The 52,669-nt window shown below is 52.3% G+C and carries 44 protein-coding genes, 3 tRNA genes, 1 rRNA gene and 1 pseudogene (1 of these 49 only partly in view); 15 read left to right on the forward strand and 34 right to left on the reverse strand.

The genetic code is table 11. From position 1 onward, the window contains the following. Positions 1–409: the 3' portion of a VOC family protein gene (locus tag ABIE11_RS10995; RefSeq protein WP_429184494.1), read on the forward strand. 50 nt of this gene lie to the left of the window's left edge; 409 of the gene's 459 nt are visible here — the last part of the coding sequence; the start codon falls outside the window, past its left edge; its stop codon occupies positions 407–409. 212 nt (positions 410–621) lie between these two features. Beyond that, on the forward strand, positions 622–783 hold the full coding sequence (locus tag ABIE11_RS11000) for a hypothetical protein (protein ID WP_429184495.1): 162 nt from the start codon (positions 622–624) through the stop codon (positions 781–783). Between the two features lie 439 nt (positions 784–1,222). Here the strand turns inward: ABIE11_RS11000 and ABIE11_RS11005 are convergent, their stop codons facing one another. Continuing rightward, the gene (locus ABIE11_RS11005) at positions 1,223–2,113 is read right to left on the reverse strand and encodes a LysR family transcriptional regulator (RefSeq protein WP_429184496.1); all 891 of its coding nucleotides are present in this window, start codon (positions 2,111–2,113) and stop codon (positions 1,223–1,225) included. 201 nt (positions 2,114–2,314) lie between these two features. Between ABIE11_RS11005 and ABIE11_RS11010 the strand changes: the two genes are divergently transcribed. Then, a complete protein-coding gene (locus tag ABIE11_RS11010; protein ID WP_429184497.1) occupies positions 2,315–3,298 on the forward strand; it encodes an NAD(P)H-dependent flavin oxidoreductase in 984 nt (327 codons plus the stop codon). An 89-nt stretch (positions 3,299–3,387) separates the two neighbouring features. Here ABIE11_RS11010 and ABIE11_RS11015 read toward each other — a convergent pair whose 3' ends face one another. After that, complete coding sequence (locus ABIE11_RS11015; protein WP_181827377.1) at positions 3,388–4,008, reverse strand: LysE family translocator; 621 nt, start codon at positions 4,006–4,008, stop codon at positions 3,388–3,390. A 389-nt stretch (positions 4,009–4,397) separates the two neighbouring features. On the opposite strand from ABIE11_RS11015, the gene ABIE11_RS11020 reads away from it, so the two are divergent. Then, positions 4,398–4,712: a hypothetical protein gene (locus ABIE11_RS11020; RefSeq protein ID WP_429184498.1), complete on the forward strand. Its 315-nt coding sequence runs from the start codon at positions 4,398–4,400 to the stop codon at positions 4,710–4,712. A 68-nt stretch (positions 4,713–4,780) separates the two neighbouring features. Here ABIE11_RS11020 and ABIE11_RS11025 read toward each other — a convergent pair whose 3' ends face one another. The 7 genes from ABIE11_RS11025 to ABIE11_RS11055 form a co-directional block, all read right to left on the reverse strand. After that, positions 4,781–4,942, reverse strand: coding sequence for a hypothetical protein (locus tag ABIE11_RS11025; RefSeq protein WP_164971797.1), 162 nt, complete (start codon positions 4,940–4,942; stop codon positions 4,781–4,783). Positions 4,943–5,147: 205 nt separating this feature from the next. Beyond that, the gene (asd, locus tag ABIE11_RS11030) at positions 5,148–6,266 is read right to left on the reverse strand and encodes an aspartate-semialdehyde dehydrogenase (protein WP_429184499.1); all 1,119 of its coding nucleotides are present in this window, start codon (positions 6,264–6,266) and stop codon (positions 5,148–5,150) included. Between the two features lie 479 nt (positions 6,267–6,745). After that, on the reverse strand, positions 6,746–7,303 hold the full coding sequence (locus ABIE11_RS11035; protein ID WP_429184500.1) for an OmpH family outer membrane protein: 558 nt from the start codon (positions 7,301–7,303) through the stop codon (positions 6,746–6,748). A 113-nt stretch (positions 7,304–7,416) separates the two neighbouring features. After that, positions 7,417–8,034, reverse strand: a complete 618-nt coding sequence (locus tag ABIE11_RS11040) for a helix-turn-helix transcriptional regulator (protein ID WP_429184501.1) — start codon at positions 8,032–8,034, stop codon at positions 7,417–7,419. 59 nt (positions 8,035–8,093) lie between these two features. After that, entirely contained in the window at positions 8,094–8,675 is a 582-nt protein-coding gene (locus ABIE11_RS11045; protein WP_429184502.1) for a hypothetical protein, read from the reverse strand. A 67-nt stretch (positions 8,676–8,742) separates the two neighbouring features. Then, positions 8,743–16,662, reverse strand: coding sequence for an autotransporter outer membrane beta-barrel domain-containing protein (locus tag ABIE11_RS11050; protein ID WP_429184503.1), 7,920 nt, complete (start codon positions 16,660–16,662; stop codon positions 8,743–8,745). 65 nt (positions 16,663–16,727) lie between these two features. Continuing rightward, positions 16,728–17,171, reverse strand: a complete 444-nt coding sequence (locus tag ABIE11_RS11055) for a winged helix-turn-helix domain-containing protein (RefSeq protein WP_429184504.1) — start codon at positions 17,169–17,171, stop codon at positions 16,728–16,730. A gap of 577 nt (positions 17,172–17,748) precedes the next feature. Here ABIE11_RS11055 and ABIE11_RS11060 point away from each other — a divergent pair. Both ABIE11_RS11060 and ABIE11_RS11065 read left to right on the forward strand, forming a co-directional pair. Continuing rightward, positions 17,749–18,549, forward strand: a complete 801-nt coding sequence (locus tag ABIE11_RS11060; protein WP_429184505.1) for a winged helix-turn-helix domain-containing protein — start codon at positions 17,749–17,751, stop codon at positions 18,547–18,549. Positions 18,550–18,605: 56 nt separating this feature from the next. Then, positions 18,606–19,016 carry a hypothetical protein gene (locus ABIE11_RS11065; protein ID WP_429184506.1) on the forward strand — a complete coding sequence of 137 codons (411 nt, stop codon included), beginning with the start codon at positions 18,606–18,608 and terminating at the stop codon, positions 19,014–19,016. Between the two features lie 621 nt (positions 19,017–19,637). Here the strand turns inward: ABIE11_RS11065 and ABIE11_RS11070 are convergent. The 3 genes from ABIE11_RS11070 to proB all read right to left on the reverse strand — a co-directional run bounded on the left by ABIE11_RS11070 (position 19,638) and on the right by proB (position 22,192). Continuing rightward, positions 19,638–19,713 (reverse strand) — tRNA-Thr (locus tag ABIE11_RS11070). 111 nt (positions 19,714–19,824) lie between these two features. Further along, on the reverse strand, positions 19,825–21,078 hold the full coding sequence (gene proA / locus ABIE11_RS11075; RefSeq protein WP_231276396.1) for a glutamate-5-semialdehyde dehydrogenase: 1,254 nt from the start codon (positions 21,076–21,078) through the stop codon (positions 19,825–19,827). A 10-nt stretch (positions 21,079–21,088) separates the two neighbouring features. After that, on the reverse strand, positions 21,089–22,192 hold the full coding sequence (gene proB / locus ABIE11_RS11080; protein WP_100777506.1) for a glutamate 5-kinase: 1,104 nt from the start codon (positions 22,190–22,192) through the stop codon (positions 21,089–21,091). 306 nt (positions 22,193–22,498) lie between these two features. On the opposite strand from proB, the gene phoE reads away from it, so the two are divergent. Next, positions 22,499–23,551: a phosphoporin PhoE gene (gene phoE, locus ABIE11_RS11085; RefSeq protein WP_100777507.1), complete on the forward strand. Its 1,053-nt coding sequence runs from the start codon at positions 22,499–22,501 to the stop codon at positions 23,549–23,551. Between the two features lie 76 nt (positions 23,552–23,627). Here the strand turns inward: phoE and crl are convergent, their stop codons facing one another. The 3 genes from crl to gpt form a co-directional block, all read right to left on the reverse strand. Next, positions 23,628–24,029, reverse strand: coding sequence for a sigma factor-binding protein Crl (crl, locus tag ABIE11_RS11090; RefSeq protein WP_100777508.1), 402 nt, complete (start codon positions 24,027–24,029; stop codon positions 23,628–23,630). A gap of 57 nt (positions 24,030–24,086) precedes the next feature. Then, a complete protein-coding gene (frsA, locus tag ABIE11_RS11095) occupies positions 24,087–25,331 on the reverse strand; it encodes an esterase FrsA (RefSeq protein WP_100777509.1) in 1,245 nt (414 codons plus the stop codon). 108 nt (positions 25,332–25,439) lie between these two features. Then, on the reverse strand, positions 25,440–25,898 hold the full coding sequence (gene gpt, locus ABIE11_RS11100) for a xanthine phosphoribosyltransferase (protein ID WP_047174674.1): 459 nt from the start codon (positions 25,896–25,898) through the stop codon (positions 25,440–25,442). Positions 25,899–26,158: 260 nt separating this feature from the next. Between gpt and pepD the strand changes: the two genes are divergently transcribed. Next, positions 26,159–27,616 (forward strand): cytosol nonspecific dipeptidase, encoded by a 1,458-nt coding sequence (pepD, locus tag ABIE11_RS11105; protein WP_100777510.1) that lies wholly within the window; start codon positions 26,159–26,161, stop codon positions 27,614–27,616. Positions 27,617–27,728: 112 nt separating this feature from the next. Here the strand turns inward: pepD and dinB are convergent, their stop codons facing one another. Then, positions 27,729–28,787 (reverse strand): DNA polymerase IV, encoded by a 1,059-nt coding sequence (dinB, locus tag ABIE11_RS11110; RefSeq protein ID WP_102104390.1) that lies wholly within the window; start codon positions 28,785–28,787, stop codon positions 27,729–27,731. Between the two features lie 276 nt (positions 28,788–29,063). Between dinB and dpaA the strand changes: the two genes are divergently transcribed. After that, positions 29,064–29,804, forward strand: a complete 741-nt coding sequence (gene dpaA / locus ABIE11_RS11115) for a peptidoglycan meso-diaminopimelic acid protein amidase (RefSeq protein ID WP_100777512.1) — start codon at positions 29,064–29,066, stop codon at positions 29,802–29,804. Here dpaA and ABIE11_RS11120 read toward each other — a convergent pair. Both ABIE11_RS11120 and lpcA read right to left on the reverse strand, forming a co-directional pair. Continuing rightward, entirely contained in the window at positions 29,775–30,542 is a 768-nt protein-coding gene (locus tag ABIE11_RS11120) for a class II glutamine amidotransferase (protein WP_100777513.1), read from the reverse strand. The genes dpaA and ABIE11_RS11120 overlap by 30 nt on opposite strands. 46 nt (positions 30,543–30,588) lie before the next feature. Beyond that, the gene (gene lpcA / locus ABIE11_RS11125; protein WP_100777514.1) at positions 30,589–31,167 is read right to left on the reverse strand and encodes a D-sedoheptulose 7-phosphate isomerase; all 579 of its coding nucleotides are present in this window, start codon (positions 31,165–31,167) and stop codon (positions 30,589–30,591) included. A 319-nt stretch (positions 31,168–31,486) separates the two neighbouring features. Here lpcA and fadE point away from each other — a divergent pair, with 319 nt between their 5' ends. Both fadE and ABIE11_RS11135 read left to right on the forward strand, forming a co-directional pair. Continuing rightward, positions 31,487–33,931 carry an acyl-CoA dehydrogenase FadE gene (gene fadE, locus ABIE11_RS11130; protein ID WP_100777515.1) on the forward strand — a complete coding sequence of 815 codons (2,445 nt, stop codon included), beginning with the start codon at positions 31,487–31,489 and terminating at the stop codon, positions 33,929–33,931. A gap of 108 nt (positions 33,932–34,039) precedes the next feature. Further along, positions 34,040–34,810, forward strand: a complete 771-nt coding sequence (locus ABIE11_RS11135) for an amidohydrolase (RefSeq protein WP_102104420.1) — start codon at positions 34,040–34,042, stop codon at positions 34,808–34,810. 56 nt (positions 34,811–34,866) lie between these two features. Here ABIE11_RS11135 and ABIE11_RS11140 read toward each other — a convergent pair whose 3' ends face one another. The 9 genes from ABIE11_RS11140 to dnaQ form a co-directional block, all read right to left on the reverse strand. Beyond that, positions 34,867–36,468, reverse strand: a complete 1,602-nt coding sequence (locus ABIE11_RS11140) for a gamma-glutamyltransferase family protein (RefSeq protein ID WP_100777516.1) — start codon at positions 36,466–36,468, stop codon at positions 34,867–34,869. A gap of 9 nt (positions 36,469–36,477) precedes the next feature. Continuing rightward, positions 36,478–37,353 carry an ABC transporter permease gene (locus ABIE11_RS11145; protein WP_100777517.1) on the reverse strand — a complete coding sequence of 292 codons (876 nt, stop codon included), beginning with the start codon at positions 37,351–37,353 and terminating at the stop codon, positions 36,478–36,480. Between the two features lie 2 nt (positions 37,354–37,355). Continuing rightward, the gene (locus ABIE11_RS11150) at positions 37,356–38,297 is read right to left on the reverse strand and encodes an ABC transporter permease (RefSeq protein WP_100777518.1); all 942 of its coding nucleotides are present in this window, start codon (positions 38,295–38,297) and stop codon (positions 37,356–37,358) included. A gap of 21 nt (positions 38,298–38,318) precedes the next feature. Next, a complete protein-coding gene (locus ABIE11_RS11155; protein WP_181827370.1) occupies positions 38,319–39,833 on the reverse strand; it encodes an ABC transporter substrate-binding protein in 1,515 nt (504 codons plus the stop codon). 2 nt (positions 39,834–39,835) lie between these two features. Then, positions 39,836–40,918 carry an ABC transporter ATP-binding protein gene (locus tag ABIE11_RS11160; protein ID WP_319423982.1) on the reverse strand — a complete coding sequence of 361 codons (1,083 nt, stop codon included), beginning with the start codon at positions 40,916–40,918 and terminating at the stop codon, positions 39,836–39,838. Continuing rightward, positions 40,915–41,928, reverse strand: a complete 1,014-nt coding sequence (locus tag ABIE11_RS11165) for an ABC transporter ATP-binding protein (protein WP_102104395.1) — start codon at positions 41,926–41,928, stop codon at positions 40,915–40,917. The genes ABIE11_RS11160 and ABIE11_RS11165 overlap by 4 nt, the downstream gene beginning before the upstream one ends. After that, on the reverse strand, positions 41,925–42,644 hold the full coding sequence (locus ABIE11_RS11170) for a FadR/GntR family transcriptional regulator (RefSeq protein WP_100777521.1): 720 nt from the start codon (positions 42,642–42,644) through the stop codon (positions 41,925–41,927). The genes ABIE11_RS11165 and ABIE11_RS11170 overlap by 4 nt, the downstream gene beginning before the upstream one ends. Positions 42,645–43,024: 380 nt before the next feature. Next, positions 43,025–43,101: transfer RNA gene (locus tag ABIE11_RS11175), tRNA-Asp, on the reverse strand. 130 nt (positions 43,102–43,231) lie between these two features. Next, positions 43,232–43,960: a DNA polymerase III subunit epsilon gene (gene dnaQ / locus ABIE11_RS11180; protein WP_429184507.1), complete on the reverse strand. Its 729-nt coding sequence runs from the start codon at positions 43,958–43,960 to the stop codon at positions 43,232–43,234. Here dnaQ and rnhA point away from each other — a divergent pair. Continuing rightward, positions 43,914–44,492, forward strand: coding sequence for a ribonuclease HI (rnhA, locus tag ABIE11_RS11185; RefSeq protein ID WP_164971799.1), 579 nt, complete (start codon positions 43,914–43,916; stop codon positions 44,490–44,492). The genes dnaQ and rnhA overlap by 47 nt on opposite strands. Here rnhA and ABIE11_RS11190 read toward each other — a convergent pair whose 3' ends face one another. After that, entirely contained in the window at positions 44,493–45,209 is a 717-nt protein-coding gene (locus ABIE11_RS11190) for a class I SAM-dependent methyltransferase (RefSeq protein ID WP_123430015.1), read from the reverse strand. A gap of 32 nt (positions 45,210–45,241) precedes the next feature. Between ABIE11_RS11190 and gloB the strand changes: the two genes are divergently transcribed. Both gloB and mltD read left to right on the forward strand, forming a co-directional pair. Further along, positions 45,242–45,997 carry a hydroxyacylglutathione hydrolase gene (gene gloB / locus ABIE11_RS11195; RefSeq protein WP_429184508.1) on the forward strand — a complete coding sequence of 252 codons (756 nt, stop codon included), beginning with the start codon at positions 45,242–45,244 and terminating at the stop codon, positions 45,995–45,997. Positions 45,998–46,068: 71 nt separating this feature from the next. Further along, positions 46,069–47,427, forward strand: coding sequence for a murein transglycosylase D (gene mltD / locus ABIE11_RS11200; protein WP_102104398.1), 1,359 nt, complete (start codon positions 46,069–46,071; stop codon positions 47,425–47,427). A 55-nt stretch (positions 47,428–47,482) separates the two neighbouring features. On the opposite strand, the gene ABIE11_RS11205 is transcribed toward mltD, so the two are convergent. From ABIE11_RS11205 to ABIE11_RS11215, 3 genes are all read right to left on the reverse strand, one after another. Continuing rightward, positions 47,483–48,253, reverse strand: coding sequence for a class I SAM-dependent methyltransferase (locus tag ABIE11_RS11205; RefSeq protein WP_429184509.1), 771 nt, complete (start codon positions 48,251–48,253; stop codon positions 47,483–47,485). A gap of 77 nt (positions 48,254–48,330) precedes the next feature. Beyond that, complete coding sequence (locus ABIE11_RS11210; RefSeq protein ID WP_100777529.1) at positions 48,331–49,131, reverse strand: endonuclease/exonuclease/phosphatase family protein; 801 nt, start codon at positions 49,129–49,131, stop codon at positions 48,331–48,333. A 138-nt stretch (positions 49,132–49,269) separates the two neighbouring features. Then, complete coding sequence (locus ABIE11_RS11215) at positions 49,270–50,445, reverse strand: MFS transporter (RefSeq protein WP_100777530.1); 1,176 nt, start codon at positions 50,443–50,445, stop codon at positions 49,270–49,272. Between the two features lie 104 nt (positions 50,446–50,549). Between ABIE11_RS11215 and yafC the strand changes: the two are divergent. Next, positions 50,550–51,481 (forward strand): annotated as a pseudogene (gene yafC, locus ABIE11_RS11220) (DNA-binding transcriptional regulator YafC). Between the two features lie 2 nt (positions 51,482–51,483). Here the strand turns inward: yafC and dkgB are convergent. The 3 genes from dkgB to rrf form a co-directional block, all read right to left on the reverse strand. After that, complete coding sequence (gene dkgB / locus ABIE11_RS11225) at positions 51,484–52,287, reverse strand: 2,5-didehydrogluconate reductase DkgB (RefSeq protein ID WP_429184510.1); 804 nt, start codon at positions 52,285–52,287, stop codon at positions 51,484–51,486. A gap of 163 nt (positions 52,288–52,450) precedes the next feature. Continuing rightward, a tRNA-Asp gene (locus ABIE11_RS11230) sits at positions 52,451–52,527 on the reverse strand. A gap of 55 nt (positions 52,528–52,582) precedes the next feature. Then, positions 52,583–52,669 (reverse strand): 5S ribosomal RNA (rrf, locus tag ABIE11_RS11235); the annotation flags it as partial.

The following is a 52,669-nucleotide window of genomic DNA, read 5'->3' on the forward strand; positions in this document are numbered from 1 at the left end:
TTTGGATAAGAGTATTGATTTCTATCACCGTTACGCCGGAATGGAGGTTGTTCACAGACGCGAACCTGATGTGGCAGAGGCACGCCAGGTGGCATGGCTCAGCGATCGAACGCGTCCATTTGCACTGGTCCTCGTACAGGCGGATGTCGTGACTGATACCCCTTTGGGAAGTTTTGGTCATCTTGGCGTCGCTTGCTCAAGCATCGAAGCAATCGATCAAAAAGTGGCGATGGCGCGAGCAGAGGGTGTGTTGCGAAAAGAACCGGTTCAGGCTGGTGATCCGGTGGGATATTTTGTCTTTTTCGCTGACCCTGACGGCAATACGTTAGAACTTTCCTATGGGCAAAGAGTTGGGCTGGAAGCTTCTGGAACGCACACTGAACTCAAAAGTAACCTGACAGGCCAGTAATTACAGCGCTAACATCCTGGCTCCTGCATCGTTTAAACGCAAGATGACCGCTGGCTATCAATGCACCTCTCGTGCCGGTTTAACGAGCAAGGCGCCAGGATGAATGATTGCCTTTAAAATGAAGGATAAACAGGGCGCTCATCAATTTTAGCGCACACGGACAGTTTCTCTTCGCCCGCATATTGAAACCCAAATGAGTCACTGGATATTGAGTGGAAAAGCGTATCGCCATTCGCAAAAGGGATGATTTCGGTATCACCAGCGCGTTTATGACCTGCCCCCGTTTCGAAGTTTCCTTTCCACCTTTCCTGCGTGTGACCGTAGACGTGAAGAATGATCTCCACCAGACCACGTTGTGGGCAATTAAGGCGTAAAAAGGTGGAGGAGAAATTTAAGGCATTTGCAAAGCAGGAGAATGACAGAAGGCAAAACAGTAAAGCTCTTAAAAACATAATACCGATATAGGCTCGTTCAAATTTGAATAACAATTTAGCTTAAGTTGCTAATGTTGACATTGCCCTGGATCAATATCACATAATTTTCAACAAGATAGATTATTTGGCGCGGTTTGCCTTCTGGTTAGCAGCGGGTTTTGCTAATAAGCCGCTTAAGTGTGCTGCTCGGATGTTCAAAAAGGACAGCAGAAACATAAGCCCTGGACGTAATATCTCCATGAGAAAGAGCCTAACTCCAATAGGCATATAAAAGGGTTTCGCCGCTCTTGCAACAACTGCTGATACCGCTGCTATGAACATTTGATCGTGGGCTTTTTACCCGTTGTCTCATGCCGATACCTGGCGCCTGAAATCTCGACTACTTTGACAATAAGCTCTCTAACCACTCGGTAAATATTCGCACCTTGCGCGAAAGATGACGGTGTGGATAGAGAAGTGACAATTTGCGGTCTGGGGAGGGATTGCGCGGTAATACCTCGACAAGTTGGCCGCTATCAATGTAAGGCTTTAAAAATACAGTCATTCCTTGAACTAACCCCAGTCCTGCCAGGCCAGCAGAGACATATGCCTGGGAATTATCCACGATAAGCTTACCCGGTAGTGTCACTTCAGCAGTCCCTTCAGGCGTCGTAAAAGTCCAGGGCATAATTTGCCTGCTGCTACTGTTTATCCAGTTAATAACCTGATGCTCCCGCAAATCCTCGAGCGATTCTGGCATCCCATGTATCGCAATATAGCCAGGGCTGGCGCAGGTCGTCATTTTGATGTCACCCATCCTGTGAGCAACGTAATCACCGTCGTCCAGTTCCCCCACTCGCAGAACGCAGTCGAGACCATCCCGTAACATATCCTGACGACGATCTGAGCTACTCAGGATAATTTCGATTTCCGGATACTGTTTATAAAAGTCAGGCAGATTCGGGATGACCAATAGCGCCGCAAGAGCGATAGGCATATCTATACGCAGCTGACCATGCAGCACGCGGTCGCTGCTGAACGACTCCAGTAATTCATCAGCCTGAGCCAGTAAAGGTTTACTGCGATGATAAAACTCTTCCCCGTCAGGCGTCAGGTTGATGCGGCGTGTTGTTCGCTGCAGCAAACGCGTACCGCTGTGTTGTTCAAGTAGCTGTAAAGCTTTGGTCACTGCGGGACGGTGAATTTGAAGGTTTTCCGCCGCCCGGGTAAAACTCCCTGACTCAACTATTTCAATAAAAATTCTAATAGATTCAAAAAGATTTATTTGCATAACGGTTTCTTATTGCAAGAGGGCTGGCAATGCTCAGCACATTCGCCACGGCTAAATTATTACTAATTTTATAACAGTGATGAACGATTTTAGCTATTTTTCTGAACAATATTCCTGCTTACACTTCCCTTCACCCGCTTCGAAATAAAAATATCAGGCTGACTCGTAAGGTCGCCGAGCTAATGTGAAGGATATTCCAACATGAAAAAAAACCGTGTCTGTCAAATTCTGGGCATCGAAAAACCTGTCATTCAGGGGCCGCTATCCTGGCTGACCGATGCCCGTTTAGTCGCCGCCGTAAGTAACGCTGGCGGTCTGGGTGTGCTGGGACCTAATGCCGGTTTAACCGCTGAGACCGCGGTTTCTACTCCTGAAGAGACCGCAGAAAAAATGCGCGCAGAAATCCGCAAAACGAAAAAACTTACCGAAAAGCCCTTCGGTGTAAATCTGATCCCCACTCCTGAAAACGACGTCTGGACTCCACCTATATTGCAGGTGCTAAAAGAAGAAGGCGTGAGAACTGTGGTTTACACCGGTTACGGTGAAGGTGCCGTCATACCGGCGTTGTTCGACGAATTAAAAGCGGCAGGTATTGTCGTCATTTACCGGGATATCAATCCAACCCCTGAAAACACCCGTCTTGCTGAAGCAGCCGGGGCCGATATTATTGTTGCGACGGGTTTTGACGAAGGGGGAACTCTGCCAGGCACTGCGCTGGGCACCTTTTCAATCGTGCCGCTGATTGCCGATGCCGTAACAAATATTCCGGTGATGGCCGCGGGCGGCATTACCGACAGTCGCACTGCAGAAGCGGCTCATGCACTTGGCGCTGAAGGTGTGTTTGCCGGTTCAGTCTTTATCGGGACCGAAGAAAGTCGCGTACCGAAATCGGTCAAAGATAAAATTGTTGATGCCAACGGGCTGGATTTGCTGTTGTACCGTACCCTTCCGCACTACTACCGCTCACTGCCGGGCAAGCTTTCAAAAACGCTCGTCTCGATGGACAAAACAGGCGCAAGTAATGAGGAGCTGGGGAATGCGATGGGCGGGTTGCGCGGCCTGCGAATCGGCATGCTGGAAGGTAACACCGATGAAGGTTACATCTCGCTCGGAACGGGCATTGGAAACATTCGCAGCATTAAAAGCGTCGCGGATGTCGTAAATGAATTAACCGTGGGTGGATGAAATACCACGCGATGAATCAGCATCAGGCAGTCCACGACTCATGTGGGCTGCCTGACCCTTCGGCAGACTTCCTTTGGTGCCGTTCTTTCCTATCGTTTACTCATCGCCAGTTTGGCGGCGAACAGCAAAAACACCACCCCGGTGGTTCTGTCCATCCACTTCACCACGGCCGGCTTTTTCAGCACGCGAGACGCATAGCCCGTGGCGATAATAAGGGTTAATGACCAGAGCGTGCCTATCAACACATGAATGGAAACCAGCAAAAAGGTCCAGGCAAAGGGCGAATGCCCTGCGGGAATAAATTGGGGAAGGAATGAGACATAGAAAATGCCCATCTTCGGATTGAGCACATTACCGAGCATTCCGCGCATAAAGCCATTACCGCTGCCCGTATTCTCCCCGGCGGTGAGCGTAAATTGCTGACGCGGACGAAGCAGCAGCTGAATCCCCAGCCAGCAAAGATAGGCCGCGCCGCACCACTTCAGCAGCGAGTAGGCCACGTCAGAAACAGCCAGTAACGCTCCCAGACCAAACGCCACCAGCGCGCCCCAGATAAAACAGCCCGTATCAATACCCAGCGCCACGTGCACGGCTTTTTTACTGCCATCTGCCGCGGCGGTTCGCAGGATCAAGGCGGTGTCGAGACCGGGGGTTAGCGTCAAAAGCGTGGCGGCAAGGGTATAGGCCAGAAGGGCATCGGTGACTGACATTGTGCTTCTCCGAAAACGAAGATCCTACTGAAGATTTAACAATGCTGCAACACCCCAAAGTTCGGTAGGGACCGTCAGGCTCTGTGTCACCCTGATATGAGCTGTCAGTCAGTAAGGGGGAATACGCATGAGCGGCCATGAGGTTAGAGTCCATCATCATTTCGGCGCTTTAGGGTTTATAAGACCCTCTACGAGAGAAAAATTTTGTCGCTACCTTTGCTGGTCAAAACGATTAACAAAGAACTATTAAACACAGTGACTATATAGCCGGTAATTGTATTTCCTGCTGTTACGCTCTTATAATCTTTTTGAAGGGAATTTGGCGGGCAAGAGAAATCGACCTGGTCATTTTGTTTCTTCGGTAATTATATTCTCTGCAAGGATATGCAATGCGCTATACACCCATTTTAATTGTTCCTTTTTTAACTGCCTGTAATGTCGGTTTTATTAAATTTGATAATGACCCTCTGGTGCGAGCGACCTATGCGGCTGATGCGACAAAACATTCAGTTATTGCGGCAGGTGGAAAACCAGACAGTGAGATAAATGTTCCAGAAATCAATGGGACTTGCATTAATTACACGCTTAAGAAAGATGAAGAGACGATGCCTTTTTATGTGGCGTTCGATAAGAATGGAAAGCGAAAACATTATGGCTATATCTCCTGCCAACAGGCGAGAGCGAAGGGAGTATTTAGTCAGTAAATTTGCTTAGAATACCATTCCTCTTCTGTCGAAAATACAAGAAGAGGAGTGTCTTAATCATCTTGATATCAGTAGCCTGCAGCCCTGTTGGCGTCTTTGATGCGCTGATTTCTTGAATCTTTTTCGTGTTGATCGTTAGCCTGCATTATCCCACTTGCAGCATCAATCCAATCATTTGCGGTACAACCTGACAATACCATACTCAACATTAATGCAAACGCATACTTCATTTTGGCTCCATCACTCATTATTGTATAATTAGCGCCAGTTTACTACTCAATGTATTTGACGCTAATGCGGATAATTTAACAAATTATCACCTCTCGGGCAAGGTGGCCAAATTCACTGTGCCACTACATACCGAATCTGCAGACAACGCTATCTGAACATAAAAAAGCACCTATTAAGTAGATGCTTTTTTCCAAATAATATCAATTAGACTTTGCCAAGCAGAATATTCAACATACGGCGCAAAGGTTCCGCCGCGCCCCACAATAGCTGATCGCCAACCGTCAGAACCGAGTATATAGAGTCACTGTTTAGCGACATTTTCTTGTAACGGCCAATACCAACCTGCAGAGAACCACTGATATAAGCTGGGGTCAATTTACTGACACTTTCAGCCTTGTTATTGGGCACATAGTTAACCCAAGGGTGGGAATGCGTGACTAACTCTGCAAATTCGTCTTCGCTGACTTCCCGTTTAAGCTTGAGGGTGATGGCTGCACTATGGCACCGGATCACGCCGACACGAATACACAAACCATTTACCGGGATCGTACCGGGAGAAAGACCAAGGATTTTGTTCGTTTCTGCCTCACCTTTCCACTCTTCACGACTATTCCCATCCCCTAAATCGCTGTCAATCCAGGGAATGATGCTGCCCATTAAAGGTACGCCGAAATTCTGGATGGGCATGTCGGTACTGTTAATAATCTCACTGACTTTATTGACCAAAGGCAGCACTGAACCGGATGATGCCAGTTCATCCGAGGACAAATGCTTACTGATATATGCGCTTTGAGCGATTAACTCTCTGACAAATTGAGCCCCTGCACCTGATGCAGACTGATAGGTCATCACGCTCATCCATTCGATCAAGTCAGCTTTTATTAGCCCTGCCAGCCCCATAAGACTCAGCGTAATTGAACAGTTGCCGCCGACAAAAAGTTTAATTCCGTCTCTGACTGCACAGTCAATATTGGCGCGATTGACCGGGTCGAGAATAATGCAGGCTTTCTCATCCATTCGTAGTGCAGAGGCCGCATCAATCCAGTAACCTTGCCAGCCATGGTTAATCAAAGCAGGATATATTGCTTTAGTATAATCACCACCCTGACAGGTTATGATAATGTCCATTTCTGCCAGGGCATCTATGGAATTAGCATCTTTGAGTATGTAACTGACGCCACCAATGACAGGGCCTGCTCCACCCGCACTGGAAGTACTGTAAAAATGCGCAGAAATATTGTCGAAGTCGTTCTCTTCGAGCATTCGCTGTAACAATACAGAACCTACCATTCCTCGCCAACCAACGATACCAACCTGCTTCATTTGCTCAACCTTAATGACGTTATGAGAATGTTAATTAATTTTCGAAACACGTTATATCTCATCTCACACTGAAGGTCATTACGAGCTTCTTCAAATTCATTCATTATTAAAATATTTCATATGGCATCAGCGATTTTTATACTTACATTTGATACAAAATTCACATCGATTTGATATTAAGGAATAATTATGAGGCTGCCACTTCATGCAAAAGTAATAGAAGCTAAGAATACACACCAATGAGATGAGGTATGTGTCTCTCAGATGTCCATTCCAGGCACGAAGCTGATGCGATGACCGGCTTCTGGTAGAATTTCTGAGATCATGCTGTATGATAACGCCGTAATCCAGGAGAAAACGGGTGATGAGAACAACAGCGGTGTTTACCATAATGCATGCTAAATAAACACATTACTTAACTCAAACAACAGAACCCAAGGCCTGGTATAGAAATTCTCAAATATATTTTATCTTGATACTTATATAATACCTATGAGTCCAGTTGTCAGGGACTGACTTTCTTCTTTACCTCCAGGCAGCCTTATAAACAACATAGGTAATGCTCCAAAGTTAGCCGTGGTGCCTTTGAGTTCTTCAATCACCTCTTCTGTTATATCTACATATTCTTCAGAAGTGAGTACCAATGAACCATAGTTCTTGAACTGCAGCCCTTTATTTTCACTTATCTTTTTTGCAGCCTGGATAGCCTCTTTAATGATCACATTTCTTGCGGACTGTCGAGCCAACTGCAACTGTTCACACAACAACATTTGATCAGTTTCCCGATATATACTCAGTTTAGTTGCATCAAGTTTTCCATATAATTCCTTTGCTTGCTTATCTTTATTTTTAAGAAGATTTTTAACCTGTTCAAGATATATCTCCTCCTGCCGAACCAATCCTGACCCCGCCAGTAAAACCTTCATATCTATATACCCAACCTTTTGTTTGTTTCCGTCTGTATCACACCCGTTCAGTAACAAAACAAAAAAAAGCACTAAGAATATATCCGGCATGATATATTTTAATTTTCGCATGTTCTACGTTACCCTTTAACTTTGCGGTGATTATGAATTCGGATTTTACTCAGTGAGTATTTCTGGCATTGACTGTTTTGGATTAAAAACCAAAAAACAATTAAACGTTATCTTTAATCTTCATAAAATTTAAATGTTGACAGGAAGAAAAGAAATTCATGTTTGCTTTTAAACCCCATCCTCAGCCTTATTTTTGAGATTAAGTGATATATAGCTTTGTCACTTTTATTCATTCGCATCGCGATATCTTTTATTTTATCTCCAGATGACATCATTCTAATAACTTCAAGTTCGTCAGCATTCGTAATAGCTCTCGACTGTCTAAAATTTGACTGATGATAATGACTACGGGTTAAATTGTTCTCTTCAAAAGCACAGGGAGTCATGAGTTTAATCTTCAACGTTTCAATCGCCACATGCTTAGATATCATTATGGATTTAGATATCAGATTGTTATGAACGTTAATGCTGACTGAATTTAAGGGTTGAATGAAAACAATTTTTTCAATTCCCTTATTTAGTATCGAGTATAAGTTTCCGTAAATCCATGGGACGCAGCTCATTATATCAATAAATACAAAGCTGTATTTCTCAAAAGGAATATTCTGACTTACATAATCACAGGCATTCTGAACAGATACAAGCTTCACACTTTCTGCATACATGTCCTCTAATATATGTCTCACACCCTCGGCCCAGAAATTATCGGCACCAATGAATAATATTTTCATCTGAAATCCCTTTTTGATTACGCTAAGGCAGCCCTGGCAAGAGGCTGCCTTTCCCTTAATTATTTTGAGGATTTATTTTTAGAACCTGTGGCATCCTTATTCTCTTTGGGCGCTGCTGCAGGTTCAGATTTCGGGCTCGTGACAGAGATGGAAGGCAGTGGGCCAAAGTCTGCTTTAACATCTTTAAGCGCTTCTGTGACCTTAACCGTTAGATTGGTATCGTCTGCCGACGCAAGGATCAGGGAGCCATCCATTACGATACGTAGCCCTTCCTGTTGCCTGACCTTATCCGCCGCCTGACGGGCCTCCGACAAGATGCTGTTTCTGGCAGACTGGCCCGCTTCTGTCAGCACGCGACGAAGCATAATTTGATCGGCCTGGCGCGCTTTTTCTCTCTGCTCTTTGTCCATTTTTTCATAAAGTTTCCCGGCCTCGGTTTCGGCCTTTTTCAACGCATCAACAACCAAATCCATGCGCTCCTTTTCCTGCTGCGCCAGTCCTGACATTGACAAGACTGCTGCCAGGTCAACATAAGCAACATCATTCCCTTTTTTCTTCATATCACATCCTCCCAGCAGCACCACAGACAGTGCCATAATGATCATATAAAACGTAAAAAACTGACGGGTTTGCTCTCTCATTCTTTAGATCTTCCTTTAAATACGGTTGTAGAGGGCAGGCCTTCCCTGCGGCCTGCCCGGATTATGTTTAGAAGCTCACCTTCAGACCCAGCATGGCACTGCTGTCGCTGTAGCCTTTGTCTCCCACCTGTTGAGCAACGTTACCCCACAGGTTGACATTTCGACTCAGTTGGCCGTCCACACCAACCTTCAGCTCGCCAACGTTACGGGTGCCAGCCTGGTTCACGCGCACGCCATTCAGGGTGGCGCCGAACGTCTCTGTGTTGTGGATCCAGTTAGCTTCAACAAACGGCTCGAAGGTTCGCTCTTTTCCATCGTCCAGAGCACTATGTCCTTTGATGAATGCGCGGGCCCCTAAGCGAGTCTGAATATTCCCGTCCCCTTCACCAGATACTCGGGTACCGTTACTTTCAGTAATGTCGTCGGCCTTAACGCCCATCCAGATAACCTGGGCTTTAGGCTGAATGTAGTAAGCCGTCCGCTCATCACGTTCACCCAGTTTCCAGGTATATCCTCCTTCAACCGATGCCGTGAAACCTTTCGATTTGTAGCTTTCGCTGCCGGCAGACTTTCCGCTTACGGTATTATCAAACCAGTTGTACAGCAGCCAGGTATCTACCCAGGCACCGGTCTTGGATTCGTTATCCTGAAGCCAGGTACCGTACAGGCCAGCACTGTAACCACTGATACTGCCATCTGCCCGGTTACCGTTAACGTGGTTACGCGCGTTGCTCTTCTGGTTTGCATAGCCCGCCATTACGCCGAGGTGATAGCGGTTTTCACCGTCGTCACTCCATTGCGCAATGTCCCCGCCCATCTGCATCACATATCGGTTCGACTGGGTGTTCAGCTGTCCACTGCTGTCCTTCGAGCGAGTGTGACCACCGACGTTACGCAGCCACATACTGGTGACCTTTTTCTCGCCTGTAAGAGCATCAACGTAGTGAGTTTCGCCCAGACGATCGTGAAGCCTGTGTGTGAACAGTGTGTTAGCGGCAGCCATATTTACACCATACAGACCCGCTTCAGGGCGGACCCAACCAGGCTTAGTCTGGTTGCCGGTATCCGTACCTGTTCCAGAATCAGTATCCGGGTCTGTCCCTGGTTCAGGATCTGGATCCGGGTTGACGGGATCAACCGGCGTTGTATCACCGCTAACCAGATACCAGTTTCCACTTTTACTGCCCTGGCCACGGGTCAGAACATAATCGTAAGCCCCGGCCACAATACGTCTGGACTGAGTAAATTCCCCGTCCGACTTACCGCCGACCGTAATTAACTCAATCCCATTGAGGGTGGCAGCGCCACTTCCGCCCGCATTGGTAATGCTGACGGTGGTATTGCCGCTGGTTGATCCGCTAACAACCATTCGATCGGTGGCCGAATTGTCGTCACCCAGGACGGTATTAAAGTTTATGGTTCCGTTGTTACCAACATAGTCCCCAGTCACATTGAGTGTGTTCCCGGCGCTGCCGCCTGACTGACCAATCATCACCGTACTGTTGTTGGTCAGGTTGCCACCCACAGTGAATTGCAGTGGAGTAGCATTTACGACGCCATAGTCTCCCAGCACAAAAATGCCCTGGTTGATAACATCGCCTGCCGTACTGCCGTATCCCCCAAAGACCGCGCCACGAGCCACGTTTACAGCCGATGAAGCCAGCGTAACCGCGTTTTCAGCATCACCCAGGGTGAGTATGCCGAGATTAACGTTTGTATTACCGGTGTACTGCGCTGCAGACTGAGTCAGCGTCACGTTACCCCGGCCATCTTTAACCAGATCCCCTGTACCGGTGATATGGTTTTCAACCGTCCAGGCAGCCACATTGTTCAGTACCAGGCTACCGTGGTTCTCAATGTCGGCCTTACCGGTCTGCCCAGGCCCCTGAGCAGTGAGTTTTGCTCCACTCTCCACCGTAAAGAGGCCCGAGAAACCGCTGTTATCTGCTGCCAGAGTGATATCTGCACCGTCCTTAAGTACGACACCACCGTTTCCTGCCAGCGTTTTCGCCAGCGCACCTGAGACACCGTCGTTCAGCGTCAGCGTATCGTTAGCAGATGTCGTCGTGACGGTTCCACTGTTACCCAGCCCCTCTACATCGTTAAGAATGACGTTTGTGCCGCCATTCAGGGCAACATCTCCGGTATAACCAGTATTCGCGCCATCGACATGAAGTTCACCGGAAAGGACCTCCAGCTCACCCGCCCCCATCAGGGTGTTACCCGCAATTGTTCCGGCATTATTTATGCCTCCCGCCCGCTGCGCGTCGCTGAGCGTAAGATGACTGCCTTCGTTAAGTATCACTTGACTACCGGCCTCAGTATTCAATGCGCCTGCCGTCTGGGATGAACCGTTCATATCCAGCACGGAGCCTGCTGCGACGTTCATAGCTGACGTCAACCCCAGCGCATTGTCTGCATCGAGGCGCAACGTTCCGCTATCCACACGGGTGACGCCGGTGTAGTCATTGCCGCCATTCGACAGGCTCACGGTTTGGGCGCTGCCTGTATCTATGGTCAGATCGCCGCTGCCGGTCACCTTCACGCGCAGATCGGTCTGTAGCCCCTGAGCTTCTGGCCCAACCGCAAGTTTCAAGGCACTGTCGCCCGTTCCCATAAGCTCGACTTCTTTCAGACCATAGGCGATATAAAGCCCGTCGCTTGTAATACCGTCGGAACTACTTACCATCTGGTAATCCCAGGTCCCCTTCGCAACAGTGTTACCGTCCTGAACGATGTCCAGTTGCTGCACATCACTGATAACGTTGCCGTCTTCATCCACCAGGTTAAGTTGGCCGCCCGTTCCTGTGACCGCACCGTCTGCCCCGGCAAGCTGAACCAACGTAGTGGAGTCATCCTGCTCCATCAGCGATTTTTTATTGAGGCTGGCAGGAACATGGTTAATGACGCCCCCGCCCAGCGTGACCTGAACGGTACCCTTACCACCGAGATCAAGCGTGCCATCGGTAGACGTGATGATGTGATTGTCCGCAATGATATCGCCCGGCATGACGGCCCCGAACTGAACGATGCCCCCGTCAAAGGTCAGGCCGCCCAGATGCTGCTCGCCCGTACCGACAGTGACCACGCTTCCATTCCCGGCGACCAATGTGGCATTCGTCAGAGACGCGGTGTTATTACCTTCTAACTGGTAATGGCTGGTTCCGAGTTTTACGGTTCCTGCAAAATCACTCCCGGTATTGGCGGTGAAGGCAAAATCAGACTGTGAGGAATCAAGACTGACCGATACCAGACCCTGACCGGTGAGACTTGGGTCAAAGGTAAAATCTCCCGCGAGAGTTGGCTTCACTGCCAGCTCACTACCGAGCTCTATATCGACAGCACCGGCACCAGTTCCATCATCAGTAAGAACAAGCGCTTCCTCGAGGGTCAGGAGCGAGTTATTTTTCAGTGCTACACGCTCAAAATTCTGAATCGTTGACGCACTGGCCAGACGGTGCACGGCGGCATCGAACACCAGGGTGTCGTTGCTGCCTTTACCACCATCGAGCAGATTAAAGACGGCTCCTCTCCCTTTCACCGTAAAGATGTTGTCACCGCTACCGGCAATAATGCTGTCCGCACGGGCCGTACCTGTCAGGCTGACGTTATTGTTTCCGTCCCCCAGAGTGGCGGAGCCTGTCAGCGTACTGGCGTCATCGAGGTAGAGACTGTTATTGCCGTTATTGAGTGCAATAACCCCCTGGATAACACCCCCGGAACTATTGCGCATGACGGTATCGACACCGTCATCAAAGGCCATAGCCAGCGCTGTGTCTGAGGCAGCGATGATGGCACCGGTATTGATAAAAGTGCCGACCTTCGCGGCATCCACCACAGCCGTAGTGGTGGATGCAGAGCGCAGAACACCGGCCTGTTCAACCTGGTTCGCGTGATTATTCACCACCAGTGCGGACCCACCGTCTGCTGCTGTCACATTCACGTTGACAGCACTTTTCACCATCGCACCGTCTGCCGTGTTAGCCAGAATACCGGTCCCACCTTTGGCAAAGAGATTAATGGTCAGGCCAGAAGAGTTGGATAAATCCAGGTTATTATTGGTAATGCCGCCGTCCGCAGCCATGAACGCGAGTCCCGTGCCGTTTCCTGCCACGTTAATCGTGCCGCTGTTCTGTTGCGCCAGCGTGGCTGATGTCCGAACGCCTTTACCGTCCTGCACATTAATAGTGGTATTGTTGAGCTGAATACCGGCAATCTCAGCCCGGTTTTCAATCCCGTTTCCGCTTGCCCCCACGGCGTTCACATCAATTCGCGCACCGTTGACGACAAGCCCTGCGGCACCGGTATCCAGCAACACGCCGTGCGCCGTGCCCCGGCCTTCAACCACGCCCATTCCGCTACCCACTAAATCAAGGGATGCCCCCTGGCTCAGGCGGATAGCAGCCTCGCCATCAGTGGCGATAATGCTTCCCCCAGTGCTGAGCACGGTTGAGTTTGCTCCTTCAACATCCACAGCGACGCCGCTGACGGTAATATCACTAGCCTTATTTTCGAACTGTCCGCTGATGACTTTTATTCCGGTATTGCCGGTACCGGTGGTCAGATCGATATTGCCTTTGTTGACCAGCATGCCCTGATTCTGCGTGATAAATGCCGTAGCACCGGCGAGTCCGGAAGTAATATCGGCCTCGTTTGTGAGAGTCGTGCCGGTATTGGTTTCGGTTACTATGCCAGCAAGATCGTACTCATTTCCGTCAACAACGCCGACTACAGCCCCGGATCCGGTGAGATCCGCGGTCACACCCTGTGACAACGTTGCGCTGGCACCACCGGCAGCATAAACCCCCTGTGCACCGGCCCCCTGAATGGACAGATGGCTACCAGCAGCTGCATTCACCAGCGTTCCAGCCCCTGTAGCCCAGATCCCACGACCGTCTTCACCGGACACGTTGTAAGACAGTACACCCTGCTGGGAGGCTTTATCCTCGATTCTGAAGAGGGTGGAACCCTTGCCGTTAGCATCCATCACGGCGGTCGTTTGGGCATTAAGCGTGGAGCCCGCACCAGAAATCAGGAATGCGATCTGATTGGTGACAGTCGCTGAGGACGCAAACACCGGCAGCGCGGTACCTGCCAGGTTCACAGAGGCACCGTCGGTAACCTCAACGCCGATAGCCCCCTGACCTTCGAGCCTGATAGTTCCTGCGGTCATATTGACAGTAACGGCGTTACCGGAAGCCTGGATTCCCGTGGTGCGCTTATCCTTATCATCGCTGCCACCTTTAAGCGTCAGATTTCCTGTATTATTAATAGTCGTCCTCTGGTTGGTTGAACTCGCCACCAGACCCCGGCTACCGTCCTGAATAGTGATGCTGCCACTGTTGGTTCCCGTGGAGCCGTCCAGTACTTCCACACCTTTGGTATTAGACCCAGTGAAAGTAATATTTCCGGAATTAACCAGCGTGGCGCTGTTACGGGCAATGTAGCCGGTAACAAGATTTTCTGTTGAGGACAGGTTCGCTGAGGAGTCCAGTCTGGTACTGGTTTCATTGCTGGTAAATTTACCGCTAATATCGTGTCCGTCTCCGTCAGCGATAGCCGCAATGGCGCTGGCGTTATTCAATTGCAGAGAGGTTCCGCTATCAACCAGGCCAGTCGCGCCGCCTTCAACCAGTACGCCTATGGCCCCCTTACCGGAGAGATCGAGTGTAAGGCTACCCGTATTTACAGAAGTACCAGTGCCTGTCGCCACTAGAATCCGCGAATCCTCCCCGGAGGCGACCATCAATGAGCCTGGCGTAGCACTTCCGGTAAAAGTGGCTCCTCCATCCAGACGCATCAGGGTCGAGTTATCCGACGTCACATCTTGTACGCTGCTGCTGTTGTTATTAATCTGGGAACCTGTTCCATAGACGAAATAGCCAATCTGATTTTCGCCTGAGACGAAATTAACAGAGGCATTACTTGTCAAACTTATCGTTCCTGCATCGCGGGCGTGTACACCGATCGCCCCATCACCATTAAGGTTAACCTTTCCGGCAACATTAACCTGTGAACCGGCATCCTGTACCCAAACACCATAGTTTGGCAGGGCACTCTGACCTGACGATTTATTCACATTTATAACACCCTGGGAGGAAGCCTGGCCGCCTCCCATAGCTTTAATACCGACATTATTAGCCCCATTGAGGTTAATGATACCGCTATTGCTATTATTGATAGTCCCGGATGCTTTATTCTGCGTCAATATACCTATGCTTTGGCTTGGGGTAAATTTCCCACCATCTCCGTCTGAGTTGACATCGATTACACCGTTATTGACCATCTGAATATTGGCATCATCAGCCATAAAGCCATAAGCACCATTAGATGATGAACTAAGAGTTATCAGTCCGTTGTTAGTTGCGCTCCCACCAGAAATCGCACGAACTGCCGCACTTTCTGTACCCAAATAATCAGGAGTTGTACCATCTTCATTGATTCCTAATGCAATAACACCGCCTGAATCATTAATAAATGAGCCATTATTTTCCACGAGAATACTGACAACTGCGCCAGAAACTTCTTTTGATTTATTCGTATTCCAATATCCACTAACAATCCTGCCATTATTAGTTCCATTTGCCCCTGAAGTGAAATGAGCGCCATAAACCACACCATTAGCGGATTTTGAATCATATCCACTACGGGCGTTAATACTATAAAGACCATTATTAATAAAAGTCGTGCCAGAACCATGGGCATAGACAGGATAGCTAGCAAATATTCCGTTAGAAAGCGATTGTAAATCTTCACCACCTAATGATAATGTACCATTATTTTCAAAAGAGGCACCTGTTTGCAAATCAACCAACCGACCAGACCCAATGATTACACCATCATTTTTTAAACTGGCATTGTTATCAGCCACAAGATATTTGAATGTTAAAAGAGATCCAGAACTGATCTTAATATAACCAGACTTAGATACCACTGCTTTGGCATTGTCTCCTGTTGCATATATAAATGCCCCATCAGCATCACCAAGAGATGTACTATCATAACCCGCGGGATATAAAGAATAGTTATAGGTTTCTACTGTATTTTTATATGCAGCTTTAAAATAATCATCATAATTGAAGGTATAACCCGCTTTTAATTTGTTCACTAACCAATCATTGTAACTTATTAAATCATTAAGATTATTTACAGTAACATATGTGCCATCAAAAGTTTTGAACGTACCACTATAATTTGTCACGGCAGCATTGTAATATTTATTATTCCCATCTAAAGGCCAGTCCACAGTACCATTCATTAAAAATGTTTGCTTCGAATTCCAAGAAGCAGATGCAGAATTTTTTGTACCATCGACAAAAACTAACTGGCTATCTCTTACCTCACCCGTAGCATAACTGCTACCATTAAGTGAAATTTGCACATCACCATTATCAATCTTTACAAATTGAGTCTTTACGTATGTTGTCGGAGATGATTTCATAAAACCATAACCCGCACCAAAATTATAGCTATCTTCCTCTCCAATATCGGAAGAAGAATAGACACTCATAGTTGACTGAGCATTAGTTATTGGATCTATAATAGTAATAGCAGTATTTTTACCGGCTAAACTTAGTTTTAGCCCAGCATTTAATTCTTCAACTTTTGTAATGGCAACACCATTCTTGGAAACGGAATACCCATTCTGAACAACATCTTTCAGGTTTTTCAATGTAATATAAGATGAACCTGATTTGTCCCAGTCAGTGACACCAGTAACGACCCATGTATTCCCATCACTTATGGAAATAGAACCACCATAATTATTATTGTTGGAATAAGACCAAATGTTATCAAGCTGGCACTGCGATGAACTATTATCACAGTTACTGGCAAAAGCAGAAAAAGACACTCCGGCCACTGCCAGGAGAATGGCCGTCTTAACAGATTTGCAAGTAGAACTTTTGATTTTACCTTTACCTAGCTCTGAAACAACGGCAGGCTGTCCGGTCGCTCTGTTAAATATCACTTTATAAATTGCGTTCATATAAGGTCCTTACGCCCTGGGCGTAATTAGTTTCTAAGTAGCGTTATTACAGTAAAGGTCGCCAGTTATTTTACTGACTTAACCATATCGGTAGCCTGTTGACGGGTGAATATAAATCGATTCAAGCGATCGTATGAGGCACGTATATAGACAGGCTCATAACCTGTGGTGTTCACCATATATCCTCGCCCCTCCACACGCATAATAAAATCCGCATCCACACCAAGACCAACAAGCCTTTTCTTTAATTCGTTTATTACCTGCCATAACCGTGGCCCTGAGGATTTCAGCCCATATGCCTCCCACACGGCTCTCATTATGACTTCATCACGCAGAAGACCGGACTTGCCTCTTTCAAGCAGAAATTCCAGTAACCGGAACATCGTCTGTCTCAGATAAATATGCTTCTGATTTACATTCTGGCTTTTGAGGGGGATAAGAACCCGGTTTTCCCGCAGAACCATCACACCATTACGATCATCTCCCAGAATATAACCAAATTTTCTCATGGATAAATATCCCCCATATTCCGGCTCTGCATTTCTGCAATAGCTGCTCGCGCTCTGTTGGAATCATGTCAGCATATTAATTTCATCTGAAACTTAATATCAAACAAATTCATAAGCTAAAAACCTTTGGCGGCATACAATCTAATCAGTAGCAAATAACACCAAAAACACCACAAACATAAGAGTAATACTCTAAAAAGGATAAATTTATATCCTTGAAATATTTCAAAAAGACCAATTAATTAATGAAGTGTTTTATGCTTATTATTCCCATGTTAGAGGTTTTTTTGCTCCTTCATACCGTAATCGCTCCCGCATGATGAAACCGCTCTTCCGCCATTGACCAGGATTTTTCTGTCTGAACGGATATTAACGCCTGCTGCGGTCGGGTAAAGGGATCAACAGTTCAATTAAGTCGGTTAAGAATTTCCTTCAGGCACAACGGTGATTAATTCATTGAATTAAAAGCCATTATTATCATTAGCACTTCAGGTCAGTTAAGGTACCTTAAGTATTTTGTGGCACCTTGGGCAGGTGAGGACTAAGATCTTGACGGACAGGAATTCAGCAGGTAGTCATGAATACAACGTTTTTGATCGATGGCAGGGTAGTCTTTCATAGCAGGCAGAACGCACTCGTCAGTCTGGCTCATCCGGACCTCGTGGAAATACTGAATGAGCCCTGTGCGCGTTGCCTTGAGATGCTGCTGGCTGCTCATGGTAATATCGTCACCCATGCAGAACTGTATAAAGGCGGCTGGGGTGAGGCTTATAAAGACGTATCCCCTAATACCCTGTACCAGAATATCCTACTGGCCCGCAAAGCCTTACGGAAAGTGGCAGAAACTCATGATGATTTCATTATCACCGTACCCAGGCAGGGGTTCCGCTTTAATGAAAATCTGACGGTGATGGCCGGTGACACCTCTGATAATACTGCTTCGGTTCCGCATGAACATCAGTCTGAAACACATAATGGCGGCGGTGATAATATATTGTTCAGGCGAACTATTTCTCCTCCGTTGTTCCGGGCTGTCACCCTGGCCCCTTTGCTGTTAATTCTTTTTTCGGCAATGATTTTTATTTTTACCGACTTTCATTACGGAACGGCACGTCATGATGATTTTACTGCGGACTATGATTTTTCCAGGAAATATGCCGGGTGCGAGATTTATCTCAATAAACGGCAGACCCTTTCCCGCGCGGAGAGTGAAAAGCTTCTGAATACTTTTCCGGGTTTAACATCCGGCTGCAGCGGCTCTCCGCTGAGATATATGTCGTTCTACCATAATACCCTGAGAGTGTTTTATCTCTCCTGTGACAGTAAAAATAAGGCAGATAGGATATGCAGCTCCGGCTATCTACGATTATCAGAATAGCAGGGTGCGCTGTCAGTCTGCTGATATTCATTTATTCGGTCCATCACCTGTTGGCGATGAAAAATAAAGCCGCCGGGAGCGTGATCCACTGCCTGTCGTCGTTTGACAGCCAGGTCAATAACAGCCACCTGCATGCCACGGTGACGCTGTATCTGTACCGGGAAAAAGGTAGCGTGCAGATCGTCGGTGACTACATTTCGCCTGCAGGCGTGCAGGTGCCGGTAAAACTGGTCTCCGGTCTTGTGTATCAGGCTACGGGCGAGGACTATCACGTCCGCTTTACCGGCAACACAACCTCCTTCCGGGGGGATGATATGAATGATGATTTCCGTCATCTGCTTCCTTTTTCCGTCACCAGTGAGAATGTGGATTATGTCTACCAGTTCCGCCAGCAGAACGACGGGAGTTATTTGATCCAGCAAAACGGTACTCCCCTGCTACTGTGTAAAACAATCCCTCGCCGGTGATTGTTGCATTCAGGGTAACTGTTTAATGGGATAACTGCATGTTTAAAAATAATCCCTCTCTTCTTCTCCCGAAATTCGAAAAAGATAGTTCGGATCTTCTTTCATTTTCACTGGGCCTGCGGCCCAGAAACTCAGAATGTGGTATACCGTGAGCTACAATTTTGTCTATATATTGTGTTCTCACCCTTTCCCGCAACCCTTCATTCACCACCATAAAAGTGCGCTTCGCTTCTTCCCTCACCGTGGTACTCTACCGAAAAAAAATATACCCGTGATATTTGAACCTCACTGGAACGGCCATCCGATAATCTCACTATCGATTATTTTGCTATTTATTTTTTATTTAGAAGTGATATTAGCAGTGAAGAATACACAATGTGACCGTCGTAAGCGTCAGAAGGTGATGATTTCTTGATACAACTATTTCATAAAGAAGGATTTAATAGGGCATCAGCTGTGCTGGCGAACCTTCTTTGTCTTCTAAAGAATGCCCCCACTTATGCCCCCAACTGTGACTTGATTCCGGTTGAGTCCAGTTAATAACAGGGAAGAACATATGGGCAATAAACCGCAATCAATGGAATTTGGGTTAATTAAGATAGAACTGGAGAGAGTTTGAAATGGTGCCGATAATAGGAGTCGAACCTACGACCTTCGCATTACGAATGCGCTGCTCTACCAACTGAGCTATATCGGCCCTGAGAGGCCGGTTACGAGTGTAACCACGGGGCAAAAGGTTAAAACTAACGGGGTGATGCGTCAATAGCCTTGCGAATCAAAAGCCTAATTTTGCATCACCCACGTTTATTTACGCACGAATCGTATCATCGCCGAAGCCGATCCACTTGTAGGTGGTCAGCGCTTCCAGGCCCATCGGGCCACGGGCGTGGAGTTTTTGCGTGCTCACCGCCACCTCTGCGCCAAGTCCAAACTGGCCGCCGTCGGTGAAGCGCGTTGAGGCATTCACGTAGACCGCAGAAGAATCCACTTCATTGATAAAACGATCGGCGTTGCGCAGGGTGCGGGTCAGAATCGCGTCAGAGTGCTGCGTGCCGTGGGTGCGAATGTGGGCGATAGCATCGTCCAAATCGGCGACCACTTTCACATTCAGATCCAGCGACAGATATTCGTCGTCATACTGCTCTGCTTTGACCACTTCCACTTTCGCTGGGCCATCTTTCAACAACGCCAGCGCATTCTCATCTGCATGCAGCGTCACGCCGCTCTCGGCCATCTGCTTGCTCAGCGCAGGTAAGAACGTCTGCGCGATACCCTGATGCACCAGCAGCGTTTCAACGGTGTTGCAGGTACTCGGGCGCTGGGTTTTGGCGTTGACGATAATCTTCAGCGCAGGCGCGATCTCTGCGCTGTCATCCACCACGATATGACACACGCCAATCCCGCCGGTGATCACCGGAATGGTCGACTGTTCGCGGCACAGCTTGTGCAGGCCCGCGCCACCGCGTGGGATCAGCATGTCGATGTATTTATCCATGCGCAGCATTTCATTCACCAGCGCACGATCCGGGCTTTCGATAGCCTGTACCGCACCGGCTGGCAGGCCGCACTCTTCCAGCGCCTGCTGGATGACGTTAACGGTGGCCGCGTTGGTTCGCCACGTCTCTTTGCCCCCGCGCAGAATGGCGGCGTTACCGGTTTTCAGGCACAGGGAGGCGACGTCGACGGTCACGTTCGGGCGCGCTTCATAAATCACGCCGATCACACCGAGTGGGACGCGGCGACGCTCGATGCGCAGGCCGCTGTCGAGCAGCCCGCCGTCGATCACCTGCCCCACCGGATCGGCGAGGTTGCAGACCTGGCGCACGTCATCCGCGATGCTTTTAAGACGTGCGGGCGTCAGAGCCAGGCGGTCGAGCATTGCCTCGCTTAGGCCATTGTTACGCGCGTCGGCCAAATCCTGTTCGTTGGCGAGCAGGATCTGCTGAGACTGTGCTTCCAGATAATCAGCGATTTTTTCCAGAACGCGGTTTTTCTCGCGGCTGGAAAGGAGCGCCAGTTTGTAAGAGGCGGCTTTGGCAGCGGCGCCCATTTGTTCCAGCATGATTGGCTCCTTAGCGAATGATCATATCGTCACGATGCACAGCAACCGGGCCGTATTCATAGCCCAGGATGGCGTCGATTTGCTGTGAGTGATGCCCGGCAATGCGGCGCAGCGCGTCGCTGTTGTAGCGGCTGACGCCGTGGGCAATATCGCGACCTTCAAGATTACAGATACGAATCACTTCACCACGGGAGAAGTTACCTGTCACGCTTTTAATTCCTTTTGGAAGCAATGAGCTGCCTCTTTCCAGAATCGCGGCGGTCGCCCCTTCATCGACGGTAATTTCACCGGCTGGCGGTGCGCCAAAAATCCAGCGTTTGCGGTTTTCCAGCGGAGAAGCCTGCGCGTGGAAACGGGTGCCGACGGAGATTCCTTCCATCACGTCGCCAATCACACCCGGACGGCTGCCCGCTGCGATGATGGTATCGATACCCGCGCGGCAGGCCACGTCGGCGGCCTGTAGCTTGGTGCCCATTCCGCCGGTGCCCAGCCCGGAAACGCTGTCTCCGGCAATGGCGCGCAGCGCGTCATCAATGCCGTAAACGTCTTTAATCAGCTGCGCCTGCGGGTTATTGCGCGGGTCGGCAGTAAACAGCCCCTGCTGATCCGTGAGCAGCAGCAGCTTGTCTGCCCCGGCGAGAATCGCCGCCAGCGCAGAGAGATTATCGTTATCGCCGACTTTGATTTCAGCGGTTGCCACCGCATCGTTCTCGTTAATCACCGGAACGATGTTGTTATCCAGCAGCGCACGCAGGGTGTCTCGCGCGTTCAGGAAGCGTTCACGATCTTCCATGTCCGCGCGGGTCAGCAGCATCTGCCCGACGTGAATACCATAAATAGAGAACAGCTGTTCCCACAGTTGAATCAGTCGGCTTTGCCCGACCGCGGCCAGCAGCTGCTTAGAGGCGATGGTGGCGGGGAGTTCGGGGTAGCCCAGATGTTCACGCCCGGCGGCAATCGCCCCTGACGTGACAATCACAATACGATGACCTGCGGCATGAAGCTGTGCGCACTGGCGGACAAGTTCAACAATGTGGGCGCGATTAAGGCGGCGCGATCCGCCTGTTAAAACACTGGTACCGAGTTTTACCACCAGCGTCTGGCTGTCACTCATGATTCTCTGCCATTCAACAATAAGGGAAAATGATGTCAATCAGACGTTTTAACAGGACTCAGCGCCGTTGCCAACTGCTGGTGCACAAAGCTCGCGGATTTGTTGCGCGGGATCAGGAAGCGTAGCGGCAGATTTTGACAGTTGTATGACTGAAAAATTAAAACTGACTTTTTTAAACATATTCTTACTTTGTCATAAAACGTTCACCCGCAGACGATAAAACCCTTCCTGTTTTTCACGGGGTAATAAGCTGAATCTTATTGCTCAGCGAATATTAGCGCGTTTTATAAAACATCAGGATTGAAAATGAAAAAGAGCACTCTGGCATTAGTGGTAATGGGCGTTGTGGCTTCCGCATCTGTACACGCAGCTGAAGTTTATAATAAGAACGGAAATAAACTGGACGTGTACGGCAAAGTAAAAGCAATGCACTACCTGAGTGATGATGATACCAAAGACGGCGACCAGACGTATGTCCGTTTCGGCTTTAAAGGTGAAACACAAATTAACGATCAGCTGACCGGTTACGGTCGCTGGGAAGCAGAATTCTCCGGCAACAAAGCCGAGAGTGATTCCACGCAGAAAACCCGTCTGGCCTTTGCCGGTCTGAAACTGAAAGATATCGGCTCCTTCGACTATGGTCGTAACCTTGGCGCGCTGTATGATGTGGAAGCCTGGACTGATATGTTCCCGGAATTCGGCGGCGACTCTTCGGCACAGACCGATAACTTCATGACCAAACGTGCCACCGGCCTCGCCACCTACCGTAACACCGACTTCTTCGGCGTGATTGATGGCCTGGACATGACCCTGCAGTATCAGGGCAAAAACGAAGGCCGTGATGCGAAAAAACAGAACGGCGACGGCTTCGGCACCTCGTTGACCTATGATTTCGGTGGCAGCGATTTCGCCGTCAGCGGTGCGTACACCAACTCTGACCGTACCAACGCGCAGAACCTGCTGGCACGCGGTGAAGGCGAAAAAGCCGAAGCCTGGGCAACCGGTCTGAAATATGACGCCAATGATATCTACCTGGCGGCGATGTATTCTGAAACCCGTAATATGACGCCAATTTCCGGTGGTTTCGCGAATAAAGCGCAGAATTTCGAAGTTGTCGCACAATATCAGTTCGATTTCGGTCTTCGTCCGTCCCTGGGCTATGTCCAGTCGAAAGGCAAGGATATTGAAGGCATCGGCGATGAAGATCTGGTGAAATATATCGACGTCGGCGCGACCTATTATTTCAACAAAAACATGTCTGCGTTTGTTGATTATAAAATCAACCAGATTGATGACGATAATAAACTGGGCGTGAGCAGCGATGATATCGTCGCTCTGGGTATGACCTACCAGTTCTGATATCAATGAATGAAAAAAAACCCGGCGCGAGAGCAGCCGGGTTTTTATTGTCTGTCGCTTTTTTGCAGGTAAGGCGTTAAGCGGAGAGTTTGACCTGCTGGTTAGTAAAATTATCAGCCGGTTCGAGCTTTAAATCTAAGGTCGCCAGCAGATCGCGCGCTCGGTCGTGGAATCCACGCAGCGTTAGCTCCAGACGGTCGATCACTTCCTGATCCTTGATAGTTGTCGCTTCCCAGTGGCCATCTTTGTTAAACAGGCCAAAGTGATAGCTATACGTAAAACGCTTCTCTTCCGCGTTCATTTCCATCCACCAGCCCCAGAACTCCCGTTTTTCGGGTGCAGGCTTCACGTTGACGCAAACAGCCAGGCAGTCGAAAAAAAAGCGATTCTCTTCACACTGCTCTTCTCGAATATACGGGCCAAGAGCCATGAACTTCTTAATCAGTCTACTTTTCGGGTGTCCACTCGGTAACGTCATTGCGATCTCCTTTTGTGAAGCCACTGTTTTACCAAACCGTCAAAATTTAGCAATCTCTTAACACAATCTCTTGGTGATCCAGCGTGTAATCTCGTTCAATGCTTTGTCAAAATTCTGATACACCGGACTGAAGGGAATCTCGAGCAGCTTGCCATCGGAAGATGACGAGGTGATTAAACGCGACTCTTCTTCCGGGCTGAAAGGATCGTTTTTCCAGAAACCTGACAGCATTGGCGTCGGACAGCGGCGTCCAAGCAGGCCCTGGGTCTTTAATGAATAACGGTTCAGTTCCACACGCAGCGCTTCGTCTGATGCATCATGCATGCCAAGGCGGCTCGCCAGCACGTCTAAATACATCTCCGGCACGCTCCCCTGACGGGTGGGATCGCTGAGCAGCGCATGAACCACCGGCCCAAGACAGGCCACCGCTTTCAGGCGCGACGATTCCAGATAAGCCAGGCGTACCGCGACGTTGGCACCAAACCGGAAGCCAAATGCCGCCACGCGGGTGTGGTCCACCCAGGGAATATTTTCGAGCGCTTTTAACGCATGCTGGTGCAATAAGCTGGAGTCCTGCGTCAGCTTCCACTTCGAGGAAAACCCGATCGACGGCATATCGAGCGTCAGCATCGCGATCCCTTTTGGTGCAAAGTAGCGCTCAAACAGACTGAAATAATCAATCTGCAGGGAGTCCAGCCCGCCGCACATCATCACCGTCGGGAACGGGCCGTCGCCAGGCGGCATGTGCAAAAAGCCGGTGACCGGCGCACCGCCGGGAATGGTGAACTCCAGTTCACGCACGTTGCACGGCAAACGCTGGGCCGCTTCTTCATACGCACGGTTTGCCAGCGCCTGCGCCTGTTCCGCCAGATCGTCGCCCTTCAGATGCGGATAGGCGGCGATGCTGTAAAGGTTGGCGGCGTGGAGCCAGTGCTTTCCGCTGAGGGTCTGGTCCTGCTCCTGGTTAGCCTTTTGCTGCCAGAGCATCGCCTGCGTCGCCCATTCGTAAATCCAGTTACCACCGCGATAGCCGACGACCGTATCGTAGAGATCGCTGTCGGTGCGGTCGGCCTCGCTCATGACGATGCGCGCCTGGACGTCGAGAATTTCACGGGCATCAATGCCGCGCCAGATCCACATCAGACGGTTAATCATGCGATACCAATGCGGCACGTTTTTGCCGTCCAGAGCGGACTGCACAGCAGGCTGAGTGCCAGGGTTGAAGCGACGAACAAGAGTCGACGTTTCCGGGTGTTTGAAACGAGGTTTGAACAGGGTTTCGCTAAGATTCGCCTGGGTCATTGCGCGCTGCCTCCATGATTACGTCACATAGAGGCATTGTAACGCGCTGGAGGCTAAAAAAAACAACGCCCGGCATCACCGGGCGTTAAAAATAATTTCGTTCTGCAATTAACGGCCAGAAATCGGCGGTACGAAGACCACGCCCATATCCCACGGCTGTTCAATCCAGGTATCCTGCGGGATGTCGATAACATAGTCGTTGACCAGCGGACGACCAGCTGGTTTGGCGAAGATGGTGACGAAATGCGCTTTTGGATACATTTCACGGATCGCAACGGCAGTGCCGCCGGTATCGACCAGATCGTCGATGACGATAAAGCCTTCGCCGTCGCCTTCAGCGCGTTTCAGCACGGTCAGCTCGCGCTGGTTATCGTGGTCATAGCTGGAGATGCAGACGGTATCGACATGGCGAATACCCAGTTCACGAGCCAGCAATGCGCCCGGTACCAGACCGCCACGGCTCACGGCAATAATGCCTTTCCACTGTTCAGAAGGCATCAGGCGTGCAGCTAGTTTGCGCGCGTGAATCTGCAACATGTCCCAGGTGACGACGTATTTTTCGCTCATGTGAAGTGTCCCAGCCTGTTTATATACGGCTTAAAAAGTGTTCGAGGGGGAAATAGGTTGCGCGAGATTATAGAGATCTGACGCACTAAAAACCAGTGTTTAGCGGCGCGGGGCGGAGTTTTTACGTGCTTAATGCTAGCAGCGAACGGAGAAAGTGGTATTCTCAACCTCATCTCGCAAGCCCGACTTGTGCTGACTATCACTCTGCTAACCCTGTGACCTGCAAGCTTGTTTGCAGCGCCACGACAAGGAGACTTATCGTGTCTGAACTGTCTCAATTATCGCCACAGCCGCTGTGGGATATTTTTGCCAAAATCTGTTCCATTCCTCACCCTTCCTATCATGAAGAACAGCTTGCCGAACATATTATGGGCTGGGCGAAGGAAAAAGGCCTGCACGCAGAGCGTGACCAGGTTGGCAATATTCTGATTCGTAAAGCGGCCACCGCAGGCATGGAAAACCGCAAACCGGTTGTGCTGCAGGCGCACCTGGATATGGTGCCGCAGAAAAACAACGATACCGACCACGACTTCACGAAAGATCCGATTCAGCCGTACATCGACGGCGAATGGGTTAAAGCACGCGGCACCACGCTGGGCGCAGATAACGGCATCGGTATGGCCTCCGCGCTGGCGGTGCTGGCTGACGATCGCGTTGAGCACGGCCCGCTGGAAGTGCTGCTGACCATGACCGAAGAAGCGGGTATGGACGGTGCTTTTGGTCTGCAGGCCAACTGGCTGCAGGCAGATATCCTGATCAACACCGACTCTGAAGAAGAGGGTGAGATCTACATGGGTTGCGCGGGGGGGATTGATTTCATCTCTACCCTGCCTCTGACCCGTGAAGCGGTTCCGGCTGGCTTCCAGACCTTCAAGCTGACGCTGAAAGGGCTGAAAGGCGGTCACTCGGGCGGCGATATCCATTTAGGTCTGGGCAATGCCAACAAACTGCTGGCGCGCTTCCTGGCCGGTCACGCGGCTGAGCTGGATCTGCGTCTGGTGGACTTCAACGGTGGTACCCTGCGTAACGCGATTCCTCGCGAAGCCTTCGCCACCGTTGCCGTTGCAGCAAACAAAGCCGACGAGCTGAAAAACCTGGCGAACGTCTACCTGGATATCCTGAAAAACGAACTGTCAGTCAAAGAAAAAAACCTGACCGTGGTTCTGGAAGCCGTATCCAGCGATAAAGCCGCGCTGACGACCGAGTCACGCGACCGCTTTGTGCAGCTGCTGAACGCCACGCCAAACGGCGTGATCCGCAACTCTGACGTGGCGAAAGGCGTGGTGGAAACCTCCCTGAACGTCGGCGTTGTCACCATGAGCGACGACAGCGCGGAAATCATCTGCCTGATCCGTTCTCTTATCGACAGCGGTAAAGAGTATGTCGTGAGCATGCTGGAATCACTGGGCAAACTCTCTGGTGCGAAAACTTCCGCCAAGGGCAGCTACCCAGGCTGGCAGCCAGATGCGACCTCTCCGGTCATGGCGCTGGTGCGTGAAACCTATCAGCGTCTGTTCAACAGCACGCCGAACATTCAGGTGATCCACGCGGGTCTGGAGTGCGGTCTGTTCAAGAAACCGTATCCGGATATGGATATGGTCTCCATTGGGCCGACCATTACCGGGCCACACTCTCCGGACGAGCAGGTGCATATCGAAAGCGTGGGCCACTACTGGACGCTGCTGACAGAACTGCTGAAAGCGATTCCGGCTAAGTAAGACGCTGTACGTGCCCGGCGGCAGTGCGTTGTCGGGCCAGCAGAATACGTGCCATAGCGATATGTAGACATAGGCCCGGTAAGCGAAGCGCTACCGGGCTTTTTTATACGTTCTATAACCCCAGCACCAGCTGTCGCTCCAGCTGCGGGTCCAGCAGCGTGACGTGTAAACCCACCAGCCTCACTCCCCTTCCCCCACGGCGCTCCTGCCAGGCTTTCTTCGCCGTTGCGATCAGGTCGTCTTTATTGAGTCGCGGCCAGACATGCTCCTGGGTTGTTTGCTGGAAGTCGTTAAACTTGAGTTTCACCCCCTGCCGGGCAATCAGCAGATCGGGTTTCACCTTCGCCAGACGCCGCTCCAGCTCGGGATAGAGCTGCTCGTTAATAATGGTTTCGCAGTCACTCCACTCGTGGATATCTTCCGCAAGGGTGCGCTCCACTCCCACCGATTTACGCAGCCGCTCGCTGTTAATGCTGCGCTCATCAATTCCCTGACTACGCTCCCACAGCACCCGGCCAAATTTGCCAAAGCGTTTAAGCAGCATCGCCAGATCGCTGTTCTGCACGTCTTCGCAGGTGCGCAGACCCAGCGTTTCCAGCTTTGCGGCCGAGACTTTACCGACGCCAGGGATTTTGCCCAGCGGCAGAGTTTTCAAAAAGGCCGGGACCTCATCAGGCGTGATGACATATTGCCCGTCCGGTTTATTCAGATCCGAGGCGATTTTGGCGAGGAATTTGACCGGCGCAATCCCGGCGGAGGCCGTTAAATTCAGCTCTTTAAAAATGGTCTGGCGGATCTCCTGCGCCATCAGCGTAGCGGAGCCGTGGCAGTGCAGACTGTCCGTGACGTCGAGATAGGCTTCGTCGAGAGAAAGGGGTTCGATGAGCGACGTGTAGCGGGAGAAGATTTCCCGGATATGGGCCGAGGCTTCTTTGTAAGCATCGAAGCGGCCGGGCAACAGAATGAGATGAGGACAGAGTTTGAGCGCCATCGCCGTGGGCATGGCGCTACGCACGCCAAATTTGCGCGCCGGATAGTTGGCAGTGCTGATCACACCACGCTTAACGCGGCTGCCGCCAATGGCGATGGGGACATCCCGCAGCGCCGGATTATCACGCATCTCTACGGCGGCAAAAAAGCAGTCCATATCGACATGGATTATTTTGCGCATACTTAACCCTCACCCTTTTACTGGATAAGTATACAGTGAAAAATTCAGAATTGAAAAGTATCAGCGTCTTCACATCCTCCACAATTACGCAAAGTTCCTGGTTTCAAACGCGGCCTGATAAGTTATAAATGCCAACTAATTTGTAAACTCATTAGTTCACTCTTGCGAAAAAATGCAGCGATGCTAATGTGAGCGCTCCTAATCCAGAAAATTCTGATTTCGGGTCTCTTTTGCCGTCCTGGCAAGTTGGTTTGGCTTTATCAAGGAACTTGTAGTATGCGTAAAATCGCATTGTTCATTGCGATGCTTCTGATCCCGTGTGTCTCGTTCGCAGGGCTGCTTGGCAGCAACAGTTCAACCACACCGGTCAGCAAAGAATATAAACAACAATTAATGGGATCACCGGTTTATATTCAGATCTTCAAGGAAGAACGCACGCTCGATCTATTTGTCAAAATGGGCGAGACATATCAACTGCTTGATAGCTACAAAATCTGTAACTATTCCGGCGGATTAGGTCCGAAACAACGTCAGGGTGATTTCAAAAGTCCTGAAGGGTTTTATACCGTTCAGCGCAATCAGCTCAAACCCGACAGCCGCTTCTATAAAGCCATCAATATCGGCTTCCCGAACGCCTATGATCGTGCCCATGGTTACGAAGGTAAATACCTGATGATTCACGGTGCCTGCGTGTCTATCGGCTGCTACGCCATGACGGACAGCGGTATTGATGAGATTTTCCAGTTTGTGACCGGCGCGTTAGTCTTCGGCCAGGCGGGCGTGCAGGTGAGCATTTATCCGTTCCGCATGACCGATGCCAACATGCAGCGCCATAAGTATTCGACCTACGCGGATTTCTGGAAACAGCTGAAACCGGGTTACGACTACTTCCAGCAGACGCACAAGCCACCGACCGTCTCGGTCGCGGATGGTCGATACATTGTCAGCAAACCGCTGAGTCATGAAGTCGTCCACCCGCAGCTGGCGTCAAACTACACGGTTCCCGAGACAAAATAGTGCCCACTCGCCTGGCATAATCTTTTGCCAGGTTTCATTGCCCGTCAGGGGCTGAGTGGCAATCACCGTGACCACATCGTTGGGTGTGGTCTCGGTTTGAAAATCAATTTCCACATCCTGATCCAGCAGTTTTGCCACGCCAAACGGCGCGCGACGCGTGATCCAGAAAAGATTGGTCGAGCAGAACGCCATCACATAGCGCCCATCTGACAGCAGCATGTTAAACACACCTTTCTCACGCAGCTCACAGGCCAGCGTGCCGATGTATTTAAACACTGCTTCCATATTTCCCGGCGTGCGCGGATAGCGCTCTGTCAGCTTGTGTAGTAACCAGCAAAACGCTTTCTCACTGTCGGTTTCACCCACCGGACGGAAATTGCCCGTCTCCAGCGATTTATAGCCGGTCAGTTGCCCGTTATGGGCGTAAGTCCAGTTGCGGCCCCACAGTTCACGGGTAAACGGATGGGTATTTTCCAGCGCCACTTCGCCCCGATTCGCCTGACGAATATGGGCAATGACCGAGCAGGATTTTATCGGATAATCCTGGACCAGTCGGGCGATGGGAGAGTTGAAGCTGGGTTGCGGATCTTTGAACGTGCGACAGCCTTTGCCTTCGTAGAAGGTAATGCCCCAGCCGTCTTTATGCGGCCCGGTTCCTCCACCGCGCTGCACCAGCCCGGTGAAACTAAAGCAGATATCGGTTGGCACATTGGCGCTCATCCCGAGCAATTCGCACATACATCACCTCCACAACAGCGGGGGCAAGAGTGCCCCCAGCGAAGTCTTACTTAACCATCTCTTTTTCGATCAGCTGGATCAGGATATGAATCACTTTGATGTGAATTTCCTGAATACGGTCAGCATAACCAAAATGCGGCACGCGGATTTCGATATCCGACGAGCCCGCCATTTTACCGCCATCTTTGCCGGTCAGAGTGATGACTTTCATCCCCTTCTCACGCGCAGCGTCAATGGCTTTGATGACGTTGCCGGAATTACCAGACGTGGAGATCCCCAGCAGCACATCGCCTTCACGCCCTACCGCTTCAACGTAGCGCGAGAAAATATGATCGTAACCGAAGTCGTTACCCACGCAGGAGATGTGGCTAACGTCAGAAATCGCGATCGCCGGGTAGCCCGGACGGTTTTCACGGTAGCGACCGGTCAGCTCTTCAGCGAAGTGCATCGCATCGCAATGTGAACCGCCGTTACCGCAGGAGAGCACTTTGCCGCCAGCTTTGAAACTGTCTGCCAGCAGAACCGCCGCGCGCTGAATCGCGTGAATATTGGCTTCATCTTTCAGAAAGTTGGCCAGCGTTTCCGCCGCTTCGTTCAGTTCGTTACGAATAAGATCCTGGTACATGAGGATAATCCTTCAGTATTGATGAAATAACACAGGGAGTGTACCGGATCGCGAGAAAAGCGAGAAGCTATACCCGTCATACTTGACGTGGTATGTGCGCTGGCAGTGCCTGCTCTCCCCCCTCTCACTGACTTAAGTCTGCTCCTGGTCATGGCGATGCAGATCCCTCGGCGTTTTGATTATTCGTGCCAGTCAAAACCTGAACAATGTGAACCAGGTTGTAATTATTTTGTGAATGCATTGCTAAAAGAAATAACATCCACTACAACCATATCATCACAAGTGGTCAGACCTCCTACAAGCAAGGGAGCTTTTCTTTATGATGATTTTGAGCATTATCGCAACCGTTGTTCTGCTCGGTGTGTTGTTCTATCACCGCGTCAGTTTATTACTGAGTAGCCTGATTCTGTTGGCCTGGACGGCTGCGCTTGGCCTGTCTGGTCTGTGGAATATCTGGGTTGTGCTGCCGCTGGCAATTATCCTGCTGCCGCTCAACGTGCCTTCGATGCGTAAGTCGATGATTTCCGCCCCGGTGTTCCGTGGCTTCCGTAAAGTGATGCCACCGATGTCACGCACGGAAAAAGAAGCCATCGACGCGGGCACCACCTGGTGGGAAGGCGATCTGTTCCAGGGCAACCCGGACTGGAAAAAGCTGCACAACTACCCGCAGCCACGGCTGACAGCAGAAGAACAAGCCTTTATTGATGGTCCGGTAGAAGAAGCGTGCCGCATGGCGAACGACTTCCAGATCACCCATGAAATGGCCGATCTGCCTCCGGAACTGTGGGCCTATCTGAAAGAGCATCGCTTCTTCGCGATGATCATCAAGAAAGAGTACGGCGGCCTGGAGTTCTCCGCTTACGCTCAGGCTCGCGTGCTGCAAAAACTGGCGGGTGTGTCAGGTATCCTGGCGATCACCGTCGGCGTACCAAACTCTTTAGGCCCAGGCGAACTGCTGCAGCATTACGGCACCGAAGAGCAAAAAGATCACTATCTGCCGCGTCTGGCGCGTGGTCAGGAAATCCCTTGCTTCGCGCTGACCAGCCCGGAAGCTGGCTCTGATGCGGGTGCGATCCCGGATACCGGCGTAGTCTGCATGGGCGAGTGGCAGGGCCAGCAGGTGCTGGGTATGCGCCTGACCTGGAACAAGCGTTACATTACGCTGGCACCGATTGCCACCGTACTGGGCCTGGCATTCAAACTCTCTGACCCGGACAGACTGCTGGGCGACGAGGAAGATCTGGGCATCACCTGTGCGCTGATCCCAACCTCTACGCCTGGCGTCGAAATTGGTCGTCGTCACTTCCCGCTGAACGTACCGTTCCAGAACGGTCCGACCCGTGGCGAAGATATCTTTGTACCGATTGATTACATCATCGGTGGTCCGAAAATGGCCGGACAGGGCTGGCGTATGCTGGTGGAATGTCTGTCGGTTGGTCGCGGTATTACCCTGCCGTCGAACTCTACCGGTGGCCTGAAATCCGTCGCGATGGGGATTGGTGCTTACGCCCATATCCGCCGTCAGTTCAAAATCTCCATCGGTAAGATGGAAGGTATCGAAGAGCCACTGGCGCGTATCGCGGGCAACGCTTACGTGATGGATGCGGCGGCGTCGCTGATCACCTACGGCATCATGCTGGGCGAAAAACCGGCTGTGCTGTCGGCTATCGTGAAGTATCACTGTACCCATCGTGCGCAGCAGTCAATTATTGATGCGATGGATATTGCTGGCGGTAAAGGCATTATGCTCGGCGAAGGTAACTTCCTGGCGCGCGGCTATCAGGGCGCACCGATTGCCATCACCGTGGAAGGCGCCAACATCCTCACCCGCAGCATGATGATCTTCGGTCAGGGCGCGATTCGCTGCCATCCGTATGTACTGGAAGAGATGGCTGCGGCGCAAAACAACGACGTGAATGCGTTCGACAAGCTGCTGTTTAAACACATCGGCCACGTCGGCAGCAATAAAATGCGCAGCTTCTGGCTGGGCCTGACGCGCGGTCTCACCAGCGCCACACCAACGGGTGATGCGACCAAACGTTACTACCAGCATCTCAACCGCCTGAGCGCGAACCTGGCGCTGCTGTCAGACGTGTCGATGGCAGTCCTCGGCGGCAGCCTGAAGCGTCGCGAGCGTATCTCTGCGCGTCTGGGCGATGTCCTGAGTCAGGTGTTTCTTGCCTCTGCGGTCCTGAAACGTTACGACGATGAAGGCCGTCATGAAGCGGATCTGCCGTTAGTCCACTGGGGCGTGCAGGATGCGCTCTATCAGGCAGAGCAGGCGATTGACGATCTGCTGGCGAACTTCCCGAACCGCTTTGTGGCAGGCGCACTGCGCGTGGTGATCTTCCCAACCGGACGTCATCATCTGGCACCGTCCGATATCCTGGATCACAAAGTGGCGAAGATCCTGCAGGTTCCAAGTGCAACCCGCTCCCGTATCGGTCGCGGTCAGTACCTGAAGCCTACCGAGCATAACCCGGTTGGTCTGCTGGAAGAGGCGCTGCTGGATGTGATGGCAGCCGATCCTGTTCACCAGAAAATCTGTAAACAGCTGGGCAAAAACCTGCCGTTTACTCGCCTGGATGAACTGGCCAAACAGGCGCTGGCGGGTGGCATCATCGATCAGAATGAAGCCGCGGTACTGGTGAAAGCGGAAGAGAGCCGTCTGCGCAGCATTAACGTGGATGATTTCGAGCACGACGAGCTGGCGACCCGGCCGGTAAAGCTGCCGGAGAAGGTCCGCAAACCTGAAGCGGCCTAACCCGCATCGCTTCCACAAACCCCGCCGCGTGCGGGGTTTTTTATTGCCACATTTTCTCTTTTTCCCGTGCTACAGTGTCAAAAAGCCGTCTTTCGAGGAGTCATGATTGTGCCTGGTTTGAAGATTACCCTTTTACAACAGCCCCTGGTGTGGATGGACGGTCCCGCCAACCTGCGCCATTTTGATCGTCAGCTCGAAGAGATCACCGGACGCGATGTGATTGTGCTGCCGGAGATGTTCACTACCGGGTTCGCCATGGAGGCAGCAAAGCAGTCTCTGGCGCAGGATGACGTCGTCGCGTGGATGCACAGCAAGGCCCGGCAGACGAACGCTCTCGTCGCGGGGAGCGCCGCGCTGCAGACCGAGCGCGGGCCGGTGAACCGCTTCCTGCTGGTGGAACCGGACGGCACGCTGCATTTTTACGATAAACGCCACCTGTTCCGCATGGCCGATGAGCATCATCACTACGAGGCGGGTAACGAGCGGGTGGTGTTTGAGTGGCGCGGCTGGCGCATTCTGCCGCTGGTCTGTTACGACCTGCGCTTCCCGGTCTGGTCACGCAACTGTAATGATTACGATCTGGCGCTGTACGTCGCCAACTGGCCTGCGCCGCGCTCGCTGCACTGGCAAGCGCTGTTGGTGGCGCGCGCCATTGAGAATCAGGCGTATGTGGTGGGCTGTAACCGCGTAGGCACCGATGGCAACGGGCATCACTACCGCGGCGATAGCCGGGTGGTGAATCCGCAGGGGGAAATTATTGCCACCGCCGAACCGCATCAGGCGACGCGTATCGACGCCGAGCTTTCGCTGACGGCACTGAAAGAGTACCGGGAGAAGTTTCCGGCATGGCAGGACGCCGATCCCTTTAGCATTGGATGAAAAAAAGCCGGGTGCGGCAGCGCCTCACCCGGCTTACACATGCTGATAGCGGCTTGTTAACTCACTAACGCCTGCCCGTCTTTGCGGCTTTCGGTTGCGGCGACGTAGTGCCCTTCCGGCATGCGGTAAATCACCTGCGCGCCGCCAAAGTTATAATCCTGTAGCGGATCTTCCACCGTAATTTGATGCCCGCGTTCGCGCAGCGCCGCAATGGTATTACGGTCGAAGCTCGATTCAACGATCACTTCCCGGCCCTTCACCACGCGCCAGCGCGGCGCATCGATCGCCGCCTGGGGGTTTTGCCCGTGCAGCATAATACGCAGCGCCATCTGCATGTGCCCCTGCGCCTGCATTGGCCCGCCCATCACGCCAAACGACATCAGCGGTTTACCCTGCCCGTCCATCGCGAAGCCTGGAATAATGGTATGGAACGGACGCTTACTGCCCGCCAGGGCATTAGGATGTTTAGGATCCAGCACAAAGCCGCAACCGCGGTTTTGCAGGCTAATGCCCGTGTCCGGCACCACGACGCCTGAGCCAAAGCCCATAAAGTTGGACTGGATAAAGGAGATCATCATCCCGCTGGAATCGGCGGCAGAGAGGTAAACCGTACCGCTTTGCGTCGGCGCGCCGTAGGTGAAATCAGAGGCGTTATCCTGATCGATCAGCGCCGCGCGCGATTTCAGATAGTGGTCGCTTAACAGCTCTTTCGCGGCAAACTCCATGTGCTCTTCGTCGGCCACGTAGCGATCGAGATCCGCCAGCGCCAGTTTCATCGCCTCGATCGACAGATGCAGAGATTGCACAGAGTCCGGATGATGTTTTTCGATCCCGCACTGCTCCAGAATCCCCAGCGCGATAAGCGTGGCGATCCCCTGACCGTTTGGCGGCAGTTCCTGCACTGAGCCACCGGCGAAATCGCGCGACAGCAGTTCCACCCAGTCGACGCGATGATTCGCCAGATCGTCTGCCGTCAGATGCGCGCCGTGCTCTTTGGCGAAGGCAGCGATTTTCTGCGCCAGCTCACCGCGATAGAAGGCTTCGCCGTTGGTTTTGGCAATCAGCTCAAGAGAGTTCGCCTGCGCCGGGTTGCGGAAAATCTCACCGATGCGCGGCGCGCGGCCCTCTGGCGCAAAGCAGGCGCTAAAGCCCGGCTGATCTTTCAGTTTGTTAAAGCCGCGCTGCCACAGGTGACCAATCAGCGGCGACACCGGGAAACCGTTACGCGCGTACTCAATGGCCGGTTGCGCCAGAGTCGTCAGCGGCAGCGTGCCAAAACGCTCGGCCAGTGCCACCCAGCCGGAGACGGCGCCCGGCACCGTCACCGCGTCCCAGCCAAGCTCTGGCACGTCGGTTTTGCCCGCGTACAGATCCGCATGCCAGCTGGCAGGCGAACGGCCTGACGCGTTCAGACCGTGCAGCTTTTCGCCGTCCCAGACGATGGCAAAGGCGTCGCTGCCAATGCCGCAGCCCGTCGGTTCAACCACCGTCAGGGCCATGGCTGTGGCTATGGCGGCATCAACGGCGTTACCGCCAAGCTGTAACATCCGCATCCCGGCCTGCGCCGCCAGCGGCTGTGAAGTGGCGACCGCGTTGTGCCCCATCATTGGCGGGCGTCGTGAATCGTAACCGGTCGTAAAATCAAGCGCTTTGGTCATCATGACTCCTTAGTCGTGGCGCGGATCGAGCGCATCGCGCAGCCCGTCACCGAGTAAATTAAAGCCCTGTACCGCAAGGAAAATGGCGATACCAGGGAAAACAGACATCCATGGCGCCTGTTCCAGAAAACCTTTTGCCGTGTTGAGCATCGAGCCCCAAGACGGATTCGGCGGCTGCTGGCCAAGGCCGAGAAACGACAGGCTGGCCTCGGCGATAATGGCGGAGGCAATCGCCAGCGTGGCCTGCACCAGAATTGGTGACATCACATTGGGCAGCACATATTTCACGATGATCCAGCGATCCGGCAGGCCAATCGCCTTCGCGCCGTCGATGTACTCTTCATTACGAATGGCGATCACCTGGCCGCGCGTCAGACGGGCAAAGATCGGCATGGCCGACAGCCCGATGGCGATCATCGCGTTCGTCAGGCTTGGCCCTAAAAACGCCCCTAGGGCGATCGCCATGATCAGGAACGGGCATGCCAGCAGCGCTTCGATAAAGCGTGAGATCACGCCGTCCCAGATCCCCTGGAAGTAACCGGCCACCAGCCCGAGCGGTACCCCGATCACCACGGCAATGACCACCGACATACAGCCCGCCATCAGGGACGTTCGCGCGCCCCAGACGATGCGCGAGAGAATGTCGCGGCCCAGCTCATCGGTGCCAAACCAATACAGCTCTGACGGCGGCTTACGCACCGCCAGGAAGTTGGCTTTGACCGGATCAAACGGGGCAAGCCAGGGGGCAATCAGGGCGATGAGCACAAAGATGCCGACAATCACCGCGCCAATCACAGCACTTTTATTGGCGAGAAATTTCTTCAGCACCCGATTCTGCGCGCGCGGCAACGCAGGTACTACGGTTTGAGTCGTCAGTTCAGCCACGATTAACCTCGCATTTTCGGGTTGATGAGGACGTAGAGCACGTCAGCCAGCAGGTTCAGCATCAGGAAGCCAATCGCCACGATCAGCACCACGCCCTGCACCACCGCGTAATCACGGTTAAACACTGAATCGACGATCATTTTGCCAAAACCCGGAATTGTGAAGACCTGCTCGGTCAGCACCGCGCCGCCCAGCAGTTCGCCAAACAGCAGCGTGGTGAGGGTGATCACCGGCACCAGCGCGTTGCGAAACGCGTGCTTGAGGATCACCGCTTTCGGCAGCAGCCCCTTTGCCCGCGCGGTACGGATGTAATCGGCTTTCAGCACGGCGATCATCGAGGCGCGCGTGTGGCGCATCAGCGTCGCCGCCAGGCCGGTGCCGAGCACCGACGCAGGCAGCAGCAGCGTGCGCAGGTTTTGCAGCGGATCTTCGCTGAACGGCACATAGCCGGAGGCGGGCAGCCACTGCAAATTGACCGAGAAGACCAGAATTAACAGGATCCCCAGCCAAAAGTGCGGTATCGAGATCCCCGAGATCGCCACAAAGTTGGCGCCATGATCGACCCAGCTGTTTTTGTTAACCGCCGCGAGGATCCCCATGCTGATGCCGAACACCAGCGCAATGATCATCGCCAGCAGCGACAGCTCCATCGTGACCGGCAGTTTGCTGGCAATCAGCGACGTCACGGGCTCGTGAGTGCGTAAAGAGACCCCAAGATCGCCCTGCAGCGCACGCGTTAGCCAGTCAAAATATTGCACCGGCAGCGGCGCATCGAGATTCAGTTCTGCGCGCAGCTGAGCAATCACCGCCGGATCGCGCTCTTCGCCCGCCATCGCAATCAGCGGATCGCCGGGCAGCAGTTTTTGCAGCCCGAAGACCATCATGCTCACCAGCAGTAAAGTCGGGATCGCCAGCAGCAGGCGTTTGCAAATCAGTTCCAGCATGGTTTCTCCTCACGCCCTCAGTTACTTAGCAAGCGACAAGCCCGCCAGACGCACGATGCCGTCCGGGTACGGTTTGAAGCCCTGCACGCTCTTGTTCAGGCCAAAAATGCGCGGCTCAAAGTAGAGATAGGCAATCGGCATGTCCGTTTGCAGCTGTTTTACGACCTTGTCGTACAGCGGCTGGCGGGCAGCGGGATCGGTGCTCAGACGCGCCTGGGTCAGCCACTCGTCGACCTGCGCATTGCTGTAACGGCCGTCGTTGAGGTTGCCTTTGCTGTTGATGAAACCAAAGATGCTGCCGTCTGGATCCGGACGACCGGACCAGCCGGAGAAGCTCAGCTGATAGTCACCGCTCTGCTGACGATCGAGCAGCGTGGCGAATTCCGTCATTTGCAGATTCAGGTTAAAGCCCGCTTCCGCCGTCATCGCCTGCAGAACCTGGCCCACCTGCTGTGATGTCGGGTTGTTCGGCACCAGCAGATTGACGTTTAGCGGCCCGTTGATGCCCGCCGCTTTTAGCAGGGCTTTCGCTTTTTCCACATCGCGGGCCGGAACCGGCACCTTGACGTGGTAAGGGCTGACCGGCGAAAACGCCTGGTTTGCCGGGGTATACAACCCTTCAAACACCACCTGGTTCAGCGCATCGCGGTCGATGGCCAGTGAAAACGCTTCACGGACGCGCGCATCTTTGAACGGATCGTTGGCCGGAACTTTGCCGTTATTGATGTTGAAGGTGATCCCCTGATAACCGAGACCGGTCACTTTCGCCAACGCCAGTTTGCTGTCGGCTTCAACGGTTTTTACGTCGCTGGCGGCGATACCTTCTGTCAGATCGAGATCCCCCGCGCGCAGGTTTGCCAGACGCACCGAGGCATCCGGGATCGGCAGATAGATGATTTTGTCGAAGTGATAGGCGTCTTTGTTCCAGTAGTTGTCGAAACGGCTCAGAACGATGCGGTCCTGAGAGACGCGGCTGTCAAATTTGTACGGGCCAGAGCAGACAGGATGGGCGGCAAAATCCGGCTTTTTGGCCGCTTCCGGCGCCATCATCGCGCCTGCGCGGTCGGTCAACTGCATCAGCAGTGCGGCATCTGGCGTTTTCAGGTGAATGGCAATTTGAGTTGGGCTTTTCACTTCCACCGATTCGACAGAAGAGATCTCACTTTTACGCAGCGAGCCTTTTAAGGTCAGGGCGCGTTCGAGGTTATATTTCGCCGCTTCAGCGTCAAATTTTTCGCCGTCGTGGAAGGTCACCCCCTCACGCAGATTCATGGTCAGGGTTTTGTTGTCGTCGCTCCAGGACCAGTCTTTTGCCAGGCCCGGCACGACCTTCAGATTTTCATCCACATCCACCAGCCTGTCGCACAGAGAGGCGAAGACGAAGCGGCCATAGTAGGTGCGCGCCAGATGAGGATCGAGCATATCCGGATCTGCGCCCAGACCAATTCGCAGAACGCTTTCCGAGTGCGCAGGGAGTGCTGCGCCCAACAACATAACACTTCCCAGTACGGTCAAAAGAGAATTACGCATTGTCATTATCATGAGTTCCTTGCTGGAAGAGACGAGAGTGATGCCGCATGTTCAAACAGCGCGCGGCGGCGCAAAAAGGCGGCGGATGGCGGTGCTATCTGAATAACACTGCGATCGCGGTTAATTTCCTGCCAGCGATGGCAGGCGACCTGGCGCCCGCCCTCCAGAACCTGTGCGATCGGTTCGACCTGGCGGCATTCATCCGTGACATACGGGCAGCGGGTGTGGAACCGACACCCGGAAGGGGGATTCGCCGGATTCGGTAAATCGCCCTGCAACAGCGGCGCGTCGCGCTCCATGCCCGGCTGCATCTGGGGCGCAGAGGCAATCAGCGCCTGCGTGTACGGGTGCAGCGGCGCGTCAAAGATTTCATCGACGGTAGCCAGCTCAACAATCTGGCCGAGATACATCACCGCCACGCGGTCGCTCATATGGCGAATGACCGCCAGGCCGTGAGCGACAATCACCATTGTCAGCCCCAGCTGGTGTTTCAGGCTTTCGAGCAGGTTCACTACCTGCGCCTGCACGGAGACATCCAGCGCGGAAACCGGCTCATCGCCCAGCAGCAGTTTTGGCCCGGAGGCTAGCGCGCGCGCAATGCCGATACGCTGACGCTGTCCGCCGGAAAACTCGTGCGGATAGCGTCCGGCCCAGGCGGCAGGCAGCCCGACGGTTTTCAGCAGTTCCGCGACGCGATACTGGCGGTCGGCTTTTTTCATATTCTGGTGCAGCCACAGGGGTTCACCGACGATCTGCTCTACCGTCATGCGCGGATTGAGCGAGGCGAACGGGTCCTGAAAGATGATTTGCAGTTCACGGCGGAGCTGGTTCAGGCGCGAACCTGACGCGTGGGTAATCTCTTCGCCCTGATAGAACACGCGCCCTTCGCTGGCCGCCAGCAGGCGAAGCAGCAGTCGACCGAGGGTGGATTTCCCGGAACCGGACTCACCGACAATGGCCAGCGTTTCGCCCGGCATCACGGCGAGTGAAACCCGGTCAACGGCGGTGACAAAACGGGCCGGCGCAAAGAGTTTTTTCGGGCCAGGGAAGAGTTTGCTCAGATCGCGAGCTTCAAGGATCGGGGTGGTCATGCAATTTCTCCCAGCGCAATGTGTTGCTCAAGGGGCACACGGAAACAGGCCACCTGATGGCCCGCTCCAAGGGTGTGAAGCTGCGGTTTTTCATCGTGGCAGCGCGTCTGGGCGAACGGACAACGTGTCGCGAAACGGCAGCCCTTCGGCATCGATTCGGGCAACGGCACGCTGCCCGGGATGGTCGAAAGCTGGCCTTTACGCGCACCGAGGGACGGAATCGACCCCATCAGACCGATGGTGTAGGGGTGCTGCGGATCGGCAAAAATACTCTCGACGCTGCCCTGCTCCACGACCTGTCCGGCATACATCACCGCCACCTGCTGCGCGACTTCCGCCACCACACCCAGATCGTGGGTGATCATCAGCACGGCGGTGCCGGTTTCGGCTTTTAAGGTATTCAGCAACGTCAGGATTTGCGCCTGGATTGTCACGTCCAGCGCGGTGGTTGGTTCGTCGGCAATCAGCAGACGCGGGTGGTTAATGAGCGCCATCGCAATCATCACACGCTGGCGCATCCCGCCGGAAAGCTGATGGGGATAAGATTTAAGACGCATTTCCGGTGCCGGGATCTGCACCTTTTCCAGAATTTGCAGCGCCACTTTCATGGCGTCGGATTTCGACATTTTCTGGTGGCGGATCACCGCTTCACTAAGCTGATCGCCGAGAGTAAAAGCCGGGTTGAGGGAGGTCATCGGCTCCTGAAAGATCATCGCCAGTTCACTGCCGCGCAGATCGGCGTATTCACGCGGGGAGAGCTTGCGCAGATCGTGGCGACGGAACTGCATTTCACCGCTGACAATCTGCGCACTGGCAGGCAGTAGCCCCATCAGCGCCAGCGACGTGATACTTTTTCCGCAGCCGGACTCCCCCACCAGCGCCAGCGTTTCACCGGATTTCACGGTCAGGGAGATGCCGTCGAGCACGCTGACCGGCGATCCAGCGAATTTCACATTGAGATTGTGCAGGCGAAGGACCGGCGCTGCCTCCTTAAAAGGGATCGTCGTCATAACAGGGAATCATCCTCAAGGTTGATGGCCTGAATCAGGGCAGTTTGCAGGGTGAGCAGGTGTTCGCGCATCGCGGCGGCTGCTTCATTGGGCTGGCGGTGGATAATCGCCGTCATGATTTTGTGGTGGTGATCGTTGTAGCTGTCGACGCGCTCTGGGGTACGCGCCAGCTCACGCAGGTGCTGCCAGCTAGGTTCGCGCCGGACTGCATCAATAGCATCGAACAACCCCAGCATCAGGCGATTACCCGCAGCCTCAGCAATGGCGCGGTGAAAGGCGCTGTCCCACAGTTCGTTAAGATCGCGGTCATCCGGGCTGACCTTGTCGATGCGTTCCAGCATGCGCTGCATCAGCGCGAGGTTTTCCCTGGTGGCACGCAGTGCCGCAAGACGGGCTAAGCCGGGTTCGAGCTGCAGGCGGGCTTCCATCACTTCCAGCAGATTGGTTTGCTGCACCAGCCCCTGAAGCGCAAGAGGTTCAACCGGTGCGGCAGGGCCAATGAAAGTGCCTTTGCCCTGCTTGCGCCAGATGCGTCCCTCTTCTTCCAGCACGTCCAGCGCACGACGAACTTCGCGTCGCCCTACGCCGAGTGTTTCCGACAGCTCACGTTCGGTGGGCAGCGGAATGCCTGGTGTTGACTCGTGCTGGTTGATCAGACCGCGCAACTGCTCAAGTGCGGTGCTGGAATTTGCCAGAAACCGTGACGATTTTTCCATATTGGTTCGCCTGCTCTCATCATTGCTTTATTTTTATTAACAATAAGTTATTGATATAGATAACGTCTTATTGCACATAGAGTTAAGCAATTAATGAACCAATAAATCATTGGTTCAGGAACTTTCTGGAAAACCGTAAGTAAGCTAATGATTATTTGAGACTTATTTTTACAGGATTGTTACAAGAGGAAACGTTTGGAGCGAAGGATGAGATGGAATTGCACACTAAAAGTGCAACCATCGCACCAATATCGAACGATTGTTAATAAATTGCACTGCTAATATTAACTTTTTGTTAACTAATATCAGTGAGGAGCTAAGAGAGATAAGGCGCTGAAATGACGAAAGCCTGAATCATTTCTGATTCAGGCTTTCTAATGTGGCGGAACGGACGGGACTCGAACCCGCGACCCCCTGCGTGACAGGCAGGTATTCTAACCGACTGAACTACCGCTCCGCATTGTTCCCTTGGGAACGAGGCGAATATTACGGTTTGGTTCTGATCCCGTCAACGCTTTTTCTCAACTTTTGAATCAGTTGCTGCAAAATTCGCCCACACGGTGCTTTTTACAGCATAACGGCATCTGTTATGCGCGCCAGAGGCAGCTGCCGCCCTTCTTTTGCACGATATCGAGACGCGATTCATGGGCGGCGATCTCCTCGTCACTGGCTAAAATCACCCGCAGACGGCTCGCCTGACGCACCACGCGCTGAATTCCGGTGTCATCCGCCTGACGGGAGTCGTTTTCGGTGCTAAACGCCATCGAAGTCTGGCCGCCCGTCATGGTCAGATAGACATCCGCCAGAATCTGGGCATCGAGCAGTGCGCCGTGAAGCGTACGCTTGGTGTTATCTATTTCGTAGCGCGAGCAGAGGGCATCGAGGCTGTTACGCTTGCCCGGAAACATCTTCCTTGCCAGCGCCAGGCTATCGGTGACTTTGCAGAAAGTATTGGTTTTCGGGATATTGCGGTTGAGCTTACTGAACTCATAGTCCATAAAGCCGATATCGAACGAAGCATTATGGATGACGAGCTCAGCCCCGCGGATGTAGTCCATAAACTCATCGGCAACGTCGGCGAAGGTCGGTTTATCCAGCAGGAACTCATCGGCAATTCCGTGAACGCCGAACGCTTCCGGGTCCACCAGACGGTCGGGCTTCAGGTACACGTGGAAGTTGTTGCCGGTGAGACGACGGTTCACCACTTCGACGGCACCGATCTCAATGATCTTATGGCCTTCGTAATGTGCGCCAATCTGGTTCATACCGGTGGTTTCGGTATCGAGGACGATCTGTCGTGTAATTGCAGTGCTCATATCGGTCATTTATGTCAGACTCGTCGTTTTACTGATCGTTTCAAATACAGGAAGTCTACCAGAGATGATTAAGCAGGTAGAAATTTTCACCGATGGATCTTGCCTCGGGAATCCAGGGCCGGGCGGCTACGGCGCCATTTTGCGTTACCGTGAGCATGAGAAGACCTTTAATGAAGGTTTTCGTCTGACCACCAATAACCGCATGGAGCTGATGGCCGCGATCGTCGCGCTGGAAGCATTAAAAGAAGATTGCGATGTGGTTATCAGTACCGACAGCCAGTATGTGCGCCAGGGGATTACCCAGTGGATCCACAACTGGAAAAAGCGTGGCTGGAAAACAGCCGATAAGAAACCGGTCAAAAATGTCGATCTCTGGAAGCGTCTGGACGCGGCACTGAGCCATCACACCATTAAGTGGGAATGGGTCAAAGGGCATGCGGGGCATCCGGAAAACGAACGTTGCGACGTTCTGGCGCGCGAAGCGGCGATGAATCCGATCCACGATGACGTGGGCTATCAGCCGGAATCCTGATCAGGGTTTTCGGTACTGTCGCGTCGCCCCGACCGTCTGTCGGATTTGTGCTTTTGATTTGCTCTGTTTCATCGGGTTCAGCGTAAGTGGAACCGTTCGCTTACGCGCGACGATGAGCTGCATGCAGCCAAGTGCTGGCAGATGGGTTGTCAGCATTTTACCGCCCTTCCCCGCCCAGGGTAACACCTGGAAGCCGCTGTAGTACATCACTTCAAAATTCAGTAATGACAGCCAGTCGAGCTGACGTGTAAAGGTAAACATGCGGCTGTTATAGGGCGGCGTGCGGCGCAAAACGGGCACCAGCTTGCGCAATCCCATTAGGCTCATCGGATTGAAACCGCTGAGGACCAGCCAGCCGTCATCGATTAGCACGCGGTCGGCTTCGCGAAGTAAACGGTGCGGGTCGCTGCACCAGGGGAGCGTGTGGGCCATCAGGCAGGCGTCGACGGATTTCTCGGCGAATGGCAAATGGAGCGGATCGGCTTTAACCTGAAGGGGGTGACCGTTAAGAGAGACATTCACCTGATGGGAGATGGCGCAACTTTCGGAGTTGATTTCCGCGCTCAAATTGCCAATCTTAAGCAGATGAAAACCATACATTTTTGCAAACCAGGGATTGAGCTGACGCTCAAGCGCCTCGCGATAGTATTCACCCCACCGCAACTGGGACCAGTTCTCTGGTGCTGAGACAATCTGAGGTATCCTTGCCGGCTTCATCAACACACCCGTTACGTAATGAGAGGTAATTTATGAATCTTATCAGCATTCCCGCGTTTCAGGACAACTACATCTGGGTTTTAGTCGGCGATGATAAGCGTTGCATTATTGTCGACCCAGGCGATGCGGCACCGGTATTGCAGGCTATCGAGGAAAACGGCTGGCAGCCAGAGGCCATTTTGCTGACTCACCATCATCACGATCATGTCGGCGGTGTCCCTGCTTTGCGGGCGAAATTGCCCCATTTAGTGGTTTATGGTCCGCAGGAGACACAAGATAAGGGCACGACTCGGGTAGTCAAAGATGGCGAAAAAATCCTCATACTGGGATACGATTTTTCTGTATTTGCTACACCCGGTCACACTTCCGGACACATTTCTTTCTTCAGTTTCCCTTATCTTTTCTGCGGTGACACGATGTTCTCCGGCGGGTGCGGAAGATTGTTCGAAGGGACGCCAACCCAGATGTACCAATCCTTCCAGAGGATAAACGCTCTCCCGGATGATACCCTCGTTTGCTGCGCCCACGAATATACATTAGCAAATATGAAGTTTGCATTGAGCATCCTGCCTGACGATCCTGCGATTCAGGATTATTACTACAAAGTGAATGAGTTACGGGTAAAAAAACAAAATACACTGCCCGTAATTCTGAAAAATGAGCGCAAAATAAATTTATTTTTGAGAACCGATGATATTGATTTAATTAATAAAATTAACCAAGAAACAAATTTGCAACAACCTGAAGAGCGTTTTGCATGGTTACGGTCAAAGAAAGATGACTTCTGACAATTGCGGGTTGCCTTTTGAAAGTTTCGCCGTTATTATCGCTCGTCTTTTAAGCAACTATTGACACACACATGAAGGCAAAAGCGATATTACTCGCCTCTGTCCTGCTTGCCGGGTGCCAGAACACTGGCAACATACAGCAGCACGCACAGAGCCTTTCTGCAGCTGGTCAAGGGGAAGCAGGGAAGTTTACAAGTCAGGCGCGTTGGATGGACGATGGGACATCATTCGCGCAGGAACAGGACTTGTGGGCCTCTATTAGCGACGAGCTGAAGATGGGGATTCCGGAAAACAACCGGATTCGCGATCAGAAACAGAAGTATTTAAGTAATAAGAGCTATCTCCACGATGTAACTTTACGGGCAGAGCCGTATATGTACTGGATAGCAGGGCAAGTTAAGAAACGTAACATGCCTATGGAACTGGTACTACTACCCATAGTGGAGAGCGCTTTTGACCCGCACGCGACGTCTGGTGCCAATGCCGCAGGCATTTGGCAGATCATTCCGAGCACAGGGCGCAATTATGGTTTGAAACAGACTCGCGGCTACGATGCGCGTCGGGATGTGGTCGCTTCTACGACTGCCGCTCTCGACATGATGCAACGTCTGAATAAGATGTTTGACGGTGACTGGTTGTTAACGGTCGCAGCGTATAACAGCGGTGAAGGTCGGGTAATGAAGGCAATGAAAGCGAACAAGGCGCGTGGTAAACCCACCGATTTTTGGTCTCTCTCATTGCCACAGGAAACCAAGCTTTACGTACCGAAGATGCTGGCTTTGAGCGATATTCTCAAGAACAGTAAACGTTATGGTGTAAATCTGCCAACGTCTGACGAAAGTCGCGCGCTGGCCAGAGTGAGCCTCAGCAGCCCGGTTGATATGAAACAGGTTGCTGATATGACGGGAATGTCGGTGACAAAGCTGAAGACCTTTAACGCAGGCGTGAAAGGCTCTACGCTGGGTGCCAATGGGCCTCAGTACGTGCTTGTGCCGCAGAAGCATGCCGCACAGTTACGTGAGTCTCTCGCATCAGGTGAAATTGCTGCCGTTCAGTCAACGCTGATTGCAGATGTTTCATCTGTCAGCAGCCGTAGCTATAAGGTTCGTTCCGGCGATACCATTTCAGGCATTGCATCACGTCTTGGCGTGAGCACGAAGGATCTGCAGCAGTGGAACAATCTGCGCGGTTCAAACCTGAAAGTTGGCCAGAACCTGACGGTTGGCGCTGGCAGCAGCGCACAGCGTCTCGCCCGCAACAGCGATAGCATTACTTATCGCGTACGCAAAGGCGATTCACTGTCCAGTATCGCGAAAACGCACGGCGTGAACATCAAAGATGTGATGCGCTGGAATGACGATACGGCCAATCTGCAGCCAGGCGATCAGCTGACACTGTTTGTTAAAAACAGCACGACGCCAGACTCCTGACAGCCAGACCCATAGAAAAAGGCACCGATTCCCCCGGTGCCTTTTTTGTTTTTTCTTATCCGGCTTTTTGCGCTTCCGCCAGGATCGTATCGCTGGTAAACGACCCCTCCTCCTGCAATTCAAAGTACGCTTTCACTTCCGCCGAGGCACTCTCCTGATACAAACGAATCGCCTGGCTTAACGTGTCGGGTGTTCGCATACGCGCAATCCATGAGGAGAACTCCAGCGGCAGGCGGTCCGTCACCAGAGAGCGGGAAACTAAACCGGCCTCGGTGATCATCGCGAACCATTCACCGCTCGAATAGTTGCGCACGTGCGAAGTATCGCGCAGGGCTTCAACGGTCTGCAGCCAGATATCACGAACCGGGTTTCCGGGTGACATGATATCCATAATGATAAAAATCCCGCCCGGCTTCAGCACGCGTTTGATTTCGCGCAGTGCCTGGCCGACATCGTGCCAGTGATGGGCGGAGTAGCGGCTGATCACCACGTCATAGGTTTCGTCGTCAAAAGGGAGTGATTCTGCGTAGCCCTGGCGGGTCGAAATATTATTCAGCCCTTTTTCTTTCGCTGCGTGGGTGACAACATCGAGCATCTGGCCAGACAGATCGTAAGCGGTAACGTGCGCGACATGCTGTGCAGCGACAAAGCTGGCATGCCCTGCTCCACAGCCTAAATCAAGAACCTGCGCCTGCGGAAATGCAGACAGGCGCTCGCCGAGACGCACCAGGTCGCGGCCAGAGGCGTGTACCGCACTGGTCAGATAGGCGCTTGCCTGGGAACCGAACTGTTTTTCTACGTTGTCATGATGGGATTGTGTTGTCATCGTACTGTCCTTTGGTTGTGAGAAAAATAAAGGGCAGTACCTGCACAGGCCTGCCCGACGGCAGACCTGACGCACCATTACTTCTCAGGTTTGCCGGGACTGAATTCAACAAGTAGTGGATTGTGATCAGAGGCGCGCGTCACCAGTACAGAGGCTTCGTGCACATTCAGACCACGATAGAAGACAAAATCAAGCGGACGACCAAACGCTTTGCGCCGCTGATCGTCGGTGAAACGCACTTCGCGCAAGGACATTTCGCGCGCAAAGCGATACAACGCATTCATGCGCGGACGACTCCAGGCATTGAAATCCCCCGCCATAATAATCGGCCCACTGTGATGCGCGATCTGATCGCCAATGGGAAGTAACTGCTTACTATACACATCGACACCCAGGCTAAAATTCACGGCGTGAATGTTTACCACCATCAGCAGGCGGGTATCGGGCAGAGGATAGACGGTGACTAGTGCCGATTTTGCCAGACGCAGAATAGGCTCGCGCTCACGCAGTGGGCAGCAGTAAACCGGGTGCGCAGCGGAAAGCGTCATTACGCCCGAGGGGTGTTGGGGCAAGACAAAAGCGGGAACCTGGTCTGCAGCGAGGTAGTTGGTAGTTGCAAACCGAACCAGTTCAGGCGTAGTTTGCGCCTCCTGCAACAGCACCAGATGCGCATCCTTACCGAAATTCTTCAGCACGGATAACCACTCTGCACGCTGCTGCTTGAAGATATTCCACACCAGCACGCGAATTTTGTCATCGCTGCTTAAGGGGGCGCCAGCGGGCAATGCCTGGCCAAGACTCGCAAACGACCCCGGAGGCAAAATTCTCTCCGCAGGTTGTCCGGCAATATAGCGCATGGCATAGGTATTTTTTCGCACTTTTCGAAACGACCTCTATAGCATTGAACCAGCCCGGAAAACGGACTGGTTCTACTGTTATAGGGATTTTAGGTCACACTTTCAACGCAATTACTCATAAACCTCTGTCTGGTTTTGTAAGCAAGCGCTTACTGATACTTATCCCAGTGCTACACGAGCCGTTTTATCGAGGCGACCACTCAGGCCAATCAGCAGGAAAGCAGCCAGGACGATCACGGCACCAATCCACGGCGTCTGCGCTAAACCAAAGTGCTCAACCGTTTGCCCGCCGATGATTGAACCCAGCGCGATCCCTACGTTAAAGGCGGCGATGTTAAGGCCTGAGGCGACATCTACGGCGTTAGGTGTATACAGTTCGGCCTTCTGCACTACGTAGACCTGCAGGCCGGGCACGTTGCCGAAGGCGAAGATCCCCATCACCAGAATCGTGCCCAGCGCCGCGTACTGCATGGAGGCGGTAAACTGGAACACCATCAGCAGCACAACCAGAGCCGCGAAGATGAATTTCAGCGCCGGTACAGCACCGTGTTTATCGGCAAGTTTGCCGCCCCAGATATTACCGATTGCGACAGAAACCCCATATCCCAGCAAGATCCAGCTCACTGCACTCGGTGAGAAGCCGGCCAAATCCTGCATCATCGGAGCCAGGAAGGTGAACGCCGTAAAGACACCGCCGTAACCCAGAGCCGTGATGGCATAGATAATCAGCAATCGAGGGTGCGTCAGCACTTTCACCTGATCGCGGAGACTGGCACTCGCACGACCGGGAATATTTGACGGTACAAGGATCAGGCTTGCAATCAGTGCAATGACCCCCAGCAGTGAGACGGCCAGGAAAGTTTCACGCCAGCCAAAATGCTGTCCGATAAAGGTGCCCAGTGGCACGCCCGTCACCAGTGCAACCGTCAAACCGCCGAACATAATGGCGATGGCAGATGCCGCTTTCTCTTTGGGTACCAGGCTGGTCGCGATGGTTGAGCCAATCGAGAAGAACACGCCATGCGCGAGGCCAGTCAGCAGGCGGGCAATCACCAGCGTGGTGTAGTCCGGTGCCTGCCAGGCGAGGATGTTCCCGGCGGTAAAGAGCACCATCAGCGCCATTAACAGCTGTTTACGTGGGAAACGTCCGGTTAACGCAGTCAGAACAGGTGCGCCAATCGCAACGCCCAGCGCGTAAATGGAGACCAGCAAACCGGCAGAAGGTAGAGAGATAGAAAGTTGATCGGCAATCGTAGGAACCAAACCTACGATGACAAATTCGGTCGTGCCAATTGCGAAGGCACTGATCGTCAGGGCAAGAAGCGCCAGTGGCATAAAATACTCCGTATCATCAGGATTAAGATGACACGAAGTATGCGCCAGTGTTTAAATAACAAAAATGGTCAAAATATCAATAGAATTTTGCGGGTGGTGCAATAATGAAAGCAACCTCAGAAGAGCTGGCAATCTTCGTGGCTGTCGTGGAAAGCGGGAGTTTTAGCCGGGCTGCAGAGCAGCTGGGACAGGCAAATTCGGCGATTAGCCGTTCCGTCAAAAAGCTGGAAATGAAGCTTGGGGTGAGTTTGCTGAACCGGACGACGCGGCAGCTGAGCCTGACCGAAGAAGGTGAGCGTTATTTTCGCCGGGTGCAGTCGATTTTGCAGGAGATGGCCGCAGCAGAAACAGAGATCATGGAAACACGGAGTACACCGCGCGGGCTTTTGCGCATCGATGCGGCCACTCCCGTCGTGCTGCATTTTCTGATGCCATTGGTGAAACCCTTTCGCGAACGTTACCCAGAGATGACCTTGTCGCTTGTATCCTCTGAGACGTTCATCAACCTGATTGAGCGCAAAGTGGATGTGGCCATTCGCGCCGGAACGCTGACGGACTCGAGTCTGCGCGCCCGTCCGCTGTTTACCAGCTATCGCAAAATCATCGCCTCACCCGACTATATTGCGCAATATGGTAAACCTGAGACGGTAGAGGAGTTAAAAAATCATCTCTGTCTGGGATTCACAGAGCCGTTATCGCTGAATACCTGGCCGATTGCCTGCAGCGACGGTCAACTTCATGAGATTACCAGCGGGCTGTCCTCAAATAGTGGGGAGACACTGAAACAGCTCTGTCTTAGCGGGAATGGGATTGCCTGTCTGTCTGACTATATGATTAATAAAGAGATAGCCCGGGGTGAGCTGATCGAGTTGATGGAGGACAAACGTCTGCCGGTGGAGATGCCCTTCAGTGCAGTTTATTACAGCGACCGCGCAGTCAGCACCCGTATCCGGGCATTTATCGACTTTCTGAGTGAGCATATAAAACAGCTCCCGAAGGAGCTGTGAGAGGGTTTGAGGCTACAGAGGGCGGCTGAAATTAATCCCAGTTTGGGGCCAGACCTTCCGGGCTGACCAGGCGGTCGTTGCAATCAAGCGCAGCGATCGCTTTTTGATCTTCACCATCCAGCTTGAGACCCCGCGCCAGAAGGTTGCTCGCCAGATTCTCACGTTTCGTTGAAGAAGGGATCACGGCATAACCTTCCCCCATCGCCCACGCCAGGATAACCTGCGCCGCCGTTGCATTGTGCTTATCAGCAATACGCGCAATGACTTCATCTTTCAACGCTTTACCATACGCCAGCGTCATGTACGACGTGATGTGAATGCCTTTCTCTTTCGCCCAGCTCACCACTTTACGGTTTTGCAGGTACGGGGACAGCTCAATCTGATTGGTGGCAATATTTTCTGCGCCAACGGCCGCAATCGCCTTTTCCATCAATGGAATAGTGAAATTTGAGATCCCAATATTGCGAGTCAAACCTAACTTTTTAGCTTCCAGAAGTGCCAGCATAGTTTCTTCAACAGACACAGCATCACCTGGTGAAGGCCAGTGGATCAGCGTCAGATCGACATAATCTGTACGCAGCTTTTCCAGGCTCTCTTTCAGGCTTGGGATCAGCTTGCCTTTGCTGAGGTTTTCCGTCCAGATCTTCGTCGTGATGAATAATTCTTCACGTGGTACGGCGCTTTCTTCAATGGCCTGGCCTACTGCCGCTTCATTGCCATAAATTTGTGCGGTATCGACAGTACGATAACCTAATTCGAGAGCAGTTTTAACAGATGCGATGACGACGTCGTCTTTTAGGCGGAAGGTGCCAAGACCGAATGCAGGGATAGTCATGTAAATCCTCTTTAATCATTATGTTCGTTAACTGAGGATGATTATCGCGTGGTATAGGTATGTTGAAAAAGAGTGAAATATGCAGAGGATTTTTGCGTTTACAGCAATAATTAAATTTCAGACAAGAAAAAGCCCTGAGCATTAGCTCAGGGCTTTTAATAAGTGGCGGAACGGACGGGACTCGAACCCGCGACCCCCTGCGTGACAGGCAGGTATTCTAACCGACTGAACTACCGCTCCACCGAAGACTTCTGTAACCACCGGATTCATGCACCGGTTTACTACTTAATTTGATGCCTGGCAGTTCCCTACTCTCACATGGGGAGACCCCACACTACCATCGGCGCTACGGCGTTTCACTTCTGAGTTCGGCATGGGGTCA

Origin of the sequence: Lelliottia sp. 489 (assembly GCF_050435885.1) — a bacterium.
GTDB classification, from domain to species: domain Bacteria; phylum Pseudomonadota; class Gammaproteobacteria; order Enterobacterales; family Enterobacteriaceae; genus Enterobacter; species Enterobacter nimipressuralis.

What these genes read in the sequence shown, in the direction of transcription:
- ABIE11_RS11005 (WP_429184496.1), bottom strand. Translation starts at nt 2,113, where the DNA reads ATGCAAATAAATCTTTTTGAATCTATTAGAATTTTTATTGAAATAGTT.
- ABIE11_RS11010 (WP_429184497.1), top strand. Translation starts at nt 2,315, where the DNA reads ATGAAAAAAAACCGTGTCTGTCAAATTCTGGGCATCGAAAAACCTGTC.
- ABIE11_RS11015 (WP_181827377.1), bottom strand. Translation starts at nt 4,008, where the DNA reads ATGTCAGTCACCGATGCCCTTCTGGCCTATACCCTTGCCGCCACGCTT.
- ABIE11_RS11020 (WP_429184498.1), top strand. Translation starts at nt 4,398, where the DNA reads ATGCGCTATACACCCATTTTAATTGTTCCTTTTTTAACTGCCTGTAAT.
- ABIE11_RS11025 (WP_164971797.1), bottom strand. Translation starts at nt 4,942, where the DNA reads ATGAAGTATGCGTTTGCATTAATGTTGAGTATGGTATTGTCAGGTTGT.
- asd (WP_429184499.1), bottom strand. Translation starts at nt 6,266, where the DNA reads ATGAAGCAGGTTGGTATCGTTGGTTGGCGAGGAATGGTAGGTTCTGTA.
- ABIE11_RS11035 (WP_429184500.1), bottom strand. Translation starts at nt 7,303, where the DNA reads ATGCGAAAATTAAAATATATCATGCCGGATATATTCTTAGTGCTTTTT.
- ABIE11_RS11040 (WP_429184501.1), bottom strand. Translation starts at nt 8,034, where the DNA reads ATGAAAATATTATTCATTGGTGCCGATAATTTCTGGGCCGAGGGTGTG.
- ABIE11_RS11045 (WP_429184502.1), bottom strand. Translation starts at nt 8,675, where the DNA reads ATGAGAGAGCAAACCCGTCAGTTTTTTACGTTTTATATGATCATTATG.
- ABIE11_RS11050 (WP_429184503.1), bottom strand. Translation starts at nt 16,662, where the DNA reads ATGAACGCAATTTATAAAGTGATATTTAACAGAGCGACCGGACAGCCT.
- ABIE11_RS11055 (WP_429184504.1), bottom strand. Translation starts at nt 17,171, where the DNA reads ATGAGAAAATTTGGTTATATTCTGGGAGATGATCGTAATGGTGTGATG.
- ABIE11_RS11060 (WP_429184505.1), top strand. Translation starts at nt 17,749, where the DNA reads ATGAATACAACGTTTTTGATCGATGGCAGGGTAGTCTTTCATAGCAGG.
- ABIE11_RS11065 (WP_429184506.1), top strand. Translation starts at nt 18,606, where the DNA reads ATGAAAAATAAAGCCGCCGGGAGCGTGATCCACTGCCTGTCGTCGTTT.
- proA (WP_231276396.1), bottom strand. Translation starts at nt 21,078, where the DNA reads ATGCTGGAACAAATGGGCGCCGCTGCCAAAGCCGCCTCTTACAAACTG.
- proB (WP_100777506.1), bottom strand. Translation starts at nt 22,192, where the DNA reads ATGAGTGACAGCCAGACGCTGGTGGTAAAACTCGGTACCAGTGTTTTA.
- phoE (WP_100777507.1), top strand. Translation starts at nt 22,499, where the DNA reads ATGAAAAAGAGCACTCTGGCATTAGTGGTAATGGGCGTTGTGGCTTCC.
- crl (WP_100777508.1), bottom strand. Translation starts at nt 24,029, where the DNA reads ATGACGTTACCGAGTGGACACCCGAAAAGTAGACTGATTAAGAAGTTC.
- frsA (WP_100777509.1), bottom strand. Translation starts at nt 25,331, where the DNA reads ATGACCCAGGCGAATCTTAGCGAAACCCTGTTCAAACCTCGTTTCAAA.
- gpt (WP_047174674.1), bottom strand. Translation starts at nt 25,898, where the DNA reads ATGAGCGAAAAATACGTCGTCACCTGGGACATGTTGCAGATTCACGCG.
- dinB (WP_102104390.1), bottom strand. Translation starts at nt 28,787, where the DNA reads ATGCGCAAAATAATCCATGTCGATATGGACTGCTTTTTTGCCGCCGTA.
- dpaA (WP_100777512.1), top strand. Translation starts at nt 29,064, where the DNA reads ATGCGTAAAATCGCATTGTTCATTGCGATGCTTCTGATCCCGTGTGTC.
- ABIE11_RS11120 (WP_100777513.1), bottom strand. Translation starts at nt 30,542, where the DNA reads ATGTGCGAATTGCTCGGGATGAGCGCCAATGTGCCAACCGATATCTGC.
- lpcA (WP_100777514.1), bottom strand. Translation starts at nt 31,167, where the DNA reads ATGTACCAGGATCTTATTCGTAACGAACTGAACGAAGCGGCGGAAACG.
- fadE (WP_100777515.1), top strand. Translation starts at nt 31,487, where the DNA reads ATGATGATTTTGAGCATTATCGCAACCGTTGTTCTGCTCGGTGTGTTG.
- ABIE11_RS11140 (WP_100777516.1), bottom strand. Translation starts at nt 36,468, where the DNA reads ATGACCAAAGCGCTTGATTTTACGACCGGTTACGATTCACGACGCCCG.
- ABIE11_RS11150 (WP_100777518.1), bottom strand. Translation starts at nt 38,297, where the DNA reads ATGCTGGAACTGATTTGCAAACGCCTGCTGCTGGCGATCCCGACTTTA.
- ABIE11_RS11155 (WP_181827370.1), bottom strand. Translation starts at nt 39,833, where the DNA reads ATGACAATGCGTAATTCTCTTTTGACCGTACTGGGAAGTGTTATGTTG.
- ABIE11_RS11160 (WP_319423982.1), bottom strand. Translation starts at nt 40,918, where the DNA reads ATGACCACCCCGATCCTTGAAGCTCGCGATCTGAGCAAACTCTTCCCT.
- ABIE11_RS11165 (WP_102104395.1), bottom strand. Translation starts at nt 41,928, where the DNA reads ATGACGACGATCCCTTTTAAGGAGGCAGCGCCGGTCCTTCGCCTGCAC.
- ABIE11_RS11170 (WP_100777521.1), bottom strand. Translation starts at nt 42,644, where the DNA reads ATGGAAAAATCGTCACGGTTTCTGGCAAATTCCAGCACCGCACTTGAG.
- dnaQ (WP_429184507.1), bottom strand. Translation starts at nt 43,960, where the DNA reads ATGAGCACTGCAATTACACGACAGATCGTCCTCGATACCGAAACCACC.
- ABIE11_RS11190 (WP_123430015.1), bottom strand. Translation starts at nt 45,209, where the DNA reads ATGAAGCCGGCAAGGATACCTCAGATTGTCTCAGCACCAGAGAACTGG.
- gloB (WP_429184508.1), top strand. Translation starts at nt 45,242, where the DNA reads ATGAATCTTATCAGCATTCCCGCGTTTCAGGACAACTACATCTGGGTT.
- mltD (WP_102104398.1), top strand. Translation starts at nt 46,069, where the DNA reads ATGAAGGCAAAAGCGATATTACTCGCCTCTGTCCTGCTTGCCGGGTGC.
- ABIE11_RS11205 (WP_429184509.1), bottom strand. Translation starts at nt 48,253, where the DNA reads ATGACAACACAATCCCATCATGACAACGTAGAAAAACAGTTCGGTTCC.
- ABIE11_RS11215 (WP_100777530.1), bottom strand. Translation starts at nt 50,445, where the DNA reads ATGCCACTGGCGCTTCTTGCCCTGACGATCAGTGCCTTCGCAATTGGC.
- dkgB (WP_429184510.1), bottom strand. Translation starts at nt 52,287, where the DNA reads ATGACTATCCCTGCATTCGGTCTTGGCACCTTCCGCCTAAAAGACGAC.